Here is a 52,567-nt window from a genome sequence, read left to right on the forward strand (position 1 = left end):
CCGCTGCGGCAGCCGCGGCCCCCACGGCCGCGGGCACCGCGCCGGCCAGCCGCCGCTGCACCGCGATCGTTCCCGACGACCAGCCGACCCAGGCGGTGCTGGGCAAGTCGGTGGTCATTCCGCTGCGGGCGCGCGTCGTGCGCATCGTGGTGAGCGGGCAGGCCCAGCGGGCGCCGGCCGCCGCGCCCGTGGCAGCGCCCGGCATGGCGCCCGCTGCCAACGCGGGCGACGGCGTGGCCGACGTCGACGTCACGCTGCTGAGCCCGACGGACCTGTTCTTCCGCGGGCGCCAGGCCGGCTCGATGAACGTCGTGCTGCAAAGCGCCGACGGCACCTGCTACATCAAGGACGTGGTGGTCACCATCGATCCGATGGCGCTGCAGGCCAAGCTCGCCGAACTGATGCCCGACGAGCGCGGCATCCGCGTGCGCAGCGCCGAACGCTCCATCGTGCTCACCGGCGAGATCAGCGATGCGCTGAAGCTGGACGACGTGATGAGCCTCGCCTCGGCCTACGGCGCCGACGGCAAGAAGGTGGTGAACCTGATGCGCGTGGCCAGCCCGCAGCAGGTGATGCTCGAAGTGAAGATCGCAGAGGTCAGCAAGACGCTGCTGGACCGGCTCGGGGCGCGCGTGGGCCTCACGCGCTCGGCCAGCGGCGGGGCGACCAACTATTCGCTCATCTCCAATTTCCTGAGCAGCGGCGCGGGGCTGGTGGAGGCCATGCGCATCGGCCGCGGCGCGATCGCCATCGACGGCCAGAAGGACGACGGGCTGGTGCGCATTCTTGCGGAGCCCAACATCATGGCCATCAGCGGCCAGCAGGCGAGCTTCCTGTCGGGCGGCAAGATCTTCATTCCGGTGGCGCAGAACTCGATGGCCGGCGGCGGGACCAACATCACGCTGGAGGAAAAGGAGTTCGGCATCGGGGTCAAGTTCACCCCGACGGTGCTCAACGGCGACCGGGTCAACCTGAAGATGGTCTCGGAGGTGTCGGACCTGTCGCAGACGGGCTCGCCGTTCACCACGGTCACCGGGGTCACCTCGGTGCTGCCGTCGCTCACGGTGCGCCGCGCCGACACCACGGTGCAGCTGAACGACGGGCAAAGCTTCGTCATCGCGGGGCTCATCAAGAGCAACGTCACCGAAACCATCAAGCGCTATCCGGGCCTGGGCGAAGTGCCGGTGATGGGGGCGCTCTTTCGCAGCAGCGAATTCCAGAACGACCAGACCGAACTGATGTTCGTCATCACGCCGCGCCTGGTGCGTCCGCTGGCCGCGGCGCCGCGGGTGCCGACGGACAACCACGTCGTGCCCAGCCGCGCCGAGATCTACCTGAACGGCGCGCTCGAAAGCGCCACCCCGGCACCGGCTGCGCCGGCCGGCGAACCCCAGTGAGGAGCTCCGCCATGTTCATTCGATCGACCACCGTCGCGCTCGCATGCCTTTTCGCCACCGGCTGCTCGCATGTCACGCCCAACTACGACGCGCGCTTCGGCGATGCGGTGCGCGACGCCAGGAAAAAGATGACGCTGAACCCGAACGCCGGCAAGAACGGCGACCCGGTCACCGGCATGGACGGCCGCGCCGCGCGCGAGTCGATGCAGCAGTACCACGAGTCTTACAAGACGCCGCCACCGGCCACCAATGTCATCAACATCGGCGGCCCGATCGGAGGCCAGGGAGGCGGGCCGTCGAAGTAACGGGCTCGCTTTGCACGGACTTCTTCCAGCAACGCTTCCACATGGAAAGGAGAGCGCCACGACCGCAAAGAAATTTTTCTTCCCCCACGTCTTTTTTCTTGACCCGATTTCAACTGTTCAAACCTTGAAAGGACTGAACCATGAAGAACTTCCTCCAGGCCATCGGCCAATCCTCCCGTGGTTTCCTGCGCGACGAAGAGGGCGCGCAGGTCGTCGAGTACGCCCTGATCATCGCGGTCGTCTCGATTGCGCTGGTCGTTGCGCTGAAGGCGCTCACCGCCAGCGGCGGCGGCTTCTCCAGCTTCATCACGCGCGTGAGCAACTGCCTGACCACGGCGACCTGCACCTGAGCGGCTGGAAAGGGTGAACGGGCGAACAGGCGAGGGGGCCAGGGTCCATGCCCGGTCCGCTCCCCGTTGCCCATCGCCCGCCGCGCGTTGCAAACACCTTCCTCCCACCCTGAAAAAGGAGCAGTCCATGTTCAAGTCATTCCTGAAAGACGAGAGCGGTGCCCAGGTCGTCGAGTACGCGCTGATCATCGCCGTCGTCTCCATCGCGCTGGTGATCGCCCTGCAGGTGCTGACGACGGGCACGAGCTTCAGCTCGTTCATCTCGCGCGTCGCGACCTGCCTGAGCGGCTCGACCTGCGTCTGAGCGGGCGGCGCTCGACCCCTCGCCATTTCTCCCGGAGGCCGATCATGCTTGTTCGACACATGCACCACCGCCAGCGCGGCGCAATGATCGTCACGGCCGCGCTGGTGCTTCTCTTCCTGCTCGGATTCATGGGCATTGCGCTGGATTTCGGGCACCTGTTCGTGGTCCGTACCGAGCTGCAGACGGCCGTCGACGGCTGCGCACTGTCGGCCGCGCGCGAGCTCGACGGGCAGGCCACGGCGCTCACGCGGGCCAGGAACGCGGGCCAGGCGGCCGGCAATGCGAACCGCGTGAACATGCAGTCGAGCACGTGGGGCGGGCAGGGCCAGCTCGTCGCGAGCGACATCACGTTCCGCGACGCGGCCTACGCCGCCACGACCGCACCGGCGGCGGCGCGCTATGCGCAGTGCGTTCACACGCAACCCAACATCAACATCTGGCTCATGAAGGCGGTGGGCGCCTTCTCGGGCGACACCGCGGGCAACCCGGCCACTCGCAGCGTGGTGGCGAGCGCCGTGGCCACCCGCGCGAGCGCACAGACCACCTGCCCGATTCCGGTCGCGATGAAACCCAAGCCGGGCGGCACGGCCCCCAACTACGGCTTTGCCATCGGCGACTGGGTGACGCTGATCCAGGCCCAGAACGCCTCGGCTGGCGGCGAGATCGGCTGGGCCAACCTGGACGGAAGCAACAGCGCCTCGGAGACCGAGTCGGAGCTCACCAGCCACTGCGGCACGAAAGTCGGCGACACGCTCGGCACGCCGGGCGTCCAGACCTCGGTGGCGGATGTCTGGAACCAGCGCTTCGGCATCTACAAGAACAGCGGCAGCCCGAGCACCGGGCGGCCCGACTACACCGGCTACGCCTACACCGCGCTGAACTGGCCGGCGCAGCGCAATGCCTTCAACGGCACGCCGGGCGCCGGGGCACCGGCGAGCGCGCAGAACTTCGTCACCAAGCGCGCGGCTTTCGCCTCGTGCGCGGACACCGGCACGAACGTGAAGGGCGCCAACGGCTGCGAGGCGATCACGGGCCTGTCGCTCAACAGCTTCCAGAACCTCGCGGCGCCGGGCAACGTCGCGGGCGGGCACAAGCAATACGGCCTGGACCGCCGCATCGTCACGGTGCCGGTGATCGACGGCGCATCGCATGTGATCGACTACGTCTGCATGCTGATGCTGCAGCCGCTGACCATTCCCATGGCCAATACGCAGCTGGAGTTCCTGGGCAACGCGGGCGCCGCGGGCAGTCCGTGCACCAGCACCGGGCTGGCGGGCGGCTCGGCGGGGCCCTTGGTTCCCGTTCTCGTGAGGTGAACACCATGAAGACACCTTCCCGCACACGGCATGGCGAGCGCGGCACCGCGCTGGTCGAGCTGGCGCTGATCACGCCGATCCTGCTGCTGCTGACCTTCATCACCACCGAGTTCGGCCGCGCCATGTACGAGTACAACGCGGTCACCAAGTCCACGCGCGACGCGGTGCGCTACCTCTCGGTGCAGACGCCCGGCACGCACGTTGCCGAAGCGCGCAACCTGCTCGTGTACGGCAACACCGCCGGCACCGGCTCGCCGCTCGCGCGCGGGCTGAGCCTGGCGAACGTGCCCTCGGGCAGCTGCTGCACCTGGCAATCCGCGGGAAGCGATCCGATCATCACGACGGTCACGGTGCGCATCAGCAGCTACACATTCCATTCGCTGTTTCCTTCGGTGATGGGCGTCGTGCTCACCGGCGCGAACGGCAACATCGTCTTCAGCGAAATCTCCGCCACCATGAGGGCGCCGTCATGAGACACCGCATGGAGGGCGCGACCACCGTCGAGTTCGCATTGGGCCTGCTGGTCTTCCTGATGCTCGTGCTGGGCATCGTGGACTTCGCTCGCATGCTCTTCACCTGGAGCGCGGCCCATGAGGCGACGCGCGCGGGCGCCCGCTATGCGGTGGTGTGCGACGACACGGGCCAGCAGGCGCTGGTGCTGGCGCGCATGCGGGCGCTGCTGCCGCAGATCAACACGGTAGCGGTCGCCTGGGTGCCCTCCGGCTGCACGGCCGCCACCTGCCAGGGCGTGACGGTGAGCATCACGGGCCTGAACTACCAATGGATCTCGCCCATCGCAGGCGCGGCCGCGCCGCTGATCCCGATGCCCGGTTTTTCCACCTACCTGCCGCGCGAGGTGATGCGGCAAGACGCGAACAGCGCGGCCATCTGTTCCTAGCAACGCAACGGACACCACCATGAAGATCGCCATCATCTCCCCCAATCCGAACCACCTGCAGGACATGCGCAAGGTGCTCGAGGCGCGCTCGCACGCCGTGTCGCTGTTCGAGGGAGGCAAGAGCCGCATGCAGTGGGCCGTCGAGAAGGCGGCGCCCGAACTGCTGCTGGTGGACGGCATGTGCTGCGACCCCCACGAACTCACGCTGGTGGAGAAGCTGACGCTGCAGCACCCCGGGGTCGCGGTGGTGCTGCTGTGCGCGATGCAGACGCCCGAGTTCCTGATCCACGCGATGCGCGCCGGGGTGCGCGAGGTGCTGCCGTCGCCGGCCGAGCCCGCCGCGCTGGAGGCTGCGGTCGAGCGCATCGCGGTGAAGATGGCCGGCTCGATGGTGCGGAGCCCCGGCCGGGTGGTCGCCTTCATGCCCTGCAAGGGCGGCAGCGGCGCGACCTTTCTCGCAACCAACATCGCCCACCAGCTCGCTCGCGAACGCTCGGTATTGCTGATCGACCTGAACCTGCAGTTCGGCGACGCGCTCTCGTATGTGAGCGACCTGCGCGCGACCAGCACCATGGCCGACGTTGCGCGCGACATCTCGCGGCTGGACGCCTCGTTGCTCGCGGCGAGCGTGACGCGGGTGTCGCCGGGTCTGAGCATCCTGCCCGCGCCCGACGACCTGTCGCGGGCGCTGGACGTGAAGGCCGAGCACATCGATGCGCTGCTGCAGGTCGCGACGGCACAGTACGACTTCGTGCTGTTCGACCTCGGCCCGCGGCTGGACACGATCGCGATCCGCGTGCTGGACCGCGCGGACCGCATCTTTCCGGTGCTGCAGCCGAGCCTGCCGCACATCCGCAACGTGACCCGGCTCATGCACGTGTTCAAGTCGCTCGGCTACGCGCCCGGCAAGGTGGAGCTGCTGGTGAACCGCAGCGCCGGCGGCGGCGAGATCGGGCTGTCGGACATGCGCCGATCGCTGGTGGGCGCAACGCTCACCGTGGTGCCGGACGGCGGCAAGGACGTGGACGCCTCCATCAACCGCGGCGTGCCGCTCGCGGAAATGGCGCGCGGCAGCGCCCTGGCCAGGCGGCTCGCCGAGATCGCCCACGCCCTCAGTCCGCAGAAGGAAGCGGCGCCCGGCTTCATCGGGCGGCTGTTCCGCCGCGCCTGAATTCCGACAAGTCTTCAACAGCAAGGCAGGTTCCCATGTCATTCAGAGACCAGCTCAATGCGATCGAAACCGATCCGGCCGCACGGCCCGCGGGGCAACCGGGCGACGCCGCTTCGTCGCCGTTTGCATCGGACACCTACAAGGCGATGAAGGAGCGCATGCACCTGAAGCTGCTGGAGCGCTTCGACCTGGCCGCGCTCGAGACCCTCAAGCCCGACGTGCTGCGCCAGGAAATCTCCACCATGGTCGGGCGGCTGCTGCAGGAGGAGCCCGAGGCGCTCAACGACATCGAGCGGCGCACGCTGATCCGCGACATCCAGCACGAGATGCTGGGCTTCGGGCCGATCGAGCTGCTGATGGCGGACCCCACGGTCTCGGACATCCTGATCAACTCGCACGAGCGGATCTACGTGGAGCGCCGCGGCCGGCTGGAGCTCACCAACGTGAGCTTCACCGACGAGAAGCACCTGCTGCGGATCATCGACAAGATCGTCTCGCTGGTGGGGCGGCGCATCGACGAGTCCAGCCCGATGGTCGATGCGAGGCTGCCCGACGGCTCGCGCGTGAACGCGGTGATCGCACCGGTGGCGTTGGACGGGCCGATGATGTCGATCCGCCGTTTCGCCAAGATTCCGCTGCGCATGGAAAACCTGGTGAACGACCTGAAGACGCTCACGCCGCAGATGGCGCAGATGCTCGAGGGCCTGGCCCAGGCCAAGGTGAACATGCTCATCTCCGGCGGCACAGGCGCAGGCAAGACGACGATGCTGAACATCCTCTCGGGGTTCATTCCGCCGAGCGAACGCATCATCACCATCGAGGACGCGGCCGAGTTGCAGCTGCAGCAGCCGCACGTGGCGCGCATGGAGACGCGGCCGATGAACATCGAGGGCAAGGGCGAGATCACGCAGCGCGCGCTGGTGCGCAACGCGCTGCGCATGCGGCCCGACCGCATCGTGATCGGCGAGGTGCGCGGTGCCGAGGCGGTCGACATGCTGCAGGCCATGAACACCGGCCACGAAGGCTCGCTCACCACCATCCATGCGAACACCCCGCGCGATGCGCTGGCGCGGCTGGAAAACATGATCGGCATGGCCAACCTGAACCTGCCGCACCGCACAGTGCGCCAGCAGATCGCTTCGGCCATCACGGTGGTGGTGCAGGTGCTGCGGATGGTGGACGGGCGGCGCAAGGTGACCAGCATCCAGGAGATCACCGGCATGGAAGGGGAGGTGGTCACGATGCAGGAGATCTTTGCCTTCCACCAGACCGGGATGGGGCCCGACGGCCAGGTTCGCGGGCATTTCCAGGCGACCGGTGTCAGGCCGAAATTCGCCGAGCGGCTGCATGCCTTCGGCGTGACGCTGCCCGACACCATGTTCGAACCCGACAAGCACTACGAATAGGAGCCGATCATGTTCGACAACCTGGGAGGCAATGCCCTCGTCACCGTCACGGTGCTGGTGTTCGTGACCGTGCTGCTGGTGATCGAAGGCGTATATCTGGTCTGGCGTTCCTACAAGGGACCGGATGCGCGAAAGATCGAGAAACGGATGCAGGCGTTCTCGGCAGCGAGAGACCGCACGCAGCAGGCGCACCTGGCCAAGGAGCGCATGCTCAGCGAGGTGCCGTGGCTGCAGCGCCTGCTGCTGACCCTGCCGCGGGCGCACCGGCTGGACCGGTTCATCCTGCAGGCCGGACTGGAATGGACGGTCTCGGGCTTCTTGCTGGCGTGCGCGGTGCTCGGGGTGTTCACCTTCGTGGCGATGGGGTGGGTGGCGCGCCAATCGCTCGTGCCGGCGCTCGTGGTGGCGGCGCTCGCCGCGACGCTTCCGATGATCTACCTGCAGCAAGCGCGCATGCGGCGGCTGTCGCGCATGGAAAAGCAGTTGCCCGACGCGCTGGACCTGGTGACGCGCGCGCTGCGTGCGGGGCACTCGTTCGCCAGCGGCGTGCAGATGATCGGCGACGAGATGGCCGAGCCCATCGCGAGCGAGTTCCGGCTGGTGGCCGATGAGGTGAATTTCGGCGTGTCGCTGCAGCAGGCCCTGACCAACCTGAGCGAGCGCGTGCCGCTCACCGACCTGCGCTACTTCGTGGTGGCGGTGCTGATCCAGCGCGACTCGGGCGGCAACCTGACCGAGGTGCTCGGCAACCTGAGCCGGCTCATCCGCGACCGGCTCAAGCTGCTCGCGCGGGTGCGGGTGCTGTCGTCCGAGGGGCGGCTGTCGGCGTGGATCCTCGGGCTCATGCCGTTCGCGCTGGCGGCGCTCATGAATGTGTTCAACCCCGAGTTCATGTCGCCGCTGTGGGAAGACCCGATCGGGCAGGCGGCCGTGAAATACATGCTGGCGCTGATGCTGGTGGGGGTGTTGATCCTGCGCAAGATCGTGAAGATCAGAGTCTGAAGGAGAACGTCATGCTGTTTCCCATCCTCGTTTTCCTGGCCGTCGCGCTGACCATCGGCGGCGTGTCGATCTGGCTCATGCCCACGCGCACCGAACAGCGGCTGCAGCTGGTGGCCCAGCCGGCGGGCCGCTCGCCGTGGACCGAGACCGCGGTGAAGATCGTCGGACCGTTCGCGCAACTCTCGTCGCCGACCAGCGATGCCGAACTCTCGCCGCTGCGGGTGCGCTTCCTGAATGCCGGCATCCGCCACCCCGATGCCTACCTGCTTTATTTCGGCATGAAGACGCTGTTGCCGCTCGGGTTTGCCGCCATGGCCTTCTTCGGGATGCGCGCAGCGGGCTCGGACGGCGGCGTTGTGTTCCTGCTGTGGCTGGCGGTGGTGGCGCTCATCGGCTGCTACCTGCCCAACATCGTGCTGCACCTGTACATCCGCCGGCGCCGCAGGGAGATATTCGAGAACTTTCCCGATGCGGCCGACCTGATGCTGGTCTGCGTGGAGGCCGGCCTCGGCCTGGACGCGGGCATGGCCAAGGTCACCGACGAGATCCAGGTCAAGAGCGTGGCGCTCGCGCAGGAGCTGCACTGGACCAACCTGGAAATGCGCGCAGGCGGCACGCGCGAGAAGTCGCTGCGCAACCTGGCGCTGCGCACGGGCGTGGAGGAAATCGGCACCTTCGCCACCATGCTGACGCAGGCTGACCGCTTCGGCACCAGCATCGGGGAGTCGCTGCGCGTGTTCTCCGAGGACCTGCGCCACAAGCGCCAGGTCCGCGCCGAGGAACTGGCTGCCAAGGTGCCCACCAAGATGTTGTTGCCGCTCGTGCTGTGCATCTTTCCGTGCATCTCGCTGGTGATCCTTGCGCCGGCGGCGATCCGCATCGTGCGGATGATCATGCCGATGCTGAGCGGGCAGCAGTGAACCGCCGGCAATGAGCGCCGCCGGTCAGTGCGCCGCGGCGTCCAGGTGGTGCTTGACGGCGTAGATGTACAGCTCGAGCCGGTTCGCGACGCCCAGCTTCTGGTAGATCGACGTGAGATGGTTGCGCAGCGTGTGCTCGGTCACGAAGGTGAGCGCCGCCAGGGCCTTGTTGCAGGCGCCGCTGCCGCGCACCACGGTGCGGATGATCTCGCGCTCCTTCTGCGTGAGGCTCGCCTGCCTTGCCGCCTCGGGGTCGGGCGCGGGCTTCTTCACCGAGGTGAGCTCGGAGAAGACACGGCCCATGGCCTGGGCATCGACGCAAAGCTCGCCGTGGTGCACGCGCTCGATTGCCTCGAGCACCTGTTCGGCCGAGGCGTCCTTGCGCATCACGCCGCGCGCGCCGTGCAGCACGGCGAGGTCCAGCGTGCGCTGCTCGCGTTCGCCGGTGAGCACGACGACGCGCGACACCCCGTTGGCAAGCAGCATCGGCAGGATGCCGAGGGCGCAATGGCCGTCCAGGTCGAGGTCGAGCACGATCACGTCGGGGCAGAGGATCTGCGTCTGCGCCACGGCTTCTTCGCACGAGCTGGCGGTCGCAACCACCTTCATGCGCGGCTGCTCGCCGTCGATCAGCCGGGACAGGCCCCAGAGCATGGTCCGGTGATCGTCCACGAGCAGGACGCCGATCGGATGGGCCGGCGGACAGGCCAGGGGATGGATGTGCGTGTGGGCTTGTGTTTGCATGACGGCTCTCCTCGGATCGTTGTGGTGGACTTTTCAGATGGGTATCTCGATCAGCACCGCGGTACCGCCCCCGATGCAAGGGCTGACCTGCGCTTGGCCGCCGAGCGCCGCGGCACGATCGCTGAGGGAACGGGGCCGGAAGCGGGCGAAGCTCTCCTCGCAGCCTTCGTTCTCGATGCGCAGGTGCAGCCGGCCGTCGCGGCAGCCCAGGCGCACGCTGCCGCGGCGGGCCTGCGTGTGCTTGCAGATGTTGTTCAGGCCTTCGCCCACCATCTGCAGGATCTCCGCGGTCATGCGGTCGTCCAGATGCACCTGGCCTTCGACGCTGACCGCGATCTCGATGCCGTAGAGTCCCTGGATGCGGGCGGCCTGGCGGTGCAGGTGGGGCAGCACCAGGCCGCATGGCGCCTCGGCGTTCTGCTTGACGGCGCCGGCGAAGCGCCGCAGGTCGGCGACGACGCCGTTGGCCATCTCCGCGAGCCTGTCGAGGTCGTCGAGCAGGGGGTTGTCGGGCGTGGCTTTCTTGCGCAGGGCGCTCAGGCCCATGCGCAGCCCGATGTAGGGCTGCACGGCCGTGTCGTGCAGGTCCAGCGAGATCTTCAGGCGCTCGGTGGCGGCCGCTTCCGAAGCCATGCGGTCGAGTACCTCGATGGTCTCGATGACCGGGAAGATCTGTTCCATGAGATGCGCGAGGAACATCGCATCGGAATGGTTGAAGAGGCGGCTTCGCGAGGAGACGAATACGCGCCCTTCGCCCAGCCGCAGCGGCAGTGCGGCGCTGATGAACGCGCGCGCCTCCAGCATCGCGGCCACGGCGGCGCTGCGCCGCGCGTGGTCGGGGTCCTCGGGCAGCCATTCGGCCGTCGCGGCGTCATGCACATGGCTGGGGGCAACCAACCGGTCGAGCGGCCAGGGCAGGCGATTGCACAGCAGGGTGCGCGCATGGTCGAGCGCCATCAGCGGCGACTCGGTGATGGCGCCGAGCGTTTCGACGCCGACATGCTCGCAGGCATCGTCCCTGCGCAGCGTGCGAAGGGTCCAGCTGCCGGTCGCGGTGTCCCGGGTCACGAGGATGCAGTGGCTGGCCCGGAAGAAGGCCAGCGTCTTCTCCATGGTGCGGGCGATCGTGCGGCCCGCGCCGAAGCGCGGGTTCGACAACTGGGCGATGTCGCCCAGGAGCGCGAGGCGCCGCTGCAGTGCCAGCTTGGAGCCTCCCCAGTGCACGATCATGTGCCCCAGCGCCAGCAGGAAGGTCGTGCGCATGAGCAGCTGCGGCGCGTCGTCGCCCGTGCTCGTGCCGAGCCCGCAGGCCGCGAACGATGCGACAGAGACGACCGTCACGCGGGCGCCTTCCTCGAAACCCCAGCGGAACGACGAGGTGAGGATCGCGAAGAAATAGAAGAGGAAGAACAGGCTCTGCACGCCGTCCGTCACGAAGATGATCAACGTGAACCACAGGACGTCGGACCAGTGGACAGCCTTGCCCTGGGCATGGCGCCAGCCCTTCCGCGTGCTGGCGTAGACCAGCAGGCTATGAAGGATGTATCCGGAAAAGGCCAGCCAGACGGCGCTGGCGATGGGTTGCGGGCTCTGGCGCGCGTCGACCGCGACGGCCAGCAGCGCCGAGACCGACAGCACGAGCCGCATGCGGGCCGCCATGAAGGCATCCGTCGACAGGCTGGTGTCGACGTTCGAGGCGGCGGCGCGGGCTCTCATGAAAGGGCATCCTTCCCAGGATCTGTTTCATGCGCCGCAAAGTTGCGAGATCGGCGGTGACAGCTTGGTACTCATTTTTGTGACCGGCAACCGGTGTATGTGAAGGTTTCACATTACTACTTTGGTAGTCCAAAACAATGGGTACTGGCGCTGCTCCGCGCTTTGTCGCATCTGTTGCAGTTGGTTGCAATAGCCCTATTTGTAGTTCTTTCGGACTCATTGCCCGAGGGCCGTTAGTGCAAGCAGGGCGGCGGCGCAAGGGAAGGCGGGTACCCGCGACTGGGGAAGAGAGGTGGGCCGCCTCGGCCTCAGGCTCGTCGCGCGACCAGTGCGGTCTTTCCCAGCGGTGTGACCCGCAGGACGATGGCCTCCCTGAGCTTTTGCCTCGCGCGGCAAACCGAGGGCAAGGTTGCCTCCACCATGCCGGCGGCTTCGAGGACCGCCACGGAGTTGATTTCCGACGGGTCCTCGGTATGCAGCGGAAAGCGCGAGTTGCCGATCCTGCGCAGGTAATCGAGCGGCATCACGGGCCAGTTCTGATGTTCTTCGCCCGCCATGGCGCCACCGTTGCGCAAGCGCTCGATCTCCGCATGCCCTTCGTCGGTGATGGCGAAGATCACGGCGCTTTCGTAGCGGTGGTACCCCAGACCGTCGAAACGGAATTCGGCTTCGACAAGACCTGTCGCGACCAGCACCGACGCGTGCCGGATGTCGGCATCCGCGGTGAGCGTGACCGGAAACCGCTTGTGCAGCAGCTGAAGGAGGAGGGTGAGCGGCATGTGATGCTCCTGTCGATGCAATGGCGGTTTTGACGATTGAGAAATAAATGTGATTTTTTCACTTTAATCCATTTGTCGTACATACACCATGCTTGCCGACAGGAGGCAGGGACGTTTCCGGGAGCCCAGGCACTTGCCAGCCACTCGTGAAGCGGCTCCGAATCAATACGGGAAATTGTTCGCCCGCCTCTGGAGCGGGCGAGCGAGACGCCAGGAGAGCGAATCAGGGACTGAACGTCACCCGCTGGGCGATCAGGACGCCGTCGAGCACCCGGTCTCCGACGACGGTCACGCGCTGGCCGTTGCCCAAGTTCGCGATGGTGCCGTTCTCGAAGACCGTGCCCGGCCCGCTGGCGTCCACGGGCTGGCCGCGAACACGGAAGTCGGCGGCCGAGTGGAACGCCCCGATCGCGCCGATGAGCGTGAACGACGCCGGACCGCCCGTGCCGGGCACATTGCGGATGCGCAGCTTCTTCGCGACCAGCACGCCACCGGACATGAAGCCGTCCACCTCCACCTTCACGCCGTTGCCGAGCGAGGAGGCTGGGCCGCCGTTGATCAGCGAACTGGTGGCGTCCACCGGCGTCCCCAGCACCTCGAAGGCGCCGCGCGAGGCGAAGTCGGTGATGACGCCCGCCAGCTGCACCGCAAAGCCGTCGCTCAGCGGGATGGCGTACCAGCCCTCCACCTTGGTCGCCTTGAAGCGGCCGGCCGCCGGCGCCGTTGTGCCGCGGGCGCGCACGATCACCCCATTGACCAGCGACGTCGTGTCGATGCCCGCGAAGCTGGCTGCGCCGTACTCCACCGTCAACTGGCCGAGCGTGAAGGTCTTGTTTGCCGCGTCGAGGTTCCGGACGGCGCCCGTGACCAGCGGAGCGGTCAGGCTGGGCGCGACCTGCACGCGGGTCGCGCGCAGGGTTCCGGGCGCGCCGGGCAGGCCCCACACCTGGACGAGGCTGCCATCGACCATGCTTGCGAGTCCGCTCGCGTCGGCCCAGACCGTGGCGTTGTCGATGCTCACGCCGATGCCCATCACGACGAAGCTGCCGGCCCCGAGGTCGATGTGCGAGACGGCGCCCCGCAGTTCGGCCGCCGACACGACCTGGGTCGCGATGCCGCTGGTGAAGTTCGCATCGACCTTGCCGGCGACACGTGCGCTCATGCCGATCTGCAATTCGGCGGCGTCCTCGACGTTGATGGTGGCGCTGTCGGTGTCGTAGCGCAGCCCGTTGAGGATGATGCTGCCCAGCCCGTCTGCCGCACCGATGCCGGCGGCGTCCGCGGTCACGCCGGTGCCACCCGAGCCCACGCCGTCGGTGTTGCCGTTGCCGGCGGTGCCGCCCGAGCCGACGCCCGAACTGTCGGTGCCGCCGTTGCCGGCCGTGCTGCCCGATCCATCGGCGCTACCGTCCGCGCCGGCGCCAGTGCCAATGCCAGCGCTGGTACCGCTGTTCGCGCCATCGCCGCCGGAATTGCCGGTGCCGTTGACTCCGCCCGCGCCAGCTCCGGCGGCGATGCCAGCGCCGAAGCCCGCCGTCGAGCCTCCTCCGCCGCCGCCACCGCAGGACAGAAGCAATGCCATGAAGCCGGCGGCGATCAGGCCGAGCATGACCCGGCGGGGTGTCTTTGTCGTGCTCATGGTTTGTGCTCGCCTTTGGAAGAAGCAGGCGAGGGCGGGGCGCTCTCGTCTTCGTAGTACGTGTAGATGCCGACCCGGATGCGTCCGTTGGTACCCGGCGGGGCACGGTCGACCGCCTGCGTCATTCGCTGCGCCAGTTCGTGATGCAGCGCAGACCAGCGCTCGCGCACCAGGCTGTGGATCTGCTCGCACTCCTGAAGCGTGAGGCCGCGCGCGTAGACCGAGCGCTCGAGCATCCGGGGCTGCTCGCCCAGCGTATTGGAGACAGCCGCCAGCAGGTGGTCGCGGCCGTTGTCGCCCAGGAAGGCCAGCATCGCTTGCAGGTCCTGCACGGGAACGAAGCCATCGGTGGTGAGCTCGGCCACGCCATCGCTTTCGGTCACCATGTTCAGCCGGATCAACTCGTCCAGGATGGTGCGGTGGTGGACGTTGCCGCGGCTGCTCATGCGGGCCACCGTTTCGAAAGATGGCACCGTCTGGCCCGCCGTGACCGGCAGGCGTCGGAACGCAGCGTTTTCGGTCAGCATCTGCAGCCACAGCGTGAAGGTCTTGGCGGCTGCCGAAAGCTCGGTGTGCGGCAGCGGGTCGACGGTGGCCCGCACCTTGGCGGTCACGGCCTTGCGGTTCAGGCCCGTCGTGACGGACAGCTGGCTCAGGTTGGGACTCGAAATGCCCTTGTCCTTCCAGGAGCGCTGCGCTTCCTCGATCAGCAGGTCGCGCAGCAACTCCTCCAGGTGGGGATGCTTGACCCCCATCGCGAGGGCGAGCCTCACCACAGGTCGGAGGATGCGAGCGCAGGCGGCAAGGGCCCAGTCCAGCCGGTGTTCCATGAAGCTACGTGTCCGCTCCTGAAAGTGTGATTCGAGGAGGATCGACGGCGACGCCGCAGACCATCTTCAATGGTCTATTGTGCTGCGCGCCGGGCTTGTATGAAAGCTTTTGACTACGTTTGTATTGATTCCCGTCTGAAACTGACCGAGGGGAATCGACTTCCAGTTCCGGGCCCGTGACGACCCGCCCGTCGTGCAAGAAACACAGGCTTTCGATCGTGCAGTTGGCATAGCGACGTGCCGCAGCTCGCGCGCACAGCACTCCCCCTCAAGGCGCCAGATATTCAGAGACGACCACCCGCTTCCCTTCCTTGGTCTGCGACAGCCGCTACTCCACGGTCGCGAACCATCTGCGCGATCACGCCGAGCACCTCCAGCGGCTCGGCGCGCCGGCGAATGTCTTCCTCGATGTGGGCGAAGCGGATGCGGCCTTCCTCGTCGATCACATAGGTCGCGGGCACCGGCAGCACCCAGAGCCCGTTGCCGTTCAGCACCGGGATGTCGGTGCCGACCGTGCCGTAGAAGTCGACGAGGTCGGGCGGCAAGGTGAACGCGAGGTCGAAGCCGTTGGCCGCATCGAGGCCGGAGTCGCTCAGCACCGTGAACGCGAGCTGATTGTCCGCGGCCGTGTCCATCGAGTTGCCGGGCGTCTGCGGCGAGATCGCCAGCAGCGTGGCGCCCAGCCGCGCGAGATCGTCCGCCTGCCGTTGCCAGGCGCGCAGCTGCAGATTGCAGTAGCCGCACCAGCCGCCGCGATAGAAGACCAGCACCAGCGGTCCCCGATGCCACGCGTCCGAGAGACGCACGGGCCGGCCGTACGCATCGGGCAGCGTCACGTCGGGCGCGAGGTCGCCCACGCGCTTGGCGCGGGCAGGAACGCCCGTGGCGGCGAACACGGCGTCGGCGATGTCGTTGGATTCGAAGAGGGGCGCAGAAGAGGTCATGGCATGGCACTCCGGTAGGTGGGGGAAACAGCGCGCGTTGAGGGCGCGCCGCCTGTACAGCGGCCGTAGCGGCTATCGCAGCGTCTTCAGGTACTTGACGAGTTCCGCGACTTCGCCCGCGTCGGGCACACCCGCGAAAGGCATCCGGTTGCCCGGCACCGCCTGCTGCGGATCGGTCACGAAGGCGGCGAGCGACTTGTCGTCCCAGGTGATGTCGGCGCTCTTCATCGCGCGGCTGTAGCCAAAGCCTGGCGCCGAGCCGGCTTTGCGGCCGAAGACGCCGGCCAGCGGCGGGCCGATGGCGGCGCTCCCCGCGGTATGGCAGGCCGCGCAGGCCGCCCAGGTCCTGGGCGGCTGCACGGTCGATTGCGCATGCGCGAGGTTCATGACGACCGCGGCGCAGGCGGCGAACAAAAGTGATTTCATGGCGCGGGTCTCCTCACAGCATGCGCGGTTGCTTGGCGTAGCGCACCAGGTCGTCGCCCAGGCGCAGCGCGAGCGCCGCGAGCGGACCGGTGGGGTTGTAGCCGGCGTTGTGTGCATAGACCGACGCGCCGACCACGAAGAGGTTCTGCGCGTCCCAGTGCTGCAGGCGCGGCGAGACCACGCTCGTCGCGGGATCTGCGCCCATGATGGTTCCGCCGGTGGTGTGCGTGGTCTGGTACTGGCGCGCATCGAAGTCGCCGCGCCGGGGTTGCGGCGTGCCGACAGCCGTGGCGCCCATGGCGCGCGCGATGCCGGCGGCCTTGTCTGTCACGTACTCGCTCATGCGGTAGTCGTTCTCGCGGAAGTTGAACGTCATGCGCAGCAGCGGTGCGCCGTAGGCATCGCGGTAGGTGGGGTCCAGGTCCAGGTAGTTGTCGCGGTGCGGGTAGTTGCTGCCGTGCACGGAGACGTTGAAGGCGTGCGAGTACCAGTCGGCATTGGCCTGCTTCCACGCCGATCCCCAGCGCGGCGTGCCGGCCGGCAGCAGCCGCGCATTGATGGGCCGGCCGTTCGTCACGTTCGAGTAGATGTAGCCGCCTCCGAAGAAGCCGAGCCCGGCGTGGTCGAAGTTGTCGCCGTTGAATTCGTCCACCACGATCTGCGAGGCGCCCGACGCCATGAATGGATTGATGAATCGGTCCTTGAAGAACACCGGCACCGACGACATCACCTGGTAGCAGAAGTTCTTGCCGACCGTGCCCTTGCCGGTCTTCGGGTCGTAGGGCTTGCCGATGCCGCTCGTGAGCAAGAGCTTGGTGTTGGTCATGGTGAAGCCCGAGAGCACCACCACATCGGCGGGCTGCTCGTACGCTTGCGCGGTCTGCAGGTCGATGAAGCGCACGCCGGTGACGCGCCTGGCGCGCTTGTCGTAGTCGATGCCCGTGACCTGGGAATGCAGGCGGATCTCGAAGTTGCGGTGCTTCTGCAGCATCGGATAGAGCAGCACCATCGGGCTGGCCTTGGCATTGGCCTCGCAGAGAAAGCGCTCGCAGTGGCCGCAGTACTGGCAGGGCGCAAGGCTTGCGCCGTCGGGGTTGGTGTAGGCGCGCGGCGAGTTGGCGGCGGGCAGCGGGAACGGCTTGTAGCCGAGGCTCTGTGCCGCGGCCTTGAAGATCTGGCCGGACTCGAGGACCTCGAGCGGCTTCTGCGGAAAGTCGCGCCGGCGCGGTGCCTCGAAGGGGTTGCCGCCTTCGATCAGCTGTCCGCCGACATTGCCGGCCTGGCCCGCGATGCCGAAGAGTTGCTCGAACAGGTCGTGGTAGGGCTCCATCTCTGCGTAGCCGATGCCCCAGTCCTGCACGGTCATCTCGCGCGGGATGGCGGCCTTGCCGTAGCGCGACTCCAGGCGCGTGCGCAGCGTCGGGTCGTATTCGGCCCAGCGCCAGGTCTGGCCGTTCCAGTGATTCGCCGCGCCGCCCATGCCGTCGCCCGGGAGAAAGGCTTCCATGCGGCGCACGGGCAGGGCGCTTTCGCTCGCGGCGTGGCGCAGGGTGTAAGTTTCGTTGGCCCAGTTCTGGACCAGGCCGTTGTGCACGCCCCAGCGCAATTCGTCGCGCTGGTTGGGCAGCGTTGCGGCGGCGCTGCCGGCATGGTCGCCGCCTCGCTCGAGCACCAGCACGTCGATGCCAGCGCTCATCATCTGCCGTGCCGCGAGGGCGGCGGTGAGTCCGCCGCCGACGAAGACGACGGAGCGCTTGGGTAGTTTCTTGGTCATGTCGATTGGCCGTCAGCTGAAGTCGTCGATCGACTGTGGTTTGGTCGCGCCGGGGAACGCCCGGCCCCGGTACTCGACGACGTTGCGTCCATGAAATGCGGGCAGGCCGGGGAAGCCCACGGCGCGCCAGAACGCCTTGTCGCGGTTGCCGCCGTAGATCGGATCGGCAAAGCAGGCCTGCACGAACAGCGGGTAGAAGAGGTCGTTGAACCACGCGCCCAGCGCGTAGCGGTCGTTGTCCATGCGACCAGCGGCGGCGTCCTGCAGCAGTGCGTCCAGGCGCGGCGCATCGAGTTGGTCGATGGGCTTGCCCGTGCGCTGCTCGGCCTCGCGGCGAAGCATCGCGAGGCCGGCCTTGAAATGCTCCTCCGGCGTGAGCGGCGACTGGTAGCCGTGCTGCGGCTTGCCCGGACGCCAAGGTCCTTGCCGGTAGAGCTGGTCGCCGCGCCCCCAGGCACCGGCAAGTTGCCGGTCGATGTAGACATGGATGCCGCAATCGACGCCACTTGGCGTCAGTGAATCGGCCGGGCACATCAGGTTGACCAGGGCTTCGACACAGGCAGCCTCCTGCGGTCCCAACGACAGGTAGCCCGAGACCCTGGGCGGGCCTGCCGGAACGCTCTGCGCCGAAGCGGGCGATGCCGCAAAACCGCCGAGCAATGCCGGCGCAGCAAGCGCCGCACCGGATGCACCGCCTATCTTGCGCAAGAACAGGCGCCTGCCGGGCGGCTCCTTGTCGTGAATGGACATAAGAAGACTTTTCTTTCGTGGAGCGAAGGTTGTTGTGGATACAGCGCCAGCGAAGGCGATCCTTGGCCTGGAGCTGTCGTGCTGCGATGGCTTGATGCTATGAATCGGTCCCCCGGTCCGGAAGATCGGTCGAGCGAACCGCCGTGTTGATCGATCCGAACCAATGCCTGATGTCCGTAGGGTGTCGCCGCGATCCCGGCTCGAGCGCCGGGCCGGCAAATGGATCGCCGCACAGCGAGCGCTGTCTTGCCGCCGCGAAGATGGCGAGGAGGGCGCGTAATGCAAAGCGCCATCTCGCCGTGTTGGCGGATGGCGCTAGAACCATGGTGAAGCGGTGCCCGGTGCAGTCGGCCCGCGCCCTTGCAAGCCGTCAGTAGCCGCAAACGACGTCGCCGGCGATTACCACCAGACGTCGCACAACCTGGCGGGTGCTACTTGTCCTGGATATTCCTCGACCTATTTCGAAGCCGGCAGACCGCTCTCGGAATGCGGTGCAGAAGCGCCGCCAGGTGGCAGGTTGCCAGGACCCTTCGCAGGATCCTTGATTCCATAGGCATACAGCACACCCACGACGACCACGGCGATGATCGCCAACAGGGTGAACATCAGTCGCTTCCCCAAGACAGATGGTCGGGGTTCTCGCTTGGGCGTCATGTCTCTTGCTCCAGGACTGGGTTGGCGTCTTCGTCGTCGCCGGAAGTTCGGGGACCGATCCGCTCGTCGGGCGCGTAGCCTTCGAGCGCTCGCACGCCGGCCCGCAGCGCGTCGAGCCACATTTCGCAGGCTTCATCGGCCGACTCGAGCTCGATCCATTGGCTCGCATCGCCACCTTCCTCCATGAGCACCCAGTAAAAGTGTCCCGGTTCAGGCTCGTCGACGTGGACGGCAATGCGCCGAATGTGGCTCATCAAAGCTTGCCGGCAAGGTATTCGCGCACGGCCTCCGCAGAGTTGCCGACGGCCTTCACCGCGTCGCGCAGTTGCATCTCGCTGCACCCAAGCGATTCCATCCACGAACGCACCTCATGAGGCTCGTGCATGGCGATCAGCTTGCGGTCCAGCCCTGTCTTGCTGGGATCGTCTGCCATCGTTGTCTCCGGTGAAGATCGGCGGCGCCGACCTGAATGCGCAGATTGGCCTTGCGAAGACGCTCCAGCGATGCGCAAAACGCGCTTTTGAATGACAGCGCATCTCCTACGCCGGAACGGTTCTGAAGCCGAGGAGCCGGCCGTATCGGTCTTGCGCCCAGCCTCGCGGTCTCCGCACTCATCGAGCCGGTTGGCGGCTCCCGTGATCGAGCAGAATCTCTGCAAGAAAAAGTAAGGTGCGGTCCCGCGGCGGTAGCCGAGAATCCGCGCGGCGAGGTCGTCAACCGCGCACGCGCGCTCCCGCGGAACACCCTCGCGAATACGAAAGCTCGGACGGTGCCTTTGACGTGCCACCATGTTTTTGACGAATTTCAAGTTGCCAGCTACCGGCAGCTTGAGGTCATGCGGCGCCGCTGATTCGACGCCAGGAGCAACTTTGCGCGCCGCCTTCTTGAAGTTTCATCTCGCGCCGGCCCGTTGCCTCATTGCCATCTGCACGGTGGCGGGATTCGCCTTGTTCCTGGCAATGTGCCTGGTCTCGCCGAGCCATGCGCAGACCGAACTCCGCCCGCTGAGGCTCGATGCGAACCTGAGCCTCGTCGAGCGCAACCTCCACGGGAACTCGCAGGCCTACTACGACCCCACCGGCCAGCTGACGCGCGAGCAGGTGGCATCGCCTCCCTACCAGCAGCAGTTCGAAACGCTGGCGGGCGCCCTCAACGGCGGTTACGTCAAAGGCGCGTGGTGGGTGCGCTTCCAGATCGAGGCCTCGCCCGAAGAAATCGCGCAGCCGCTCGAGGGCGGCTGGTGGCTGCGGCTGAATGCGCCGTATGTGGACTACATCGACGTGTGGTGGCCCGAAGTCAATGGCGGCACGAGCGGGGCGTTCGCGCACCGCGAACTCGGCGGGATGCGGGCCGGCTCGCTGCGCGAGTTGCCGTGGTCCATTCCGGCGGTGCGCCTTCCGGACTTCCCGGATACCCAGCCGCGCTGGGTCTGGGTGCGGCTGGCGGGCGACCGCTCGCTGAGCCTGGTCGGAGGCGTCTCGCCGCTGCGCGAACTGGCCGATGTGCAGCAGCAGCGCAACTTTGCCGACGCCGCCGTCACCGGCATCGCCTTGCTGATGGCGGTGGTGAGCTTCATGATGGGCATTGCGCTGCCGGACCGCCGGTTCGTCGCCTACGCGGGCTACCTGCTGACGCTCGGCTTGCTCTTCGCGAGCTCGGAGAACATGCCGGCCTCCCTGTGGCTCCAGGACAGCCCCGTGGCCGCCGTGCGGTTGCACAACTTCTCGGTGTGCCTGCACACTGCCGCCGCATTCGGGTTCGCGCGGACCATGCTTGACATGGAGCGGCAGTTTCCGCGCATGAACCGCGTATTCCAGGTGCTGACGCTCGTGAGCCTGGCAGCGTGCCTGGTGGCCGTGGCCGGCGGGTACGGCCGCATCGCGCTGCCGCTGAACATGACGTGGCTGCTGTTCGCAGCTTCCATCGTGCCGATGTGCGCCGTGCTGCTGCGCCGGAACATCCACGCCTGGCCGCAGTTGGTCGGCTATGCGGTCTACCTCCTGATGGGTGTCGTGCACTTCGCCAAGAACCTGCAGCTGCTGCCCTACACGCTGATCACCCAGTACAGCTATGCGATCGGCGGCATCGTCCACATCATGGCGTTCTTCTTCGCCCTGGGCTGGCGCGTGCGCCATCGCGAGCGGCGAGCGCTGGCGCTGTCGCACCGACATCGCGCGCGACTCGCACGGCGCGTGAACGAGCGCACCCACGACTTGCGCCAGGAGATCGCCGAACACCATCGCACGCACGACCAGCTGGCCCAGGCCTTGCGCGAGCAGCGCGGGCTGCTGGCCATGGTGTCGCACGAGTTCCGGACGCCGCTCGGCACGATCGGCGGCGCGGCACAGATCCTCACGGACGACCGGCTCGGGCTGGTCCGCGAGGAGGTCAAGAAGGAAGGGGAGAAGATCAGCCGCACCGTGCTTCGCATGCGGGACCTGGTGGACACGCTGCTGGCCGACGAATGGCTCGATGCCTCGAGCGAAAACCTGTGCCTGGTGCCGATCGAGCTCGGCGGATTCCTCCGCGAGAAGATCGAGGAGCACAACGAAGGCGGCGGCGGCGGGCGCATTTCGCTGGTGCTCGATGCGCCCGAGCTGCCGGTGCTGGCCGACGAGACGCTGCTGCACATCGCCATGGACAACCTCGTGACCAACGCCCTCAAATATGCACCGACCTACTCCCCGGTGCTGGTGCGGGCCGGCATCCGGCGCAACGCGCTCGAACACGTCCCCGGGGCCGAGGCGGTGCCGGGCGTGTGCATCCAGGTGTGCGACCAGGGCCCCGGCTTCATGCCGCAGGATCTGTCGCATGTCTTCGAGCGCTTCTATCGGGCGGCGGGCACGCGGCGCATTCCGGGCATCGGGCTGGGCCTGCACATGGTTCACCGCATCGCCATGGTTCACGGCGGAAGCGTGGCCGCCTCCAACGGGGCCCGCGAGGGCGCCGTGCTGACACTGATATTGCCGTTGCTTGGAAGTGCCGAGGGCCTGCTGAGCAGGGACGAGAGCGACATGGCACTGCTCGACCCGGGAGGCTTTCGATGAGCACCGCGGCCCGTGTCCTGGTCATCGAGGACGACGACGACCTGCGCGACACGCTGGTGCGGTACCTGGGCGGCGTGGGCATGCTCGCCAGCGGGCTCGAGAGTGCAGAAGGGCTCGATGCGGAACTGGCGCGCCAGGATTTCGACGCCGTGGTGTGCGACGTCAATCTGCCGGGCGAAGACGGCTTCAGCGTGCTCGCCCGGCTGAGATCGCGCAGCGCCATGCGCATCGTGATGCTGACGGCACGCGGCACGGCGAACGATCGCCTGCACGGGCTGGGCCTCGGCGCAGACTATTACCTCGTCAAGCCGGTGAACCTGCGGGAGCTCGAGATCGTGCTGCACAACCTGCTGCAACGCAGCCAGGAGAAGCAGGTCACGCACACCGCGCGCGAGCCCACCGGCAACGCAGTCCTCGAATCGGCCGCGCAGGCGCCCTGGCGCTATCAAGGCACCACCTGGCTCCTGATGTCGCCGAGCGGCCAGCCCGTGCAGTTGTCCAATGCAGAGGCGCGGCTCGTTCAGTGCCTGATCGAGCGTCCGCGGGAAGTGGTGGGCCGTGCCACGCTGCTTGCGGCGATGGGCCGCCCGGGCCTCGAGGCCTACGAACGCAACCTCGACGTGACGGTCTCGCGCCTTCGCCGCAAGGCCGAGCAGGCCAGCGGCGAGAAGCTGCCGATCGTCGCGGTGCGCGGCGAGGGCTACAGCTTCCAGGGCAACGCCAACATCGAGCCTTGAGCGCCGCTGCTTGACGCAGTCGGCCTGGCGGCTCGCGCATGCCGCCACCCGCAAGAACCTTCCATATCCGATCGGTGAAAGTACTGCTCGCCAGGAGCTTTTGCACGCGCCATTGCAAGAAAAAGTAAGGTGCAAAAGCCATGTGGGCGCTTGAGAATTTCGTGCTGAGCGCAAGCACGGAATGCATACGAATTACCACACCCTAAAAAGAGAAGAGCCAATCTTCCAACTTCGTGAAATCGCACTCTTTGGAATGTTTTCCGGATGACGCATCGACGTGTCTTCCAGCCGACGTTTCCATGTCTTGACGCGCTCGAGAAGGCGCGCCGCTACCACTTTCTATTTGCTTTTTGCCGCGGTGCCTTCCTGAGCGCCGCTAAGGAGGAGACCTGCTCATGAATACCGCATACAAGACGATCTGGAACGCCGCGATCGGTGCCTGGGTGGCTGTCTCCGAGGCCACGCGCTCGCGCGGCAAGCGCAGCACCGGCCAACGTGCCGGCCGCGCAGTGCGGCTCGCAGGGCCGCTGATCGCAGCCACCGGCTTCGCCATGACGTTGCCCGCGTGGGCCGCGTGCGTGCTGACCGGCACGACGCTCGATTGCACCGGCACGAGCGGCGGCTTCCAGGGCGTGCCCGACGGCGGGACCATCAACAACAACGGCACCATCGGGACGCTGGACAACGGCCAGTGGGGCATCTACGTCGGCAGCAACGTCACGGTCAACAACTACGGCGCGATCACCGGCAAGGCCGGGATCGTGGCGGGTGGCGGGCTGGTGGTGAACAACGTCGGCGGCTCGATCGTTGCCGTCGAGCGCGGAATCCAGGCCACCAATGGGCCGATCAACCTGACCAACTCCCAAGGCGGCCTCATCCAGGGATTCGGCGGCGCGTTGATCTACGCCGGCGGCACGATCCTGAACACGGGCAACAGCGTCATCGACGGCACCGGCTATTTCGCCCTGGGATTCGCGAACTCCAGCGCGAGCATCACCAACACCGCGGGCTCCACGATCCGTGGCGCGTACAGCATCTTCGCGCAGGACACCAAGATCACGCTCGACAACGGCGGCCTGATCCAGGGCGATGTACTGCTTGCCAACAATCGCGTCAACAACATCACCCTTCGCACGGGGAGCCGGATCCAGGGCACCTTGTACGCCGGCGGCACTGCCACCTCGACCCTCACGCTGGCGGGCAGCGGCACGCAGGTGTATTCGCAGGCCGTGAGCGGCAACACCAACTTCGACGGCGCACTCATCAAGGAAGACAGCGGCGACTGGCTGCTGGACCGCAGCTTCGCGCCCGCCGATGCCTCGGTGAACGCGGGCTCGCTGGGTTTCGGCGCCGGCGGTTCGTTCAGCGCCGGCACGGCCGTGAGCCTGGCTGCCGGCACGAAGCTCTACACGGCGCCTGGCGGTGCCGCGTTCATCGGCCACCTCGCCGGTGCGGCAGGCAGCACGGTCTCGCTGGCCGCCGGCTCTTCGCTGGACATGCGCGACGACTTCGACTCGGACATCGCCAGCGACATCAGCGGCGCAGGCGTGCTGATCCACAGCGGTACCGGCACGGTGGCGTTGAGCGGAAACAACAGCAACTTCGCCGGGGGCATCGTGGCCTCTGCGGGCACGCTGCAACTGGCGAACCAGCAGGCGCTTGGCGGCGCGGCGCTGGGCATCGGCGGGCCGGTCACGCTCACGAGCCCGACCGCGCTGACGCTCGGCAGCGTGAACCTGTTCGCGCCCGCCGGGCAGCTGTCGGTGGTGGTGCCAGGCGCGGTCACCTTCAACGGCGTGGTATCGGGGGCGGGCACGCTGGACCTGCGCAACATCGCCGGCGTCGTCTCGCTGCTGGGCAACAACACCTACAACGGCGGTACGCGGCTGGCGAACAACACGGTCGCGCTCGGCACCGACAAGGCGCTCGGACAGGGCGTGGTGTCGGTCGAAGGCAGCGCCACCCTCACGAACGCCGCGACCCGCTCGCTGGCCAACGCGTTCGTCATCGGCAACGGGGGGGCGCTCACCGTCGGCGGCAACGCAGGGCTCGCCATCACCGGGCCCGTGTCCGGGGACGGCGGCATCGTGAAGGTGGGCGCGGATGAGTTCGCCTTGACCGGGGACAACACTTATGCGGGCGGCACCCACGTCGCGCAAGGCACGCTGCGGATCGCCAATGCAGCCGGCAGCGCCACGGGCACGGGGGCGGTGACGGTGGACGGCGGCGCCACGCTGGCGGGCTCCGGCTCGATCGCGGGCCCCGTGAGCGTGGCGGCGGGCGGGCGACTGTCGGTGGGCACGGGTACGGGTGTGATGAACACCGGCTCGCTGACGCTGGCGGCCGGCTCGTCGCTGGACATGGAACTGGGCGAGGCCGGCGTGGCCGGCGGCCTGCGCAACGACCTGCTCAACGTCAACGGCGACCTGTCGCTGGGCGGCACGCTCAACGTCAGCGAGTCGGCCGGCGGCAACTTCGGCGCCGGCCTCTATCGGCTCATCAACTACACCGGCACGCTCACCTCCAATGCGATGACCATCGGCAGCGCGCCGACGCCGCCGGGCTACCTGGCACTGCAGACCGGTGTCGCCAACCAGATCAACCTCGTCAACACCGGCGGCCTTGCCCTGAACATGTGGGACGGCGGCAACCCTGCCAACTTCAACGACGGCAAGATCGCCGGCGGCACCGGCACCTGGCGCGCGGGCAGCCCGGGCGACAACTGGACCGACGTCAACGGCGTGGCGAACGCCGGCTGGATCCAGGACGGCTTCGCGATCTTCGGCGGCTCGGCGGGCACGGTCACGGTGGACAACACCGGTGTGGGCGGAGCGGTGCGCATCGGCGGCGCGCAGTTCGCGGTCGACGGCTACGTGGTCGACGGCAATGCGCTGACCATCGGCGCACCCGACACCACGGTGCGCGTGGGCGACGGCTCGGCCGCTGGCGCGGGCATGACCGCGGCCATCAACGCGGCGATCGGCGGCGCGGGCGGCCTGGTGAAAGAGGACGTCGGCACGCTTGTGCTCGGCGGCGCCAACACCTACGCGGGCGGCACCACGGTCAAGGGCGGCACGCTGCAGATTTCCGCGGACAACAACCTGGGCGCGGCCGGTACGGGCCTGGCGCTGGATGGCGGCACGCTGCGCATCGCGGCGGGCTCCGCGCCGTTCACCAGCACGCGATCCCTCGCGCTCGGCGCAGGCGGGGGCACCATCGACCTGTCGAACAACACGTACGGCCTTGGCGGTTCCATCACCGGCGGCGGCCTTCTGACGGTCACCGGCAATGGCGGCACGCTGGGCCTGGCGGCAGCCGGCAACTACACCGGAGGCACTGTGCTGAAGGACGGCGCGGGTATCACCACCACGGTCAGCGGCGCCCTGGGCAGCGGCGCGGTGCAGCAGCAGGGCAACGGGACGAGGCTGTCTTTCCTTGGCGCTGCGAGCGCGGGGGCCAACAGCTACTCGGTGGGCCGCGCCGCGAGCTCGGACAGCGGCAACACGTTGTCGTTTTCTCAGACGGCCACGGCCGGCAACGCCACGATCACCGTGAATGGCGCGGGCTGGACGACCGCGGGTCCGAATGCGCTGCAGTTCGGCGGCAATTCAAGTGCGGGGGCATCCGCCATCGTCAACCAGGGCGGCTCAATCAACCTCTTCGAGAACGGCAGTGCCGGCACCGCGACGATCACCAACGGTGACAAGAGCTTGCTGGCCTTCGGCATGGCCGCCTCGGCGGGGAGCGCGAAGATCTTCAATCAGGCCGGTGGCCTGGTGCGCTTCGCCGACACCTCCTCGGGCGCGAATGCCTCGGTCACCAACGCGGCGGGCGGCACGGTCGACGTGTCGGGCTCGACGGCGAAGACCGGCACCGAGCTGGGCTCGCTCTCGGGCGACGGTGCAGTGGTGCTCGGCGCGACGCGGCTCTCGCTCGGTGGCCTTAACGCGAACAATCTGATCTCCGGGAAGATTTCCGACGACGGCAGTCTTTTCGCGCAGCCCGGCACGGGTGTGGGCGGATCGATCGTCAAGGTGGGCAGCGGCACGTTGGCGCTGGCCGGTGCGAACACCTATACCGGCGGCACCACGGTGGCGGCCGGGACGCTGAGCGTGAGCAATACGACCGGCAGCGCGACCGGCAGCGGCGCTGTTGTGGTCCAGAGCGGCGCAGTGCTGGCCGGCACAGGCACGGCTAGCGGCGCGGTGACGATCGCCAAGGGCGGCACGCTCTCGGCCGGCAACGGCGGCGTGGGCACGCTGACACTGGGGAGCCTGAGCCTTGCGGAGGGCGCGGTGCTGAACTACGACCTGGGTCAGGCCAACACCGCGGGCGGCGCGCTCAACGACCTGGTCAACGTCAACGGCAACCTGCAGCTGGACGGCACGCTCAACGTTGCGCAGCCGAGTGGCGGGTTGTTCGGAGCGGGCATCTACCGGCTCATCAACTACACCGGCGCCCTGACCGACAACGGCCTGGACATCGGCAGCGCGCCGGTCGCCGCCAAGGACCTGCAGGTGCAGACCTCGGTGGCCCAGCAGGTCAACCTGGTCAACCGCTCCGGGCTCTCGCTGAATTTCTGGGATGGAGGCGATGCCGGCAAGTACAACGACGGCCAGGTCGCAGGAGGTTCGGGCACCTGGCGCGTGGGCGTGCCGGGCGACGGCTGGACCGGCGCCGACGGCAAGATCAACGCCGCCTGGGTCCAGGACCAGTTCGCCGTCTTCGGCGGCAAGGGCGGCACGGTCACGGTCGACGATGCCGGCGGCACGGTGCGCATCGGCGGCGCGCAATTCGCGGCCAGCGGCTATGTGGTGCAGGGCGATGCGATCGAACTCGGCGCACCGGGCACCGTGGTGCGCGTGGGCGACGGCTCGGGCACCGACGCCGATCGCACGGCGACCCTGGACGTCGCGCTCACCGGCGCCGGCGGCCTGGTCAAGGAAGACGTGGGCCGGCTGGTGCTTCGTGGCGCCAACACGTACACCGGTGGCACCACCGTCAAGGCCGGCGTGCTGCAGGGCAGCGCCACCAGCCTGCAGGGCGACATCGTCGACAACGCAGAGGTGGCCTTCGACCAGGACAAGAGCGCGGGCACCTATGCCGGCGTCCTGAGCGGCAGCGGCCGCGTGCGCAAGATCGGCACCGGCACGCTGGTGCTGGGCGGCGTGAACAGCTACGCGGGCGGCACCTTCGTCGATGCAGGCACGCTCGCCACCAACATCACCGGTGGCCTCGGCAGCGGCGCGGTGAGCGTGGCGGCAGCCGGCACGCTGCAGTTCGGCGGCAAGGCCGACGCGGGCGCGGCACCCATCGGCAATCAAGGCATCGTGCGCTTCCAGGACAACGCGAACGCCGGCACGTCGACCATCACCAACGCGGCAGGCGGCGTGCTCGCCTTTGCCGACGGCGCCTCGGCCGACAAGGCCACGGTGCTCAACCAGGCCGGCGCGCAGGTACGGATCGACCAGGCCACCACGGGTGTGTCCGTGGGCGCGCTCGACGGGGCGGGCGACGTCGTGCTGGGCGCCAAGGCGCTCACGCTCGGCGGCCTGGGCGGCAGCGCCACGCTGTCGGGCACCATCAGCGGCGCGGGCGGCTCGATCGTCAAGGCCGGCACCGGCACGCTCACGCTCACGGGCGCCAGCAGCTACACCGGCGGCACCACCGTGAACGCAGGCACGCTGAGCGTCAACAACAAGAGCGGCAGTGCGACGGGCAGCGGCACGGTGCTGGTTGCGAGCGGCGGCACGCTGGCAGGCAGCGGCACCGTCGCGGGCGCGGTCACCGTCGCCAACGGCGGCATCCTGGCCGCGGGCAACAGCCCCGGCACGTTGACGCTCGGCACGCTCACGCTTGCCGGTGGCGCCACGTTGAACTACGAACTCGGCCAGGCCGGCGTGCCCGGCGGCGCGTTGAACGACCTGATCAACGTCACAGGCAACCTGCAGCTGGACGGTACGCTGAACATCGCGCAGTCCGCGGGCGGCACCTTCGGTCCGGGCCTCTACCGCCTCGTGAGCTACGGCGGCACGCTGACCGACAACGGCCTGGACATCGGCACCGCGCCGGCCGGTACCAACCCGGCAGACCTGCAGGTGCAGACGTCGGTGGCACAGCAAGTGAACCTGGTCAATCGCGCGGGCGTGTCGCTGAACTTCTGGGACGGCGGCAACAGCGCCGGCTACAACGACGGGCAGGTGGCCGGCGGCGACGGCACCTGGCGCGCGGGCAACCCGCAGCCCTCGGTGGACAGCTGGACCGGCATGGACGGCAAGGTCAACGCCAACTGGGCGCAGGACCAGTTCGCCGTGTTCAGCGGCAAGGCCGGCACGGTCACCGTGGACGGCGCTGGGGGCGCGGTGCGCATCGCCGGCGCGCAGTTCGCGGTCGACGGCTACGTGGTGCAGGGCGACGGCATCACCGTCAACAATGCCGACACCGTGGTGCGCGTGGGCGACGGTACGGCCGCAGGCGCCAACATGACGGCCACGCTCGACGTCGCGCTTTCGGGCGCCGGCGGCATCTCCAAGGAAGACGCGGGCCGATTGATCCTGGGGGGCGCCAATACCTACACCGGCGGCACCACCGTGAAGGGCGGCGTTCTGCAGGGCAACGCCACCAGCCTGCAGGGCAACATCGTCAACAACGCCGAAGTTGCCTTCGACCAGGGCAAGACCGCGGGCACCTATGCCGGCGGGATGAGCGGTACCGGCAAGCTGCGCAAGATCGGTACGGGCACGCTCACGCTGGCCGGCGCCAACAGCTACAGCGGCGGCACCCTGGTCGATGCAGGCACGCTCTCCACCAGCATCACCGGCGCCCTCGGCACCGGGCCGGTGAGCGTGGCGGCCGATGCGGCGCTCGTGTTCGGCGGCCCGGCGAGCGCGGGCAAGCTGGCCTACACGCTTGCCAAGGCCGGCGCGGGCGCGGGCAGCACCGGCGGCAGCCTGCAGTTCGCCGGCACGAGCTCGGCCGGCAGCGCCACCATCGACAACCAGGGCGGCACCGTTCGCTTCCAGGACAGCGCGAACGCAGGCAAGGCGAGCATCGCCAGCGGCGCGGGCGCCATCGTGGACTTCGCCGACAAGGCCAGTGCCGGCAATGCCAGCTTGACCATCAAGGCCGGCGCGCAGGTGCGCATCGACCAGGCAGCCACGGGCGTCGCGATCGGTTCGCTGAGCGGGGAGGGCGACGTCGTGCTCGGCGCCAAGGCACTGACCCTGGGCGGATTGAACGGCGATGCGGTGCTCTCGGGCGCCATCACGGGCGCCGGCGGCTCGCTCGTCAAGGTCGGCACCGGCGCACTCACGCTGTCGGGCACGGCCAGCTACAGCGGCGAGACCCGCGTGGCCGCGGGCAGCCTGAAAGCCGGCGCCGCCAACGCCTTCAGCGCGGGCTCGAGCGGTGTCGTTGCCAGCGGTGGCACGCTCGACCTGGCGGGCTTCAGCCAGCAGATGGCGGGCCTCTCCAACGCAGGCACCGTCTCGCTGGTGGGCAGCGCGCCCGGCTCCACGCTCACGCTGAGCGGCCCCTACGTCGGCAACAACGGCTTGCTGCGCTTGAGCGCGAAGCTGGACAACCCCGGCATCGCCGATCGCCTGGTGCTCGACGGCGCCTCAGCCACCGCCAGCGGCCGCACCACGGTGCAGATCGCCAACCTCGGCGGCCTGGGCGCGCGCACCAGCGGCGCGGGCATCGAGGTGATCAGTGCCCGCAACGGCGCCACCACCACCGCGCAGACCACCAAGGACGCCTTCACGCTCTCCGGCGGCCACGTCGACGCCGGCGCCTTCGAGTACAGGCTGTACGCGGGCGATGCCAGCGGCAGCGGCGAGAACTGGTACCTGCGCGCCGAGGCAGCGCCGGTCGCACCGGGCGCGCCGAACGCGCCGGGCATGCCGGTCGGCGGCATTCCGACCTATCGCGCCGAGGCCTCGCTCTTCGCGGCGCTGCCCAGCCAGCTGCGCCAGAGCAACCTGGGCATGCTCGCAAGCCGCAGCCAGCGCATCGGCGACGACGACGTGCGCGGCAGCGCGGGCGCCTCGTCCAGCGCGGACGGCGGCAATCGCCGCGCCTGGGGCCGGCTGATCTCCACCGACATGGACATTCGCCAGGGCGGCACCGTCTCGCCGCACAGCGAGGGGCGCATGACCGGCCTGCAGGCAGGCACCGACCTGCTGGCGACGTCCGACTGGCGCGCAGGCATCTACGTCGGCCAGCTCGAGGGCGACACCCGCGTCAGCGGCTTCAGCAGCGGCCTGCTGAACAACGCCGCGGGCGGCAACGACCTGCGCAGCCAGTACCTCGGCCTCTATGGCACCTATGCCGCCGAAGACGGCTTCTACGCGGACGCGGTGCTGCAGGCCGGCCGCCATCGCTACACGGTACAGCCGCTGGCGAGCGGGGGCGTCTCGGGCAAGGGCAACAGCTTGCTGGCCTCGATCGAGGTGGGCAAGGCCTTCGCGATCGGTACGGGTGGCTGGTCGATCGAACCGCAACTGCAGCTGATCCACCAGCGGCTGCGGCTGGACGACGTGGCCATTGCGGGAGCGGTCGTGCAGCAGGACGCCGACAGCGGATGGATCGGCCGCGCCGGCGTGCGCATCAAGGGCAGCTTCGCGACCGCCGGCGGGACGCTGCAGCCCTACGCGCGATTGAACGTGTACCGCAGCTCGAAGGGCAACGACGTCGCCCGCTTCGTGAACCCGGCGGCGATCACGCCGATCGGCGCACCCATCGGCGGGACCAGCACCGAGCTGGCCGCCGGCTTCACGCTGGCGGTGAGCGACCGCACGAGCCTGTACGGCGAGTTCGGCAAGTTGTGGGCAACGGGCGGGGCTTCGAGGGTCGGCAGCTCGATCAACGCAAGCGCGGGGGTGCGCGTGAAGTGGTGATTGCGAGGCGGGACAGCCCCAAGCTCACTCGAGCTTGATTCCCGCCTTGGCAATCACATCGCGCGAGCGGAGGCTGTCGCTCTTCACCATCGCGGCGAAGGACGCGCGGCTCTCTGATTTCGGCTCCTGGCCCTGCGCAAGGATTGCGGCCTTGACGTCGGCGCGCTGGAGCACTTTGTTGATCTCGGCGTTGATCCTGTCTGCCGTGGCAGCGGGAATCGACGCCGGTGCGAAGACGCCGTACCACTCGACCATGTTGAAGTTCGGGTAGCCCAGTTCGGAGAGGGCAGGCACGTTGGGCAATGCGGCACTGCGCTTGAGCGAGGTGACTGCCAGTGCACGGACCTTGCCGCCTTGCAGCAACGGCAGTGCCGAAGCAACGGAGGTGCCGGCCAGGTCGACATGCCCGCCCATCAGGTCGGCAATGGCAGGCGTGGAGCCCTTGTAGGGCACGTGCTGCAGCTTGAAGCCGCTGGCATCCTGCACCACCACGCCGGCCACGTGCGCGACGCTGCCTGTGCCCGATGTGGCAAAGCTCATCGGCTTGTCCGGATTGGCCTTGGCCGCCTTCGAGAAATCGGCCCAGCTCTTGTACGGCGACGCATCGTTGACCAGCAGGACCATCGGCGCTTCCACCGCGAGCGCGATCGGCGTCAGGTCCTTTGCCGGATCGAACGTCAGCTTCATGAGCCAGGGCGCAAGCGACACATTGGCTGTCTGGCCGACCACCAGGTCGTATCCGTCCGGCCTGGCACGCACGGTCTCCGAGAGGCCCAGTGTCCCCGCGGCGCCCGGTCGGTTTTCCGGCACCACTGTCCAGCCCGAATCGGCCAGTTTGGTGGAAAGCGTGCGCCCGATGTAGTCCGTGCCGCCGCCCGGCGTGGACGGGATGAGAAGCCGCACCGGCTTGGTCGGCCATGAAGCCTCCTGCGCGGCAGAGGCGAGCGAAAAGGCGATGAGCGCGATGGCGCCGGCGAGTCGAATGAATTTATTCATGTTTGTCTCCGTGATGATCCGGGTGTCAGCCCACGTTGGTGAACTTCTGTTCGAGCGCCACCGCCTCGGGCAGCCCGACGAACTTGTTGTATTCCTCGAAGGAGGTCAGCTGGTCCGCTATCGCGGCCGTGGAACAGCCTTGGGCATAGAAGGTCTGCATCAGGTTCTTGACCGCCTTGTGCATGGCCAGCATCGGCTCGACGGGGCAGATGGCGAAGCCAAAACCCATTTCCTTCAGTTCGGCCAGTGACACCACCGGGCTCTTGCCGGAAGTCACCATGTTGAAAAGCAGCGGCTTGCCGAAATGCTTCAGGCGGCGCACGAGTTCGTTCATGTGCTCAAGGCTCTCGGGGGCATCGGCATACAGCCCATCTGCGCCTGCTTCTGCATAGGCCGCAAGCCGGTCGACCGCATCCTCGATGCCGTTGACCGCGATCGCATCCGTTCGCGCAACGATGAAGAAATCGGGGTCCTGGCGGGCTTCGAGCATGGCGCGAAGCTTCTGCACCATCTCGAGCTTGGGCACCAACTGCTTGCCGGCGAAATGCCCGCATTTTTTCGGCAGCGCCTGGTCTTCCAGGTGCAGGCACGATGCACCGGCTTCTTCCCACAGCCGCATCGTGCGCTGCACATCGAGCATGCCGCCATAACCGGTGTCGGCGTCGGCAAAGATCGGCAGGTTCGTGGCTCGGGCAACGCGACGGATGTGCTCGAACATCTGGGTCTGGCTGAGCGCGCCCATGTCCGGTTCGCCGGCTTCGATGCCGCAGGCCACGAATCCGCTCACGAAGATGGCCGGAGCGCCGCACTCTTCGGCCAGCTTGGCGGTAATGGCGTCGTGCGCGCCCATGCAGACAAACGGTCCTTTCTCGAACAGTGCGCGGAATGTCTGGTTGCGGGTGAGTTTCATGGGGTGCTCCTGAAGAAATGAAGAGAAGAGAAACGCTGGCGGCAGGTGTCGTCGGCAATCCAGCCGATCGCCGTCCTTGCTGCCGTCATACCGCGGCGCGGTACTGCCGCTTGCGCCACTGGGCATGCGTCCCGCATCGCCCGTTCGCACATTGCTGCAGCCGTCGTCCGAAAAGGCACACAGGTTCGAGAAGAATCTGATACCGGTACCATTTCTGGCCCAGAAGAGGGCGACCGATGCCGGGCAGGGCGTGGGCTCGATAGAATCCGCACCCACCCACATTGCCAGGCACGATGACAAGGAAGACCAGCTCGGAGGTATCGATCAGGCAGGTTGCGCGCCTGGCCGGTGTATCGCCCATGACGGTTTCGCGCGTGCTGAGTTCGCCCGGACTGGTCGCGCCGGAGACCTTGCTTCGCGTTCAGGCGATCGTCGATTCCATCGGCTACGTTCCGAATCGGGTGGCCGGCAGCCTCTCTTCCAGCCGTTCGACGGTCGTCGCGATGATCGTTCCGAGCCTGCGCAACGCGTTGTACGCCGAGACCATGCAGGGAATGTCCGATGTGCTGGGCCGCGACGGCTTCCAGCTGATGATTTCCGACAGCGGCTATTCCCTCGAAGAAGAGGAGCGGCTGATCCGTGCATGCATTGCCCAGCGTGTCTGCGGGTTGGTGCTGCACAACACGACGCACACGCCTCAGGCGGTGCAGATGATCAAGAGCGCTGGCATCCCATGCGTCGAGACAGGCAACCTTTGCGCCGATCCACTCGACATGGCAGTGAGCTATTCCAATCACGCTGCAGGCAAGGCAATCGCCGAGCACCTGGCTGACCTGGGCTATCGGCACATTGGTTTTGCAAGCCTTCCTGTGTCCTTGAGCGACCGTTTGCGAGAGCGACGCAAGGGCTTCATCGCCGGGCTGCGGGCACGCGGATTGAAGGTCGATCCGGCGCTTTCTCTGGAGGTCGAACCCGGCCTGGAGAGTGGGGCGCGCGCGATTGCGCAGTTGCTCGAGACAGGGCTGCCGCTGGATGCCGTTTTCTTCGCGGGAGACGTGCTCGGAGCCGGCGCGCTTTTTGAATGCCTGCGCCGGGGCATCGCGGTTCCAAGTGAACTTGCCGTCGCAGCGTCGGACGACAACGAACTGATGCGCAACATGCTGCCCGCGCTGACGACGGTGCGCTTTCCGCGCTACCAGATTGGCGCGCGCTCGGCCGAACTGATCCTGGATCGTGCGCTGAACCGCCGCCCGGCCGCGGGAACAGTCCGCGAGGACCTCGGTTTCGAAGTCGTCAGGCGCGGCAGTACCTGACGGCTGCGAGAGCAGCCTGACGTCGTTGACCTCCGCACCGGTGTTTTGCACCATTGGATGGTACCGGTACCATGATTCGGCGCTACCGGGTATTTACCGAGCTGTGATGCAAAAGTTGTCGCAGTCCCGTGCCCTTCAGCGGGGCGAGGGGGCCGCGAAATGGATTCAACGAATCACGAATGCCACGTTGGCCAACACATAGCCGACGGGCATGAACACGCCGCCGCCCACGTATTGCAGTTCCAGCGCGTCCTGTTGTCCGCCGGAAATCGAACCGGCCGTGCCCACGGTGGTCGAAGCACGACGGGTGCCGAGCTGGATGGCTGAACCCGATTTGCCAGCGGCCACCTTCAACCCGTCGGCGCTGCTCGCGACCGCAGTCCAGGCACCGGCGTCGCTGGTCGGGTGCCAGGTCTGGCCGCTGTCGCTGGACTCGTAGAGCCGACCGCCGCTGGTGGCGGCCACGACGTAGCGGCCGTTGGCGGACGTGGCGATGCCTCGCCATGCTCGGGCGACGGCCTGCGCCTCCCAGGTGGTGCCCGAATCGGTGGAGACCCAGACGGCGCCCGTGTCCGCGGTGGCATAGAGGGTGCTGCCGTCCGCCGACGCCGCGGCCGACCACCAGAACTGGGCGCTTGCGCGCGCGGTCCAGCTCACGCCATAGTCGGTCGAGACGTAGAGCTGGGCGCCATTGGTGCCCGCCACCAGGACCCGGCCATCGGCCGAAGAGGCCACGGCGCGCCAGGCGCGGTTTGAATCACGCGCCGTCCAGCTGGCGCCGCCGTCCGACGAGGTCCAGATCTGCCCGAGGTAGGTGGTCGCGACCAGGCGCGACCCGTCGGCGGAGCTGGCCACTGCGCTCCAGGCTCGGGACGATCCGTCGTCGGACCACGTGGCGCCGCCGTCAGTCGAACGGAAAATCGCACCGCCGTTGGTTGAAGCGACCAGCGCAAGGCCATCGCTGGAAGAAGCGACGCCGCTCCAGGTCTGGCCCGTGAGGCGCAGGACCCAGGTCGCACCGGAATCGCTCGAGGTGTACAGCTCGCCGCTGGCAGATGCCGCCACCAGCCGGGTGGCATCGGCCGACGAAGCCAGGCCACTCCAGCTATCGGTGAGCGCCACCGAGCGCCAGTCGAAGTCCGAGCCGCCGGGCAGGCCGCGTGCGTCGATGCGCTGCCCCGCGTTCTGCGCGATGGTCCAGCCGCCGCTGCCCACGCCCACCACCTTGATCCAGTCGCCCACCGCGGGCGTCGGCGGCAGCATGAGCGTCACGCCGGTGCTCGAGTTCGCCTGGTAGCCGGTGTTCGCCTCGGCCTGGAAAGTCGAGGCCGTGACGCTGACCCACCGCGTGTCGGCCGATGCGGCCGCGCACACGTAGGCCGTGGCGGTGACCTCGGCCGCTTCGAGCACGCCGTTGGCGTTCAGGTCCAGACCCGTCTGCACACGTTGTCCCCCGTAGGCGCAGGCGCCACCCGGTGCTTCGGCGGCGAATGCGAGCAGGCTGTCGCGGCCATCGGACCCCGCGACGCCCGTGGCACCCGGCGCACCGCCGCAGACGTAGGCCGAGCTGGTGACTTCCGCGTCCTCGAGCACGTCGTTGCGGTTCAGGTCCTTGCCGGCCAGCACCTGCGAGCCACCTTGCGCGCAATGAGCGCCGGCGGGCTCGGCCCGCATGCGCACCAGCGTGCTGAGGCCATCCACTGCGGCGGTGGCATTGCAGATGTACTGGGTGGACGTGACTTCGCTGTCCACGAGCACGTGATTGCCGTCGGCGTCCAGGCCGGCCTCGACGCGCGCGCCGCCCAGGGTGCAGTTGCCGCCCAACGCCTCCGGCTTGACGCGCATCAGCACGGTGGATTGGCCGGACGCACCGGCGGGCGCAGGCGCGGCAGGCTGCTGCGCCGCTGGCAAGAAGAGGGCCGCGTTTCCCGAGCCGCCTCCACCTCCGCCGCAGGCGGACATTGCCAGGACGGCCACAAGGCCTGCGGCCAGGCGGGCATTGCGAATGAAGCAGTAGGCAAGTCTGGAGGAAGGCATGGGCGGACGCGATGAAAAAGACGAAGGCGCGCGACTTGGGCGGCGCCGGCGAGGCGGAACGCGGCGGCATTGTAAGAAATTGCTGCAGTTCAAGGCATCCCAGGTGAGCTGCATCGCCAGCGCGCCGGCGATGCAGCTCGGCGAACTTCGGCGCTCGCATTCGCTGGCAATTGCTGTGCGGCCTGACCTCGTTGGTGAACTCGGCCGTTGTCGGTGCGCGCAGCCAGCGGGTCGCCTGTGAAGACGGCCGTCCGGTCCAGCAGCCACGTGGCGTACGGACCCGAGAGGTCCCACAACATCTCGTCGACCGTGCGGGCAAGTGCGCCCGAAGACCGATACCAAAGTCTCATGGACTCCCTGTACCGATCCGCGCAATAGTCGCGATACGACAAACCGCCTGCACAGTGCGCACGCGGTAGGGAGTCCAGCAGCAGGGGAGGGCGCGCGTGACCCTGGAAAAAGATATCGCCGTCCTCGCCGATGCACTTTCGGGCATGGTCTGGGCGGCGGATGCCGACGGCAGCGTCCGGTTCGTCAACCGGCATTGGCGCGACTACGCCGGCATCGAGAGCCCCGATGCGACGGACATGGGATGGGCGTCGGCGGTCCATCCCGACGAACTGCCGCGATTCCTCGAGCGCTGGCGCGGTGTGGTCGCGCTCGGCGAGGCCGCCGAGATCGACGTGCGCCTTCGCCGCCATGACGGGCAATACCGCCGGTTCCTGTTGTCGAGCTGCCCGGTGCGCGACGAGGGCGGACGCATATCGCGTTGGTACGGGATGGCCACCGAAACCGCGCAGGTCGACGCGGCGCCGCCCGCGGCACGGCCGGATCTGCGGTCGATCATCGAGAACATCCCGATGTCGGCGTGGTCCACCGATGCCGATGGGAACTGCGACTTCGTCAATCAACGCTGGCTCTCGTACACCGGCGCTTCGCTGGACGCGGCGTCGGGCTGGGGCTGGGAGGCGGTGATCCATCCCGACGACCTGCCCGGCCTTCGGACCGAGTGGCAAGCGTGCCTGGCAAGCGGCAAGTCGATGAATGCCGAGGCGCGCATGCGTCGCTTCGACGGCGTCTACCGATGGTTCCTGTTTCTGGGCAACCCCTTGCACGGCGAGGACGGACGCATCTCCAAATGGTTCGGAACCAACGTCGACGTCGAGGACCGCCGGCAGGCCGAGGATGCGCTGCGCGCCAGCGAGCGAAATCTCGTCCGGATCATCAACACCATTCCGACCACGGCGTGGTCCACGCGCCCCGACGGCTACTGCGACTTCCTGAGCGACCGCTGGCTCGACTACGCGGGCTTCACGGCGGAGCAGGCCATAGGCTGGAACTGGAGCAGCGTGATCCATCCGGAGGATGCGCCAGGGCTTATCACGTACTGGCAAGGGTGCCTGGCTGCCGGCACGCCGGTTGACGTGGAGGCACGCATGCGCCGCTTCGACGGCGTGTACCGCTGGTTCCTGTTTCGCGCCAACCCCTTTCGCGACGCCGCGGGCGAGATCGTCAAGTGGTACGGCACGAACGTGGACATCGAGGACCGCAAGAACGCGCAGGAAGCACTGCAGGCGAGTGAACGCGATCTCGACAGGATCATCAACACCATTCCGACCACGGCGTGGTCCACGCGCCCCGACGGCTACTGCGACTTCCTGAGCGACCGCTGGCTCGACTACGCGGGCTTCACGGCGGAGCAGGCCATAGGCTGGAACTGGAGCAGCGTGATCCATCCGGAGGATGCGCCAGGGCTGATCGCGTACTGGCAAGGATGCCTGGCTGCAGGCACGCCGGTCGACGTGGAGGCACGCATGCGCCGCTTCGACGGGGTGTACCGCTGGTTCCTGTTTCGCGCCAATCCCTGGCACGACGCCGAGGGCCGCATCGTCAAGTGGTACGGCACCAACGTCGACATCGACGATCGGAAGAAGACCGATGAGATCCTGCGGGCGAGCGAGCGCAACCTCAGCCTCATCATCAACACGATCCCGATGCTTGCCTGGGCCACCCGGCCCGACGGTTTCTGCGATTTCGTGAACCAGCGCTGGATCGAGTTCACCGGCATCTCGGCCATCCAGGCGCAAGGCTGGGACTGGAAAGCGGCCATTCATCCCGACGACGTGAAGGACCTGGTGGACCGCTGGCAGACCGCTCTCGCGACAGGGCAGCCCCTGGATTCCGAAGCACGCATGCGCCGATTCGACGGCGCCTACCGCTGGTTCCTGTTCCGCGGCAATCCGCTCCATGACGACGCCGGCATCCTCGTGCGGTGGTACGGCACGAACGTGGACATCGAAGACCGCAAGCGCGCCGAGGAGCGGCTGCTTCGCAGCGAACTGCTGCTGGCCGAGGGGCAGCGTGTCAGCCAGACCGGCAGCTTCTACTGGCGCGTCGAATCGGACACCATCCGGGGCTCCGACGAGCTCTACCGGATTCTCGGATTGCAGGTGGGCACCCCCATCTCCCTCGGCCGGGTGGCCGCGCTCGTGCATGCCGAAGACCTTCCGGCACTGAACGAGCTGATCGCGCAGGCCCTCGAGGGGAGCGAAAATCTCCTGCACGAGTTGCGGCTGAAACTGCCCGACGGCTGTCTCGTCTTCCTGCGCATCAATGCGTCGCGCAATCGCGACCGCGAGGGACGCCTGGAGTACATCGGCGCGATCCAGGACGTGACGGAGCGCAGGCGCTCCGAGCAGGCGCTGGCCGAAACGCGATCGGAGCTGGCCTACATGGCGAGGGTGGCGAGCATGGGCGCCCTGACGGCCTCGATCGCGCACGAGGTCAACCAGCCGCTCACCGGGATCATCGCCAACGGCAGCGCCTGCATGCGCATGCTCTGCGCCGATCCGCCCAACGTCGAAGGCGCCATCGAGACCGTGAGGCGGACGATCCGCGACAGCCATCGTGCGGCCGACGTCATCGTGCGTTTGCGTACGCTCTTTGCCAGGCGGGACGCCGCGGCCGAGCCGGTGGATCTGAACGAAGCCACGCGCGAGGTGATCGCGCTGTCGGTGAGCGAACTGCAACGCAACCTGGTGACACTGCACACGGAATTCGACGAGTCGCTCGACCCGATCAGGGGCGACCGTATGCAACTGCAGCAGGTCATCCTGAACCTGCTGATGAACGCTTCATCGGCCATGAGCACCATAGAGAGCCGCTCGCGCGTGCTGGTGATCCGGACCGACCGGGATGCAGACCGATGGGTTCGCTTCTCGATCCAGGACAACGGCGTAGGCATCGGCGCCGAACACATCGAGCGGCTGTTCGACCCGCTCTATACGACCAAGAGCAACGGGCTGGGCATCGGCCTGTCGGTCAGCCGCGCCATCGTCGAGAGTCACGGAGGCCGTCTTTGGGGGGCGCCGGGCGAGACCGACGGCGCGACGTTCTCGTTCGCCATTCCAGGCCACACGCAGGACTGAGGTGCCGACGCGCCGAACGTCGGCGAGGTGCGGCTGGGCAGCCGCAGCTCCAGCTTCGCGGCCATGTTGACGAGGTTGGCCAGCGAGCCGGCCTTCATCTTGCGCATGACGCTGCCGCGGTGCGCCTTCACGGTGATCTCGCTGATGTCGAGCTCGCCGGCGATCTGCTTGTTGAGCAGACCCGTGACGACCCAGCGCATGACCTCGGCTTCGCGGCGGCTGAGCGAGGCGTAGCTGTCCCGCAGTGTGCGCAACTGCCGCGCGTCGCCGAGCACCGCGTCGCTGCGTTCGATGGCCTGGCGGATCGCCTCGAGCAGCACCTCCTCGTCGAACGGCTTGGTCATAAACTCGAAGGCGCCCGCCTTCATGGCCCGCACCGTCATGGGAACGTCCCCGCAGCCGGTGAGAAAGATGATCGGCATGTCCATGCGTTCGCCCGCGATCTGTTTTTGCAGCAGCAGGCCGTTGAGATCCGGCAGGTTCACATCGAGCAGCAGGCAGCTGGGCTCCGCAGAACGGGGGCGGTCCAGAAAGTCCCGGGCCGACTCGAAGCACTCCACGGTCCAGCCCATGCAGCGGATCAGCGATTCCAGCGATTCCCTGACCGAGATGTCGTCATCGACGACGAAGACATGCGGCGTCATCCGTTCCGGATGCGAAGGCATGGTGGCACTGACCGCGGTGTCTGTTTTCATGGCGTGGCCGCTCGATGGACGAGCCTCGCAGGATGCCCGTCTGCAAACCAAAGGTAAACAGGACTTTGGTATCGGTCGGCTACGCCGAAGCGGGCGTTCCCAGCTTCGCGGCCATGTTCACGAGTTCGGCCAACGATCCGGCATCCATCTTCTGCATCACGCGGCCGCGATGCGCCTTGACCGTGACCTCGCTGATGCCGAGCTGGCCCCCGACCTGCTTGTTCAGCAGTCCCGCAACCACCAGCGCCATCACTTCGCGCTCGCGCGTACTCAGCGAAGCGTGGCGGGCGCGCAGCGCGTGCATGCCTTGCTGCCTTGCGAACTCGACGCGGCTGCGTTCGATGGCCTGGCCGATGGCGGCGAGCAGGACTTCGTCGTCGAAGGGCTTGGTCAGGAATTCGACCGCGCCGGCCTTCATCGCCTGCACGGTCATGGGCACGGTGCCCAGCCCGGTCACGAAGACGATCGGCATGTCCGGGCGCTCGGCACCGAGGTGTTTCTGCAGGTCAAGGCCGCTGAGGTCGGGCAGGCCCACGTCCAGCACGAGGCAGCACGGCCGGGAAGGGCGCTCGCGCGCCAGGAAGGCGTGCGCCGAGTCGAAGCACTCGGGCTGCCAGCCGGCGTGCTGCACCAACGGCGCCAGCGATTCGCGCACCGAGATGTCGTCGTCGACGATGAATACCAGGGGCGGCTCTTCTGCCTGCGGGGTTGTCGGCACAGCGGGCCTCAATGCGCTTGCAAGGCGGTGTCGATCGCACCGAGCAGCGCGCTTTCGCTGAACGGCTTGAAGAGGCACTCGATGGCGCCTTGCGCAAGCATGCGCGAGCGCACGTCATGGTCGGCGTGCGCGGTGATGAAGACAATGGGCAGGTGCTTGCCGCGGCTTTGCAGCTCGCGCTGCAGTTCCGGGCCGGACATGCCGGGCATGGCGATGTCCAGGATCAGGCAGCGGGTGTCGTCGATGAAGGCCGACGCGAGGAATTCGCGGGCCGAGGCGAAGGCTTCCACTGTGAAGCCGAACTCCCGAAGCAGGTCCGGCAGGGCCTCGCGCACGGACTCGTCGTCGTCCACGATGCACACGCGCACGGGCTGGCCTTGTCCATCTGTTCTTGCTGCGTTTGCCATCCCGCCGTGTCCCCTTATCTGAAAGCCGCCGCGCTCGCCGGTCTACCGGCAGCCCGCATCCGAAGTGGACCAATTGTGCATAGACGCAACCGAAGTAGCAATTGCGTCACACATGCGAGAGGCAGCGCCCGGACTCTCGCAAGAGAGTCAGTCGAGACTGATGCCGGTGTCGGTCACGATGCGGCGCCACGCCGCGATATCGTCGAGCCAGAGTTGCTCGAATGACGCGCGGCTCATCGCCCCCTGCTCGAAGACCAGGGGCTCCAGCGCCTCTTGAACCGGCGGCTCTTTCAGCGCGGCCTGGAGCGCCGTCTCCAGTCGCATCAGTTCGGCGACCGGCGTGCGCGCAGGCGCAAAGAGCGCGCACCAGCTCTCGGTGGTGAACGGCACCTGGGCTTCTGCCAGCGCGGGCACCTTCGGCAGCGCCGCGAGCCGCGTCGTCCCGGAAATGGCCAGCGGCACCAGCTTGCCTTCGCGCAGCGGCGCGATCGCACCGGCCGTATCGCTGATGCCCAGCAACAGACGTTCGCCGAGCAGGTCTCGCATCATCTGCGCGACGCTTTGATAAGGCACATGCGTCAGGTCGATGCCGGCCTGAAGGCGGATCGCTTCGACGAGCAGATGGCCGCCCGAGCCGGTGCCCCACGAGCCGTAGGCCAGCGGTGCCGGTGCGGCGCGCGCGGCATCGATGAGCCCGGACAGCGAGCGGACCCGCAACGAGGGGTGCGCCACCAGCACCAGCCGGCTGCTGCAGATGCGTCCCACGGCCGCGAAATCCCGCTCGGGCCGGTATGGCAACCGGGGGAACAGGCTGGCTGCGATCGCATGGGTGGCACTGGTGCCCAGCAGCAGCGTCCGGCCGTCCGGCGGCGCATGTGCCACCTGGATGCCGGCGCGCTGACCCGTGGCACCGGCGATGTTGATCACCACGACCGTGGCGCCGAGCAGCCGGCCGAGCGACGGCGCGAGGACGCGGCCCAGCGTATCCAGGGACCCTCCCGCAGGAAAGGGAACGACCAGCCGCACAGTCGCAGGCGCATCCGCTGCATGGATTCGGCTGACGGAAAGCGCCGCGAGCGCGCCGCCCAGCACCGCGCGTCTCGAGAGGCTGCTGCTCATGTCGTGATTCCTTCGTGGCCATGGCCTCATGCAACTGCTGCGGCAATGGAAAGCTCTGGTGCATTGCCCCGCCAAAGGTGACGTGCGAGCGCTGCGCGGTAGATAATTAATATTAATCGCGCCAGCCTCACGAACGCTTGTGGCAATGGTCGCGCCAACGCTCAGTGCGTGGTCGATGCGCTTCGCGCCGCACCGAACACTTGCTGGATCCGCTTCATTAGTCACGGCTCCCGGACGACGAATTCCGCAGATGAACCGGCTCTACTGGCTCGACACCGATGACGATGGTCCTTCTCCCGAAGTGTTGTGGGAAGACGGCGAGCGCAGGTTTTTCAGGGTTCGGCGCAAGGGGCCCGACGGCACGAGGAACGAGCGCATCGTCGTGCTCCTCGAGCCGCAGCGCGCAACACCGGACGGCGCCGCTCGCCTGGCCCACGAGTTCGCACTGAGAGAGTTTCTGGACGCCGCGTGGGCGTTGCGGCCGCTGGAACTGGTGCAGGACCGCGAACTGACCCTGCTCGTGCTCGAGCACCACGAGGGCCAGCCGCTGGATCGGCTGATGGCGCAGCCGCTCGACGTCGACCGCTTCCTGCGCCTGGCCATCTCCCTGTCGGAGGCACTCGGCCGTCTGCACGAACGCGGCCTCGTCCACAAGGACCTGAAACCGACCCATGTGTTCGTCGACGCGGCCGATGAAGCGCGCCTCACCGGCTTCGGCATCGCATCGATGCTGCCGCGCGAGCACCAGGCACCTGCGCCGCCCGAAGTCATTGCCGGCACGCTGGCCTACATGGCACCGGAGCAGACCGGGCGGACAAACCGGTCGATCGACTCGCGAAGCGATCTCTATTCGCTGGGCATCGTGCTCTACCAGATGGTGACCGGCTCGCTGCCGTTCCAGGCATCGGACCCGTTGGAGTGGGTTCACTGCCACATCGCACGCCAACCGGTGGCGCCTCGCGAGCGGATCGCGGGCATCCCGTCGCAGGTGTCGGACATCGTGATGAAGCTGCTGGCCAAGACGCCGGAGGAGCGCTACCAGACGGCCGCCGGCGTGGCGCACGACCTGCGTCGATGCATGGCCGACCGTCAAGCCGGCGCCGAAGGCGATGCCTTTGCGCTGGGCGAGCAGGACCAACCGGACCGGATCGTGATTCCCGAGCGGCTCTACGGGCGCGCTGCGGAAATCCAGGCCCTGCTGTCCTCCTTCGACGAAGTGGCTGCGACCGGCACCCCCGCGCTGGTGCTCATCGCCGGCTACTCCGGCATCGGCAAATCGTCGGTCGTGAACGAGTTGCGCAAGGTGCTCGTTCCGCCGCGCGGGCTGTTCGCATCGGGCAAGTTCGATCAGTACAAGACCGACATTCCGTACGCAAGCTGCGCGCTTGCGTTCCAAAGCCTCGTCCATCCGCTGCTGGGCAAGCCGGAAGCAGAGCTGCGTTCGTGGCGCGAGGCCCTGTCGCAGGCGCTGAGCCCGAATGCCTCGCTGCTGCTGGACCTGGTGCCGGAACTGAAGCTGGTTCTGGGCGAGCAGCCACCCGTCATCGACCTGCCCGTGCAGGATGCGCAGCGGCGCTTCCACCTCGCCGTGCGGCGCTTCATCGGCGTTTTCGCCAGGCGTGAACACCCATTGGCGCTGTTTCTCGACGACCTGCAGTGGCTCGACGTGGCAACGCTCGATCTGCTGGTGAATCTCCTGACGGCAGGCGACCTGCCGCACCTGCTGTTGATCGGCGCCTACCGCGACAACGAGGTGACTGCGCAGCATCCGTTGGCCGAGCGGCTGGTCGCGCTGCGCGAGGACGGCGCCATCGTGCGCACCATCACCCTGTCGCCGCTCGTGGCGGACGACCTGCACCAGCTGGTCGCCGACGCGCTTCACACCACGCGCGATCTGGTGCGCCCGCTGGCCGACCTGGTGCAGCGCAAGACCGCAGGCAATCCGCTGTTCGCCGTCCAGTTCCTCGATTCGCTGGCCGACGAGGGGCTCCTCGCGTTCCATCACACCGCGGCCCGCTGGTCCTGGGACGAAGAACGCGCGCTGGCCAAGGGCTTCGCCGACAACGTGGTGGACCTGATGGTGCGCAAGCTCGGCCGCCTGTCGACCGGCACCCGGCAAACATTGCAGCGGCTCGCCTGCCTGGGGCACGGCGGGGAGACGGCCACGATCGCGATCGTCTGCGGCATACCGGCGCAGGCGGTGGAGGCTCAGTTGTGGGACGCCCTGAACCAGGAACTCATCCAGTACACCGAGGGCGCTTACCGCTTTGCCCATGACCGCGTCCAGGAGGCTGCCTACTCCCTGATACCGCAGGCGTTGCGCGCGCATCTCCATCTGGACATCGGCCGTCGCCTGCTGGCACACACGCCCGCGGAGCGGCAGAAGGAAGCCGTCTTCGAGCTCGTCAACCAACTCAATCGTGGCGCGTCGCTGATCGGCACGCCGCAGGAGCGCGAGCGGCTCGCAGAACTCAACCTCCTTGCGGGCAAGCGTTCCAAGGCATCGACGGCCTACGCCTCTGCGCTGGATTACTTCAGGACGGGCGCGGCCTTGCTGCAGGAGGAGGGCGGCGAGCGGCGCGACGAACTGTCGTTCGCGCTCGCGCTGGCGCAGGCCGAGTGCGAATTCCTCACGGGGGAGATGGCCGCCGCAGAGGCGCACCTGGAAGCGATTGCCTCGAGCGCGGCGAATCCGATCGATCGCGCCACGGTCGCCTGCCTTCGCATCGACCTCTACACCACGCTCGACCAGAGCGACCGCGCGGTGGAGGTCTGCCTTCTCTACCTGCGCCAACTGGGCATCGCGTGGTCCGCCCACCCCGCGGAAAGCGAGTCGCGGCGCGAGTACGAGCGGATGTGGTCGCTGCTCGGCGATCGCGAGATCGAAACGCTGATCGACTCGCCCTTGATGAGCGACCCGCAACACATCGCCACGCTGGACGTCCTCACCAAGGCGCTGGTGCCCGCATCGTTCACCGATGCCAATCTGTTCTCGCTGTTTCTCTGGCACATGGTCAACCTGAGCCTGCAGCACGGCAACACCGACGCCTCATGCCAGGCCTACGGCCATATCGGCAGGATCGCGGGGCCGCGTTTCGGCAACTACAAGGCCGGCGTCCGTTTCGCCAGGCTCGGCTTCGACCTGGTCGAAAAGCGCGGGCTCAAGAGATTCGAGGCCCGCACCTACCTGGGCTACGCCGTCTCCAGCGCAGCGTGGACCCATTACCGCGTGGCGCGAGACCTGTTGCGGCATGCATTCGCCGTTGCGCACGCCACCGGCGATCTCACCTACGCAGCCTTTTCCCGGCATCACCTGGTGGCGAACCTGCTCGCCGTGGGCGATCCGCTGGAGGACGTGCAGCGCGAGGCCGAGCAAAGCCTGGACTTCGCGCGCAAGGCTCGTTTCGGGCTCGAAAGCGACGTCGTCGCGGTGCAGCTCGCGCTCGTTCGCACGCTCCGCGGCGCCACGCCGACTTTCGGCACCTTCGACGGCGCGCACTTCGACGAGCGCGAGTTCGAGCGCCGTGTGTCGGGCGACCCTCGCCTGGGCTTCGCCGCCTGCTGGTACTGGATTCGCAAGCTGCAGGCGCGCTTTCTTGCCGGCGACCATGCGGCGGCGCTCGAGGCATCGTCGAACGCGCAGCGTCTCCTTTGGACGCCGCCGGCCTTCTTCAGGACGGCGGAAGCGCATTTCTATGGTGTGCTGAGCCGCGCAGCCGCCTGCGATCCCGCGGCCCCCGCGCAGTTCCGGGAGCATCTGGACGCCCTGACGGCGCACCACGCGGAGCTCGTGGAATGGGCCGAGAACTGCCCGGAGAACTTCCAGAACCGCGCCGCCCTGGTCGGTGCCGAAATCGCTCGCCTGGAGGGCCGCGAACTCGAAGCCGAACGCCTGTACGAATCGGCCATCCGGTCGGCGCGCGAACACGGCTTCATGCACAACCAGGCGATCGCGGCGGAACTGGCCGCGCGCTTTCACGCGGCCCGCGGCTTCGACACCATCGCCGGGGCCTACCTGCGCGACGCCCGGCACTGCTACCTCCAATGGGGCGCCCTGGGCAAGGTCAGGCAGCTCGACGAGCGATACCCCTATCTGCGCCACGAGGTGCGCGCCGATCCAGCCGCCATGGGGCAGACGCCGTTCGATCGCCTCGACCTGGCCACCGTGCTCAAGGTCTCGCGCGCGGTATCGGCCGAGATCGACCTCGACAAGCTGATCGCCACCGTCATGCGGCTGGGCCTGGAGCATGCGGGCGCGCAACGGGGCCTGCTGATCCTGCCGCACGGTGACGGCTACCGCATCGAGGCCGAAGCCACGGCCGACGTCGGCGGTGTGGCGGTGGACCTGCGGCATGCGGACATCACAGCCGCGCACCTGCCGGCCTCGGTGCTGCATTTCGTTCTTCGCGCCAAGGAAAGCGTCTTGCTGCAGGACGCGCTGGAGCAAGGCCCGTTCTCGGACGACGACTACATGCGCCGCAACCGCGCCCGCTCGATGCTGTGCCTGCCGCTGCTCAAGCAGATGCGGCTCGTGGGTGTGATCTACCTGGAGAACAACCTGACGCCCGGCGCCTTCGCACCGGCCCGGCTTGCCCTGCTGGAGCTGCTCGCGTCGGAGGCAGCGATTTCCCTGGAGAACGCTCGCCTCTACCGCGACCTGCAGGAGCGCGAGGGCAGGGTGCGGCGGCTCTTCAACTCGAACATCATCGGCATCTTCACCTGGAACCTGGACGGCCGAATCCTCGACGCCAACCGCGCCTTCGGCCAGATCCTGGGATACGACGAGGACGACCTGGCCTCCGGACGCATGCGCTGGCGGGACATCATGCCGCCCTCGTGGGACGAGAACGACGACCAGATCATGAGAACGCTGCAGGCCACCAACGTCGTGGCCCCGTTCGAGGGCGAGTACATCAGGAAGGATGGCAGCTCGGTGCCCGTGCTGATCGGCATCGCGCTCTTCGACGGGACGCCACAAGAAGGCGTCGCCTTCGTGCTGGACCTGACCGACCGCAAGAAGGCCGAGCAGGCCGCCCGGGACAGCGAACGTCGATTCCACGACGTGGAGCTCAAGCTGCTGGATGCGAACCGGGTCGCGAGCATCGCGCAGCTGTCGGCGTCGATCGCGCACGAAATCAACCAGCCGCTCTCGGGCATCATCACCAACGCAGGCACGGGCCAGCGCATGCTGAATGCCGATCCCCCCAACATCGACGGCGCGCGCGAAACCATCCGGCGCACGCTGCGCGACGGGAACCGGGCCGCGGATGTGATCGCGCGACTGCGGGCGCTCTTCGGCAACGGCGACCTGTCCCCGGAGCCGATGAACCTGAACGACGCCATGCGGGAAGTCGTGGGCATGCTCTCGGCCGATCTCGAGAGAAACAAGGTTGTCCTCGAACTGGGCCTCGACGAGAGCCTGCCGGCGGTCTCGGCCGTTCGCATCCAGCTGCAGCAGGTGGTGCTGAACCTGATCCGCAATGCCTCGGAGGCCATGGCCGACGTGCACGATCGCCCGCGCCGCCTGGCGATCACCACGGCCCTGGCGCCCGACGGCCATGTGCGGGTGAGCGTCCAGGACGCGGGCGTGGGCGTGGACACCCAGGACCAGCACAGGATCTTCGACGCGTTCTATTCGACCAAGACCGCCGGCATGGGCGTGGGCCTGTCGGTCAGCCGCTCGATCGTCGAGCGGCACAACGGCCGGCTGTGGACCGAGCCGAACGACCGGCACGGAGCGACTTTCCTGTTCTCGGTGCCTGTCGGATAGGCAGGCGACGACAGCGCGTTGCACCGGATGCGGCGCAACACCTTCGTCCAATAGACCGGCCCCGGGGTCGTCTGGTGTGATTCCCGTCCTTCATCCAAGGAATCGCAAGGACTCGCCCATGACCCTCTCTTCATCCCTCACCCGGCGCGACTTCGTTGCCGGTTCGACCACCGCGCTTTCGGTCGGCTCGCTCGCATTTGCCGCACCGTCCGTGCAGGCGCAGAAGGCGCCCAGCGATGTGCCCGGCGGCGGCGAAGGCAGCAAGCCCGCAACCCACGGCAAGGAAGCCATCCGGCCGTTTCGCGTGCTCTTTCCGAACGGCGACCTGACGGACCTGCGGCGGCGCATCAAGGCCACCAAGTGGCCCTCGCGCGAAACCGTCGACGATGCATCGCAAGGCGTTCAGCTCGCCACCATGCGCGAGCTTGCCCGCCATTGGCAGACGCATTACGACTGGCGCAAGTGCGAGGCGAAGCTCAACGCCTGGCCGCAGTTCATGACCGAGATCGACGGCGTGGACATTCATTTCATTCATGTCCGCTCCACGCATCCGAAGGCCTTGCCGGTCATCGTCACGCATGGATGGCCGGGCTCGGTCATCGAGCAGCTCAAGATCATCGGCCCCCTCACCAACCCGACGGCCCACGGCGGGTCGGCGGCGGATGCGTTCGACGTGGTGATTCCCTCGCTGCCCGGCCACGGCTTCTCGGGAAAGCCGACGACCACGGGCTGGGACCCGGTGCGCATCGCGCGCGCATGGGTGGTGCTCATGAAGCGCCTGGGCTATACCAGGTACGTTGCGCAGGGCGGAGACTGGGGCAACGCGGTCACCGAACAGATGGCGCTGCTGACGCCGCCAGGGCTCGTGGGCATCCACACCAACATGCCGGCGACCATTCCCGACGACATTGCCAAATCGCTCGGCGCCGGCGGCCCGCCGCCGACCAACCTCTCGGCCGACGAGAAGTACGCATACGACCAGCTGGACACCTTCTACAAGCACGGGCTGGCCTATGCCCAGGAAATGGGCAATCGCCCGCAAACGCTGTACGGCATCGAGGACTCGCCGGTCGGCCTGGCCGCCTGGATGCTGGACCACGATGCGCGCAGCTACTCGCTCATCGCGCGGGTCTTCGCCGGCCAGACCGAGGGGCTCACGCGGGACGACATCCTGGACAACGTCACGCTCTACTGGCTCACGAACACCGCCGTGTCCTCGGCGCGCCTCTACTGGGAGAGCAAGCTGCCGTTCTTCGCACCCAAGGGGGTTACCCTGCCGGTGGCGGTGAGCGCCTTCCCCGACGAGATCTACACGGCCCCGCGCAGCTGGGCGGAGCGTGCGTATCCGAAGCTCGTGCACTACAACAGGCTTTCCAAGGGCGGGCACTTTGCCGCATGGGAACAGCCGCAGGTGCTGGCGGCCGAGATGCGTGCGGGGTTCCGGTCGCTGCGGGGATAGCAGCCTTCCATCGAGCCAAAGAAAAATCCCGGGTGCCGGCAACGACACCCGGGATTTTTTTCGACGCCCGATTACTTGCCGCCGTAGTTGTCGTTGAACGACGGCAGTTCCCCGGCCTTGTTTTCCCTTGCCACCTCCGCGCGGCTCGCCTTGCGGCCTGCCGAGCGCTCCGCGCGCGAGAGCTTGGCGGTGGGTTCGGGGATCGGGTCTCCTTCGCCGGGCATGAAGGTGCGCGCGGCTTCCACGCCACCCGGCTTGCGGGCCTGGCGCGCAGCGGCGCGATCGGCCTTCGATGCCTTCGCCTTCGGCTCGGGGATCGGGTCGCCCTCGCCGGGCATGAAGTTGCGCGCGGCTTCCACGCCCTCGGCCTTGCGTTCGGCGCGCACGGCGCCCTTGTCGGCCGGCTGTGGCTGGGCGTGGACGTTGAGGGCCAGGATCTGTGCACCGACCAGGGCGCACGTGGACAGAAGCAATTTCATTTTCAAACTCCTTAACTTGAGAAAAACAAGGCACCGTTCGATGCCCCGGGATGGGTCGTGCTGCTTGCGCGCATCTGCGCACGCCAAGTCATGAAATCAGAAAGCCCTGGTCGCGCCTATTGAACGTTGGTGTAGGAGATACCTTGGTAGGGGGTGCTTGTTTCGCGGCCCGACGCCGCCGCTTCAACCGCGCAGCAGGTACCGCTCGCCGCGCGCCGCATCGAGCACGGCCGATGCATCGCGCGAGATCGCCTCGAGCGGCGATGCGTCGGCCAGCCACGCATTCGGTGCGACGAACCAGAGGCATGCGTCCCAATCGCTCAGCGTGGGAATCAGCTCCCGGATCACGGCAGTGACGCCCGGGCGCGGCGTCACGGTGGACAGGTCGAACTGGAACAGCGGCAGCACGGTGCGCAATTGCCACTGGAAGCTGATCACGTCGCGGTCGACGATCCAGTGCGCCAGCTGCGAGATCGGCTGCTCCGTGCGCCGCATGAGCAGCGTGACCAGCTCGTCGGAGCTCACGAATCCCCCGCTCGCGCGGAAGGCGTGCTCCATCTCCCGGTACTGGCTGGCCTGCACGGTCTGCAGCAGTGCGGCCGCGCTGGGACGCGCAGGCAGGCGCTGCGTGAAGCGGAAAGGGAAGTCGGTGGAAGGAAGGGTGACGGGGGTTTGCATGGTGGCTCCTGGTGGGTGAGATGCGAATGCCATTGAACAGAAGCACCGGGCCGATTTCCATTGCACGATGGTGTCGTGCAATAACGCCTGCGTATGAATGAACGAACGCAAAAAAAGCCGCGGCCCATGACGGAGCCGCGGCTTTCGCGCGTGCGCGGTGCGGGCGGGTCAGGCCTTCACCGCCGGATTCAGGCGCGCCAGCGTCGCGGAAATGCGCTGGCCGAAACGGCGCGCGGTCTCCAGGTCGCCGTGAACCATTTCATCGGTCGACGCGTCGGACGGCGTGGTCGTGCCGAGGCCGCTGAACGTCGCGACATAGTTGATGTCGTCGCGCTTGGCCGCCTTCGTGGTGCTCGGCAACATGCCCACGCCCACCCAGACCATGCCGTGCTGCTGGGCCATGGTGAAAAGGGAGTTCAGCGTCGAGGCCTTGTCGCCGTTCATGCCCGCCGAATTGGTGAAGCCGGCCGCGAGCTTGTCCTTCCATTCCATGGTCCCCCAGACCTTGGAGGACTCGTCGATGAACTTCTTGAACTGCCAGCTGACGCTGCC

The 52,567-nt window shown here is 67.6% G+C and carries 40 protein-coding genes; 18 read left to right on the forward strand and 22 right to left on the reverse strand.

Annotated elements, in window-relative coordinates:
- The 11 genes from RT97_RS22905 to RT97_RS22955 form a co-directional block, all read left to right on the forward strand.
- A partial coding sequence (locus tag RT97_RS22905) for a type II and III secretion system protein family protein (protein WP_042581136.1) occupies window positions 1-1,397 on the forward strand: 1,397 nt, incomplete at its 5' end.
- Between the two features lie 11 nt (window positions 1,398-1,408).
- Complete coding sequence (locus RT97_RS22910) at window positions 1,409-1,702, forward strand: hypothetical protein (RefSeq protein ID WP_042581137.1); 294 nt, start codon at window positions 1,409-1,411, stop codon at window positions 1,700-1,702.
- Window positions 1,703-1,842: 140 nt separating this feature from the next.
- The gene (locus RT97_RS22915; RefSeq protein WP_042581138.1) at window positions 1,843-2,052 is read left to right on the forward strand and encodes a Flp family type IVb pilin; all 210 of its coding nucleotides are present in this window, start codon (window positions 1,843-1,845) and stop codon (window positions 2,050-2,052) included.
- Between the two features lie 127 nt (window positions 2,053-2,179).
- On the forward strand, window positions 2,180-2,356 hold the full coding sequence (locus tag RT97_RS22920) for a Flp family type IVb pilin (RefSeq protein WP_042581139.1): 177 nt from the start codon (window positions 2,180-2,182) through the stop codon (window positions 2,354-2,356).
- 44 nt (window positions 2,357-2,400) lie between these two features.
- Window positions 2,401-3,672: a pilus assembly protein TadG-related protein gene (locus RT97_RS22925; RefSeq protein ID WP_042581140.1), complete on the forward strand. Its 1,272-nt coding sequence runs from the start codon at window positions 2,401-2,403 to the stop codon at window positions 3,670-3,672.
- Between the two features lie 5 nt (window positions 3,673-3,677).
- Window positions 3,678-4,145, forward strand: a complete 468-nt coding sequence (locus RT97_RS22930; protein WP_042581141.1) for a TadE/TadG family type IV pilus assembly protein — start codon at window positions 3,678-3,680, stop codon at window positions 4,143-4,145.
- On the forward strand, window positions 4,142-4,570 hold the full coding sequence (locus tag RT97_RS22935; RefSeq protein ID WP_042581142.1) for a TadE/TadG family type IV pilus assembly protein: 429 nt from the start codon (window positions 4,142-4,144) through the stop codon (window positions 4,568-4,570). Before RT97_RS22930 ends, RT97_RS22935 begins: the two co-directional genes overlap by 4 nt.
- A 19-nt stretch (window positions 4,571-4,589) precedes the next feature.
- Window positions 4,590-5,741 carry an AAA family ATPase gene (locus RT97_RS22940; protein WP_042581143.1) on the forward strand — a complete coding sequence of 384 codons (1,152 nt, stop codon included), beginning with the start codon at window positions 4,590-4,592 and terminating at the stop codon, window positions 5,739-5,741.
- A gap of 35 nt (window positions 5,742-5,776) precedes the next feature.
- Window positions 5,777-7,147: a CpaF family protein gene (locus tag RT97_RS22945; protein ID WP_042581144.1), complete on the forward strand. Its 1,371-nt coding sequence runs from the start codon at window positions 5,777-5,779 to the stop codon at window positions 7,145-7,147.
- A gap of 9 nt (window positions 7,148-7,156) precedes the next feature.
- Complete coding sequence (locus RT97_RS22950; protein ID WP_042581145.1) at window positions 7,157-8,149, forward strand: type II secretion system F family protein; 993 nt, start codon at window positions 7,157-7,159, stop codon at window positions 8,147-8,149.
- 11 nt (window positions 8,150-8,160) lie between these two features.
- Window positions 8,161-9,069, forward strand: a complete 909-nt coding sequence (locus tag RT97_RS22955) for a type II secretion system F family protein (RefSeq protein ID WP_042581146.1) — start codon at window positions 8,161-8,163, stop codon at window positions 9,067-9,069.
- A gap of 24 nt (window positions 9,070-9,093) precedes the next feature.
- Here the strand turns inward: RT97_RS22955 and RT97_RS22960 are convergent, their stop codons facing one another.
- The 12 genes from RT97_RS22960 to RT97_RS23015 form a co-directional block, all read right to left on the reverse strand.
- Window positions 9,094-9,813, reverse strand: coding sequence for a response regulator transcription factor (locus tag RT97_RS22960; protein ID WP_042581147.1), 720 nt, complete (start codon window positions 9,811-9,813; stop codon window positions 9,094-9,096).
- A gap of 33 nt (window positions 9,814-9,846) precedes the next feature.
- Window positions 9,847-11,529, reverse strand: coding sequence for a sensor histidine kinase (locus RT97_RS22965; protein ID WP_042581148.1), 1,683 nt, complete (start codon window positions 11,527-11,529; stop codon window positions 9,847-9,849).
- A 308-nt stretch (window positions 11,530-11,837) separates the two neighbouring features.
- Window positions 11,838-12,308 (reverse strand): hypothetical protein, encoded by a 471-nt coding sequence (locus RT97_RS22970; RefSeq protein ID WP_042581149.1) that lies wholly within the window; start codon window positions 12,306-12,308, stop codon window positions 11,838-11,840.
- A 223-nt stretch (window positions 12,309-12,531) separates the two neighbouring features.
- The gene (locus RT97_RS22975; protein ID WP_042581150.1) at window positions 12,532-13,947 is read right to left on the reverse strand and encodes a DUF5666 domain-containing protein; all 1,416 of its coding nucleotides are present in this window, start codon (window positions 13,945-13,947) and stop codon (window positions 12,532-12,534) included.
- On the reverse strand, window positions 13,944-14,777 hold the full coding sequence (locus RT97_RS22980; RefSeq protein WP_042581151.1) for a DUF6502 family protein: 834 nt from the start codon (window positions 14,775-14,777) through the stop codon (window positions 13,944-13,946). Before RT97_RS22980 ends, RT97_RS22975 begins: the two co-directional genes overlap by 4 nt.
- Before the next feature lie 284 nt (window positions 14,778-15,061).
- The gene (locus tag RT97_RS22985) at window positions 15,062-15,721 is read right to left on the reverse strand and encodes a peroxiredoxin-like family protein (RefSeq protein WP_052810728.1); all 660 of its coding nucleotides are present in this window, start codon (window positions 15,719-15,721) and stop codon (window positions 15,062-15,064) included.
- Window positions 15,722-15,793: 72 nt separating this feature from the next.
- On the reverse strand, window positions 15,794-16,147 hold the full coding sequence (locus RT97_RS22990) for a c-type cytochrome (protein ID WP_042581153.1): 354 nt from the start codon (window positions 16,145-16,147) through the stop codon (window positions 15,794-15,796).
- Window positions 16,148-16,160: 13 nt separating this feature from the next.
- Entirely contained in the window at window positions 16,161-17,921 is a 1,761-nt protein-coding gene (locus tag RT97_RS22995; protein WP_042581154.1) for a GMC family oxidoreductase, read from the reverse strand.
- A 12-nt stretch (window positions 17,922-17,933) separates the two neighbouring features.
- Window positions 17,934-18,671: a gluconate 2-dehydrogenase subunit 3 family protein gene (locus RT97_RS23000; protein WP_042581155.1), complete on the reverse strand. Its 738-nt coding sequence runs from the start codon at window positions 18,669-18,671 to the stop codon at window positions 17,934-17,936.
- A gap of 456 nt (window positions 18,672-19,127) precedes the next feature.
- Window positions 19,128-19,277 (reverse strand): hypothetical protein, encoded by a 150-nt coding sequence (locus tag RT97_RS23005; protein WP_253278294.1) that lies wholly within the window; start codon window positions 19,275-19,277, stop codon window positions 19,128-19,130.
- Between the two features lie 44 nt (window positions 19,278-19,321).
- Window positions 19,322-19,579: a hypothetical protein gene (locus RT97_RS23010; protein WP_042581157.1), complete on the reverse strand. Its 258-nt coding sequence runs from the start codon at window positions 19,577-19,579 to the stop codon at window positions 19,322-19,324.
- Window positions 19,579-19,758: a DUF3606 domain-containing protein gene (locus RT97_RS23015; RefSeq protein WP_042581158.1), complete on the reverse strand. Its 180-nt coding sequence runs from the start codon at window positions 19,756-19,758 to the stop codon at window positions 19,579-19,581. Before RT97_RS23015 ends, RT97_RS23010 begins: the two co-directional genes overlap by 1 nt.
- 451 nt (window positions 19,759-20,209) lie before the next feature.
- On the opposite strand from RT97_RS23015, the gene RT97_RS23020 reads away from it, so the two are divergent.
- From RT97_RS23020 to RT97_RS23030, 3 genes are all read left to right on the forward strand, one after another.
- The gene (locus tag RT97_RS23020; RefSeq protein WP_253278295.1) at window positions 20,210-22,372 is read left to right on the forward strand and encodes a sensor histidine kinase; all 2,163 of its coding nucleotides are present in this window, start codon (window positions 20,210-20,212) and stop codon (window positions 22,370-22,372) included.
- A complete protein-coding gene (locus RT97_RS23025; protein WP_042581159.1) occupies window positions 22,369-23,109 on the forward strand; it encodes a response regulator transcription factor in 741 nt (246 codons plus the stop codon). Before RT97_RS23020 ends, RT97_RS23025 begins: the two co-directional genes overlap by 4 nt.
- A 395-nt stretch (window positions 23,110-23,504) precedes the next feature.
- Window positions 23,505-32,006, forward strand: a complete 8,502-nt coding sequence (locus RT97_RS23030; protein WP_042581160.1) for an autotransporter-associated beta strand repeat-containing protein — start codon at window positions 23,505-23,507, stop codon at window positions 32,004-32,006.
- Between the two features lie 24 nt (window positions 32,007-32,030).
- Here the strand turns inward: RT97_RS23030 and RT97_RS23035 are convergent, their stop codons facing one another.
- On the reverse strand, window positions 32,031-33,002 hold the full coding sequence (locus tag RT97_RS23035; RefSeq protein ID WP_042581161.1) for a Bug family tripartite tricarboxylate transporter substrate binding protein: 972 nt from the start codon (window positions 33,000-33,002) through the stop codon (window positions 32,031-32,033).
- A 25-nt stretch (window positions 33,003-33,027) separates the two neighbouring features.
- The gene (locus RT97_RS23040; protein ID WP_253278296.1) at window positions 33,028-34,212 is read right to left on the reverse strand and encodes an isocitrate lyase/PEP mutase family protein; all 1,185 of its coding nucleotides are present in this window, start codon (window positions 34,210-34,212) and stop codon (window positions 33,028-33,030) included.
- Between RT97_RS23040 and RT97_RS23045 the strand changes: the two genes are divergently transcribed.
- Window positions 34,206-35,225, forward strand: a complete 1,020-nt coding sequence (locus tag RT97_RS23045) for a LacI family DNA-binding transcriptional regulator (protein ID WP_042581163.1) — start codon at window positions 34,206-34,208, stop codon at window positions 35,223-35,225. The two genes, RT97_RS23040 and RT97_RS23045, sit on opposite strands and share 7 nt — an antisense overlap.
- Before the next feature lie 165 nt (window positions 35,226-35,390).
- Here RT97_RS23045 and RT97_RS23050 read toward each other — a convergent pair whose 3' ends face one another.
- Window positions 35,391-37,262 carry a WD40/YVTN/BNR-like repeat-containing protein gene (locus RT97_RS23050; protein WP_155403866.1) on the reverse strand — a complete coding sequence of 624 codons (1,872 nt, stop codon included), beginning with the start codon at window positions 37,260-37,262 and terminating at the stop codon, window positions 35,391-35,393.
- Window positions 37,263-37,708: 446 nt separating this feature from the next.
- Between RT97_RS23050 and RT97_RS23055 the strand changes: the two genes are divergently transcribed.
- Window positions 37,709-40,690: a PAS domain-containing sensor histidine kinase gene (locus RT97_RS23055; protein ID WP_052810730.1), complete on the forward strand. Its 2,982-nt coding sequence runs from the start codon at window positions 37,709-37,711 to the stop codon at window positions 40,688-40,690.
- On the opposite strand, the gene RT97_RS23060 is transcribed toward RT97_RS23055, so the two are convergent.
- From RT97_RS23060 to RT97_RS23075, 4 genes are all read right to left on the reverse strand, one after another.
- On the reverse strand, window positions 40,606-41,385 hold the full coding sequence (locus tag RT97_RS23060) for a response regulator transcription factor (protein WP_155403867.1): 780 nt from the start codon (window positions 41,383-41,385) through the stop codon (window positions 40,606-40,608). The genes RT97_RS23055 and RT97_RS23060 overlap by 85 nt on opposite strands.
- Window positions 41,386-41,464: 79 nt before the next feature.
- Window positions 41,465-42,103, reverse strand: a complete 639-nt coding sequence (locus RT97_RS23065; protein WP_253278297.1) for a response regulator transcription factor — start codon at window positions 42,101-42,103, stop codon at window positions 41,465-41,467.
- 8 nt (window positions 42,104-42,111) lie between these two features.
- On the reverse strand, window positions 42,112-42,510 hold the full coding sequence (locus RT97_RS23070) for a response regulator transcription factor (RefSeq protein ID WP_042581166.1): 399 nt from the start codon (window positions 42,508-42,510) through the stop codon (window positions 42,112-42,114).
- A 147-nt stretch (window positions 42,511-42,657) separates the two neighbouring features.
- Window positions 42,658-43,629 carry a Bug family tripartite tricarboxylate transporter substrate binding protein gene (locus tag RT97_RS23075; RefSeq protein WP_042581167.1) on the reverse strand — a complete coding sequence of 324 codons (972 nt, stop codon included), beginning with the start codon at window positions 43,627-43,629 and terminating at the stop codon, window positions 42,658-42,660.
- A gap of 145 nt (window positions 43,630-43,774) precedes the next feature.
- Here RT97_RS23075 and RT97_RS23080 point away from each other — a divergent pair, with 145 nt between their 5' ends.
- Complete coding sequence (locus RT97_RS23080) at window positions 43,775-49,399, forward strand: trifunctional serine/threonine-protein kinase/ATP-binding protein/sensor histidine kinase (RefSeq protein ID WP_253278298.1); 5,625 nt, start codon at window positions 43,775-43,777, stop codon at window positions 49,397-49,399.
- Window positions 49,400-49,517: 118 nt separating this feature from the next.
- Window positions 49,518-50,858, forward strand: a complete 1,341-nt coding sequence (locus RT97_RS23085) for an epoxide hydrolase family protein (RefSeq protein ID WP_042581169.1) — start codon at window positions 49,518-49,520, stop codon at window positions 50,856-50,858.
- Window positions 50,859-50,929: 71 nt separating this feature from the next.
- On the opposite strand, the gene RT97_RS23090 is transcribed toward RT97_RS23085, so the two are convergent.
- The 3 genes from RT97_RS23090 to RT97_RS33505 form a co-directional block, all read right to left on the reverse strand.
- Window positions 50,930-51,337, reverse strand: coding sequence for a hypothetical protein (locus tag RT97_RS23090; RefSeq protein ID WP_042581170.1), 408 nt, complete (start codon window positions 51,335-51,337; stop codon window positions 50,930-50,932).
- Window positions 51,338-51,520: 183 nt separating this feature from the next.
- The gene (locus RT97_RS23095) at window positions 51,521-52,015 is read right to left on the reverse strand and encodes a hypothetical protein (protein WP_042581171.1); all 495 of its coding nucleotides are present in this window, start codon (window positions 52,013-52,015) and stop codon (window positions 51,521-51,523) included.
- Window positions 52,016-52,183: 168 nt separating this feature from the next.
- A partial coding sequence (locus RT97_RS33505) for a flavodoxin family protein (protein WP_042581172.1) occupies window positions 52,184-52,567 on the reverse strand: 384 nt, incomplete at its 5' end.

The sequence above is a fragment of the Variovorax paradoxus genome, from assembly GCF_000834655.1.
Classification (GTDB): Bacteria; Pseudomonadota; Gammaproteobacteria; order Burkholderiales; family Burkholderiaceae_C; genus Variovorax; species Variovorax paradoxus_F.

Bases quoted from the DNA above. Each gene is read 5' to 3' on its own strand.
- RT97_RS23000 (WP_042581155.1), bottom strand. From the start codon at position 18,671: ATGTCCATTCACGACAAGGAGCCGCCCGGCAGGCGCCTGTTCTTGCGC.
- RT97_RS22945 (WP_042581144.1), top strand. From the start codon at position 5,777: ATGTCATTCAGAGACCAGCTCAATGCGATCGAAACCGATCCGGCCGCA.
- RT97_RS23045 (WP_042581163.1), top strand. From the start codon at position 34,206: ATGACAAGGAAGACCAGCTCGGAGGTATCGATCAGGCAGGTTGCGCGC.
- RT97_RS23025 (WP_042581159.1), top strand. From the start codon at position 22,369: ATGAGCACCGCGGCCCGTGTCCTGGTCATCGAGGACGACGACGACCTG.
- RT97_RS22920 (WP_042581139.1), top strand. From the start codon at position 2,180: ATGTTCAAGTCATTCCTGAAAGACGAGAGCGGTGCCCAGGTCGTCGAG.
- RT97_RS22980 (WP_042581151.1), bottom strand. From the start codon at position 14,777: ATGGAACACCGGCTGGACTGGGCCCTTGCCGCCTGCGCTCGCATCCTC.
- RT97_RS23005 (WP_253278294.1), bottom strand. From the start codon at position 19,277: ATGTTCACCCTGTTGGCGATCATCGCCGTGGTCGTCGTGGGTGTGCTG.
- RT97_RS22960 (WP_042581147.1), bottom strand. From the start codon at position 9,813: ATGCAAACACAAGCCCACACGCACATCCATCCCCTGGCCTGTCCGCCG.
- RT97_RS22985 (WP_052810728.1), bottom strand. From the start codon at position 15,721: ATGACCTCTTCTGCGCCCCTCTTCGAATCCAACGACATCGCCGACGCC.
- RT97_RS22950 (WP_042581145.1), top strand. From the start codon at position 7,157: ATGTTCGACAACCTGGGAGGCAATGCCCTCGTCACCGTCACGGTGCTG.
- RT97_RS23050 (WP_155403866.1), bottom strand. From the start codon at position 37,262: ATGCCTTCCTCCAGACTTGCCTACTGCTTCATTCGCAATGCCCGCCTG.
- RT97_RS22965 (WP_042581148.1), bottom strand. From the start codon at position 11,529: ATGAGAGCCCGCGCCGCCGCCTCGAACGTCGACACCAGCCTGTCGACG.
- RT97_RS23030 (WP_042581160.1), top strand. From the start codon at position 23,505: ATGAATACCGCATACAAGACGATCTGGAACGCCGCGATCGGTGCCTGG.
- RT97_RS23035 (WP_042581161.1), bottom strand. From the start codon at position 33,002: ATGAATAAATTCATTCGACTCGCCGGCGCCATCGCGCTCATCGCCTTT.
- RT97_RS22990 (WP_042581153.1), bottom strand. From the start codon at position 16,147: ATGAAATCACTTTTGTTCGCCGCCTGCGCCGCGGTCGTCATGAACCTC.
- RT97_RS22930 (WP_042581141.1), top strand. From the start codon at position 3,678: ATGAAGACACCTTCCCGCACACGGCATGGCGAGCGCGGCACCGCGCTG.
- RT97_RS23010 (WP_042581157.1), bottom strand. From the start codon at position 19,579: ATGAGCCACATTCGGCGCATTGCCGTCCACGTCGACGAGCCTGAACCG.
- RT97_RS22940 (WP_042581143.1), top strand. From the start codon at position 4,590: ATGAAGATCGCCATCATCTCCCCCAATCCGAACCACCTGCAGGACATG.
- RT97_RS22925 (WP_042581140.1), top strand. From the start codon at position 2,401: ATGCTTGTTCGACACATGCACCACCGCCAGCGCGGCGCAATGATCGTC.
- RT97_RS23015 (WP_042581158.1), bottom strand. From the start codon at position 19,758: ATGGCAGACGATCCCAGCAAGACAGGGCTGGACCGCAAGCTGATCGCC.
- RT97_RS23060 (WP_155403867.1), bottom strand. From the start codon at position 41,385: ATGAAAACAGACACCGCGGTCAGTGCCACCATGCCTTCGCATCCGGAA.
- RT97_RS22915 (WP_042581138.1), top strand. From the start codon at position 1,843: ATGAAGAACTTCCTCCAGGCCATCGGCCAATCCTCCCGTGGTTTCCTG.
- RT97_RS22970 (WP_042581149.1), bottom strand. From the start codon at position 12,308: ATGCCGCTCACCCTCCTCCTTCAGCTGCTGCACAAGCGGTTTCCGGTC.
- RT97_RS23095 (WP_042581171.1), bottom strand. From the start codon at position 52,015: ATGCAAACCCCCGTCACCCTTCCTTCCACCGACTTCCCTTTCCGCTTC.
- RT97_RS22935 (WP_042581142.1), top strand. From the start codon at position 4,142: ATGAGACACCGCATGGAGGGCGCGACCACCGTCGAGTTCGCATTGGGC.
- RT97_RS22975 (WP_042581150.1), bottom strand. From the start codon at position 13,947: ATGAGCACGACAAAGACACCCCGCCGGGTCATGCTCGGCCTGATCGCC.
- RT97_RS22955 (WP_042581146.1), top strand. From the start codon at position 8,161: ATGCTGTTTCCCATCCTCGTTTTCCTGGCCGTCGCGCTGACCATCGGC.
- RT97_RS23090 (WP_042581170.1), bottom strand. From the start codon at position 51,337: ATGAAATTGCTTCTGTCCACGTGCGCCCTGGTCGGTGCACAGATCCTG.
- RT97_RS22995 (WP_042581154.1), bottom strand. From the start codon at position 17,921: ATGACCAAGAAACTACCCAAGCGCTCCGTCGTCTTCGTCGGCGGCGGA.
- RT97_RS23075 (WP_042581167.1), bottom strand. From the start codon at position 43,629: ATGAGCAGCAGCCTCTCGAGACGCGCGGTGCTGGGCGGCGCGCTCGCG.
- RT97_RS23085 (WP_042581169.1), top strand. From the start codon at position 49,518: ATGACCCTCTCTTCATCCCTCACCCGGCGCGACTTCGTTGCCGGTTCG.
- RT97_RS23080 (WP_253278298.1), top strand. From the start codon at position 43,775: ATGGTCGCGCCAACGCTCAGTGCGTGGTCGATGCGCTTCGCGCCGCAC.
- RT97_RS23070 (WP_042581166.1), bottom strand. From the start codon at position 42,510: ATGGCAAACGCAGCAAGAACAGATGGACAAGGCCAGCCCGTGCGCGTG.
- RT97_RS22910 (WP_042581137.1), top strand. From the start codon at position 1,409: ATGTTCATTCGATCGACCACCGTCGCGCTCGCATGCCTTTTCGCCACC.